General features: G+C 75.0%; 56 protein-coding genes (1 of these 56 only partly in view). 28 read left to right on the plus strand and 28 right to left on the minus strand.

Annotated features, from left to right (window positions below; all coding sequences use genetic code 11):
- The first annotated feature begins 813 nt into the window (after positions 1–813).
- The gene (locus VGH76_RS13185) at positions 814–1002 is read left to right on the plus strand and encodes a hypothetical protein (RefSeq protein ID WP_331557135.1); all 189 of its coding nucleotides are present in this window, start codon (positions 814–816) and stop codon (positions 1000–1002) included.
- Between the two features lie 8 nt (positions 1003–1010).
- On the opposite strand, the gene VGH76_RS13190 is transcribed toward VGH76_RS13185, so the two are convergent.
- On the minus strand, positions 1011–1499 hold the full coding sequence (locus VGH76_RS13190; RefSeq protein ID WP_331557136.1) for an Lrp/AsnC family transcriptional regulator: 489 nt from the start codon (positions 1497–1499) through the stop codon (positions 1011–1013).
- Positions 1500–1736: 237 nt separating this feature from the next.
- Between VGH76_RS13190 and VGH76_RS13195 the strand changes: the two genes are divergently transcribed.
- Positions 1737–5306, plus strand: coding sequence for an indolepyruvate ferredoxin oxidoreductase family protein (locus VGH76_RS13195; protein WP_331557137.1), 3570 nt, complete (start codon positions 1737–1739; stop codon positions 5304–5306).
- Positions 5307–5338: 32 nt separating this feature from the next.
- Here VGH76_RS13195 and VGH76_RS13200 read toward each other — a convergent pair whose 3' ends face one another.
- The 7 genes from VGH76_RS13200 to VGH76_RS13230 all read right to left on the minus strand — a co-directional run bounded on the left by VGH76_RS13200 (position 5339) and on the right by VGH76_RS13230 (position 9729).
- Positions 5339–6667 (minus strand): carboxylesterase family protein, encoded by a 1329-nt coding sequence (locus tag VGH76_RS13200; RefSeq protein ID WP_331557138.1) that lies wholly within the window; start codon positions 6665–6667, stop codon positions 5339–5341.
- Entirely contained in the window at positions 6664–7305 is a 642-nt protein-coding gene (locus tag VGH76_RS13205; RefSeq protein ID WP_331557139.1) for a hypothetical protein, read from the minus strand. Before VGH76_RS13205 ends, VGH76_RS13200 begins: the two co-directional genes overlap by 4 nt.
- Positions 7302–7796: an inorganic diphosphatase gene (locus VGH76_RS13210; RefSeq protein WP_331557140.1), complete on the minus strand. Its 495-nt coding sequence runs from the start codon at positions 7794–7796 to the stop codon at positions 7302–7304. The genes VGH76_RS13205 and VGH76_RS13210 overlap by 4 nt, the downstream gene beginning before the upstream one ends.
- A gap of 94 nt (positions 7797–7890) precedes the next feature.
- A complete protein-coding gene (locus VGH76_RS13215; protein ID WP_331557141.1) occupies positions 7891–8073 on the minus strand; it encodes a hypothetical protein in 183 nt (60 codons plus the stop codon).
- Between the two features lie 63 nt (positions 8074–8136).
- Positions 8137–8565, minus strand: coding sequence for a patatin-like phospholipase family protein (locus tag VGH76_RS13220; protein WP_331557142.1), 429 nt, complete (start codon positions 8563–8565; stop codon positions 8137–8139).
- Between the two features lie 26 nt (positions 8566–8591).
- Complete coding sequence (locus VGH76_RS13225) at positions 8592–9152, minus strand: YceI family protein (RefSeq protein WP_331557143.1); 561 nt, start codon at positions 9150–9152, stop codon at positions 8592–8594.
- Between the two features lie 127 nt (positions 9153–9279).
- On the minus strand, positions 9280–9729 hold the full coding sequence (locus VGH76_RS13230; protein ID WP_331557144.1) for a hypothetical protein: 450 nt from the start codon (positions 9727–9729) through the stop codon (positions 9280–9282).
- Positions 9730–10050: 321 nt separating this feature from the next.
- Between VGH76_RS13230 and VGH76_RS13235 the strand changes: the two genes are divergently transcribed.
- From VGH76_RS13235 to VGH76_RS13270, 8 genes are all read left to right on the plus strand, one after another.
- On the plus strand, positions 10051–10521 hold the full coding sequence (locus VGH76_RS13235) for a GNAT family N-acetyltransferase (RefSeq protein WP_331557145.1): 471 nt from the start codon (positions 10051–10053) through the stop codon (positions 10519–10521).
- Positions 10515–11267, plus strand: coding sequence for a hypothetical protein (locus VGH76_RS13240; RefSeq protein WP_331557146.1), 753 nt, complete (start codon positions 10515–10517; stop codon positions 11265–11267). Before VGH76_RS13235 ends, VGH76_RS13240 begins: the two co-directional genes overlap by 7 nt.
- Positions 11268–11427: 160 nt before the next feature.
- Positions 11428–11835 (plus strand): hypothetical protein, encoded by a 408-nt coding sequence (locus VGH76_RS13245; RefSeq protein ID WP_331557147.1) that lies wholly within the window; start codon positions 11428–11430, stop codon positions 11833–11835.
- A gap of 396 nt (positions 11836–12231) precedes the next feature.
- A complete protein-coding gene (locus VGH76_RS13250; protein ID WP_331557148.1) occupies positions 12232–12984 on the plus strand; it encodes a MerR family transcriptional regulator in 753 nt (250 codons plus the stop codon).
- A 120-nt stretch (positions 12985–13104) separates the two neighbouring features.
- A complete protein-coding gene (locus VGH76_RS13255) occupies positions 13105–14217 on the plus strand; it encodes a ferredoxin reductase (protein ID WP_331557149.1) in 1113 nt (370 codons plus the stop codon).
- 38 nt (positions 14218–14255) lie between these two features.
- A complete protein-coding gene (locus tag VGH76_RS13260; protein WP_331557150.1) occupies positions 14256–15482 on the plus strand; it encodes an acyl-CoA desaturase in 1227 nt (408 codons plus the stop codon).
- A 55-nt stretch (positions 15483–15537) separates the two neighbouring features.
- Positions 15538–17208: an adenylate/guanylate cyclase domain-containing protein gene (locus VGH76_RS13265; protein WP_331557151.1), complete on the plus strand. Its 1671-nt coding sequence runs from the start codon at positions 15538–15540 to the stop codon at positions 17206–17208.
- 11 nt (positions 17209–17219) lie between these two features.
- The gene (locus VGH76_RS13270; RefSeq protein WP_331557152.1) at positions 17220–19004 is read left to right on the plus strand and encodes an NAD-binding protein; all 1785 of its coding nucleotides are present in this window, start codon (positions 17220–17222) and stop codon (positions 19002–19004) included.
- A 79-nt stretch (positions 19005–19083) separates the two neighbouring features.
- Here VGH76_RS13270 and VGH76_RS13275 read toward each other — a convergent pair whose 3' ends face one another.
- Both VGH76_RS13275 and VGH76_RS13280 read right to left on the minus strand, forming a co-directional pair.
- A complete protein-coding gene (locus VGH76_RS13275; RefSeq protein WP_331557202.1) occupies positions 19084–19752 on the minus strand; it encodes an aldo/keto reductase in 669 nt (222 codons plus the stop codon).
- A 16-nt stretch (positions 19753–19768) separates the two neighbouring features.
- The gene (locus VGH76_RS13280) at positions 19769–20059 is read right to left on the minus strand and encodes an aldo/keto reductase (RefSeq protein WP_331557153.1); all 291 of its coding nucleotides are present in this window, start codon (positions 20057–20059) and stop codon (positions 19769–19771) included.
- An 86-nt stretch (positions 20060–20145) separates the two neighbouring features.
- On the opposite strand from VGH76_RS13280, the gene VGH76_RS13285 reads away from it, so the two are divergent.
- Positions 20146–21318, plus strand: a complete 1173-nt coding sequence (locus tag VGH76_RS13285; protein ID WP_331557155.1) for a glycosyltransferase — start codon at positions 20146–20148, stop codon at positions 21316–21318.
- Here VGH76_RS13285 and VGH76_RS13290 read toward each other — a convergent pair.
- The gene (locus VGH76_RS13290) at positions 21303–21731 is read right to left on the minus strand and encodes a CBS domain-containing protein (protein WP_331557156.1); all 429 of its coding nucleotides are present in this window, start codon (positions 21729–21731) and stop codon (positions 21303–21305) included. The genes VGH76_RS13285 and VGH76_RS13290 overlap by 16 nt on opposite strands.
- A gap of 145 nt (positions 21732–21876) precedes the next feature.
- On the opposite strand from VGH76_RS13290, the gene VGH76_RS13295 reads away from it, so the two are divergent.
- Positions 21877–22764, plus strand: a complete 888-nt coding sequence (locus VGH76_RS13295; RefSeq protein ID WP_331557157.1) for a hydroxymethylglutaryl-CoA lyase — start codon at positions 21877–21879, stop codon at positions 22762–22764.
- Between the two features lie 45 nt (positions 22765–22809).
- Positions 22810–23472, plus strand: a complete 663-nt coding sequence (locus tag VGH76_RS13300; RefSeq protein WP_331557158.1) for a class I SAM-dependent methyltransferase — start codon at positions 22810–22812, stop codon at positions 23470–23472.
- Positions 23473–23523: 51 nt separating this feature from the next.
- On the opposite strand, the gene VGH76_RS13305 is transcribed toward VGH76_RS13300, so the two are convergent.
- From VGH76_RS13305 to VGH76_RS13340, 8 genes are all read right to left on the minus strand, one after another.
- Positions 23524–24162 carry a CoA transferase subunit B gene (locus VGH76_RS13305; protein WP_331557159.1) on the minus strand — a complete coding sequence of 213 codons (639 nt, stop codon included), beginning with the start codon at positions 24160–24162 and terminating at the stop codon, positions 23524–23526.
- Positions 24159–24962 (minus strand): CoA transferase subunit A, encoded by an 804-nt coding sequence (locus VGH76_RS13310; protein WP_331557160.1) that lies wholly within the window; start codon positions 24960–24962, stop codon positions 24159–24161. Before VGH76_RS13310 ends, VGH76_RS13305 begins: the two co-directional genes overlap by 4 nt.
- 13 nt (positions 24963–24975) lie before the next feature.
- Positions 24976–25743: a 3-oxoadipate enol-lactonase gene (pcaD, locus tag VGH76_RS13315; RefSeq protein WP_331557161.1), complete on the minus strand. Its 768-nt coding sequence runs from the start codon at positions 25741–25743 to the stop codon at positions 24976–24978.
- 61 nt (positions 25744–25804) lie between these two features.
- On the minus strand, positions 25805–26086 hold the full coding sequence (gene catC, locus VGH76_RS13320) for a muconolactone Delta-isomerase (protein ID WP_331557162.1): 282 nt from the start codon (positions 26084–26086) through the stop codon (positions 25805–25807).
- 26 nt (positions 26087–26112) lie between these two features.
- Positions 26113–27210, minus strand: coding sequence for a mandelate racemase/muconate lactonizing enzyme family protein (locus VGH76_RS13325; RefSeq protein ID WP_331557163.1), 1098 nt, complete (start codon positions 27208–27210; stop codon positions 26113–26115).
- Positions 27207–28115 (minus strand): LysR family transcriptional regulator, encoded by a 909-nt coding sequence (locus tag VGH76_RS13330; protein WP_331557164.1) that lies wholly within the window; start codon positions 28113–28115, stop codon positions 27207–27209. The genes VGH76_RS13325 and VGH76_RS13330 overlap by 4 nt, the downstream gene beginning before the upstream one ends.
- Before the next feature lie 3 nt (positions 28116–28118).
- The gene (locus VGH76_RS13335) at positions 28119–29000 is read right to left on the minus strand and encodes a dioxygenase (protein ID WP_331557165.1); all 882 of its coding nucleotides are present in this window, start codon (positions 28998–29000) and stop codon (positions 28119–28121) included.
- A complete protein-coding gene (locus VGH76_RS13340; protein ID WP_331557166.1) occupies positions 28997–30208 on the minus strand; it encodes an FAD-dependent monooxygenase in 1212 nt (403 codons plus the stop codon). Before VGH76_RS13340 ends, VGH76_RS13335 begins: the two co-directional genes overlap by 4 nt.
- Positions 30209–30389: 181 nt before the next feature.
- Between VGH76_RS13340 and VGH76_RS13345 the strand changes: the two genes are divergently transcribed.
- The gene (locus VGH76_RS13345) at positions 30390–31556 is read left to right on the plus strand and encodes a cobalamin-independent methionine synthase II family protein (RefSeq protein ID WP_331557167.1); all 1167 of its coding nucleotides are present in this window, start codon (positions 30390–30392) and stop codon (positions 31554–31556) included.
- On the opposite strand, the gene VGH76_RS13350 is transcribed toward VGH76_RS13345, so the two are convergent.
- Positions 31537–32124 carry a TetR/AcrR family transcriptional regulator gene (locus tag VGH76_RS13350; RefSeq protein WP_331557168.1) on the minus strand — a complete coding sequence of 196 codons (588 nt, stop codon included), beginning with the start codon at positions 32122–32124 and terminating at the stop codon, positions 31537–31539. The two genes, VGH76_RS13345 and VGH76_RS13350, sit on opposite strands and share 20 nt — an antisense overlap.
- A 94-nt stretch (positions 32125–32218) precedes the next feature.
- Between VGH76_RS13350 and VGH76_RS13355 the strand changes: the two genes are divergently transcribed.
- Complete coding sequence (locus tag VGH76_RS13355; protein ID WP_331557169.1) at positions 32219–32689, plus strand: flavin reductase family protein; 471 nt, start codon at positions 32219–32221, stop codon at positions 32687–32689.
- Between the two features lie 49 nt (positions 32690–32738).
- Here the strand turns inward: VGH76_RS13355 and VGH76_RS13360 are convergent, their stop codons facing one another.
- Positions 32739–32984 (minus strand): DUF3253 domain-containing protein, encoded by a 246-nt coding sequence (locus VGH76_RS13360; protein WP_331557170.1) that lies wholly within the window; start codon positions 32982–32984, stop codon positions 32739–32741.
- Positions 32985–33049: 65 nt separating this feature from the next.
- Here VGH76_RS13360 and VGH76_RS13365 point away from each other — a divergent pair, with 65 nt between their 5' ends.
- Entirely contained in the window at positions 33050–33904 is an 855-nt protein-coding gene (locus VGH76_RS13365; RefSeq protein WP_331557171.1) for a PhzF family phenazine biosynthesis protein, read from the plus strand.
- Positions 33905–34051: 147 nt separating this feature from the next.
- Here the strand turns inward: VGH76_RS13365 and VGH76_RS13370 are convergent, their stop codons facing one another.
- The gene (locus VGH76_RS13370) at positions 34052–34591 is read right to left on the minus strand and encodes a GNAT family protein (RefSeq protein WP_331557172.1); all 540 of its coding nucleotides are present in this window, start codon (positions 34589–34591) and stop codon (positions 34052–34054) included.
- 115 nt (positions 34592–34706) lie between these two features.
- Here VGH76_RS13370 and VGH76_RS13375 point away from each other — a divergent pair, with 115 nt between their 5' ends.
- Positions 34707–35822 (plus strand): alpha/beta hydrolase, encoded by a 1116-nt coding sequence (locus tag VGH76_RS13375; protein WP_331557173.1) that lies wholly within the window; start codon positions 34707–34709, stop codon positions 35820–35822.
- Between the two features lie 45 nt (positions 35823–35867).
- Entirely contained in the window at positions 35868–36302 is a 435-nt protein-coding gene (locus tag VGH76_RS13380) for an SRPBCC family protein (RefSeq protein ID WP_331557174.1), read from the plus strand.
- A gap of 51 nt (positions 36303–36353) precedes the next feature.
- Here VGH76_RS13380 and VGH76_RS13385 read toward each other — a convergent pair whose 3' ends face one another.
- The 3 genes from VGH76_RS13385 to VGH76_RS13395 all read right to left on the minus strand — a co-directional run bounded on the left by VGH76_RS13385 (position 36354) and on the right by VGH76_RS13395 (position 39735).
- Positions 36354–37988, minus strand: a complete 1635-nt coding sequence (locus tag VGH76_RS13385) for an FAD-binding dehydrogenase (RefSeq protein ID WP_331557175.1) — start codon at positions 37986–37988, stop codon at positions 36354–36356.
- A 96-nt stretch (positions 37989–38084) separates the two neighbouring features.
- Entirely contained in the window at positions 38085–38489 is a 405-nt protein-coding gene (locus VGH76_RS13390) for a transglycosylase family protein (protein WP_331557176.1), read from the minus strand.
- Positions 38490–38745: 256 nt separating this feature from the next.
- Positions 38746–39735 carry an SAM-dependent methyltransferase gene (locus tag VGH76_RS13395; protein WP_331557177.1) on the minus strand — a complete coding sequence of 330 codons (990 nt, stop codon included), beginning with the start codon at positions 39733–39735 and terminating at the stop codon, positions 38746–38748.
- Positions 39736–40055: 320 nt separating this feature from the next.
- On the opposite strand from VGH76_RS13395, the gene VGH76_RS13400 reads away from it, so the two are divergent.
- The 5 genes from VGH76_RS13400 (at position 40056) to mihF (ending at position 44574) form a co-directional block, all read left to right on the plus strand.
- Positions 40056–41267, plus strand: a complete 1212-nt coding sequence (locus tag VGH76_RS13400; RefSeq protein WP_331557178.1) for a glycosyltransferase family 1 protein — start codon at positions 40056–40058, stop codon at positions 41265–41267.
- A complete protein-coding gene (locus tag VGH76_RS13405) occupies positions 41264–42079 on the plus strand; it encodes a GNAT family N-acetyltransferase (protein WP_331557179.1) in 816 nt (271 codons plus the stop codon). Before VGH76_RS13400 ends, VGH76_RS13405 begins: the two co-directional genes overlap by 4 nt.
- Positions 42076–43014: a lysophospholipid acyltransferase family protein gene (locus VGH76_RS13410; protein WP_331557180.1), complete on the plus strand. Its 939-nt coding sequence runs from the start codon at positions 42076–42078 to the stop codon at positions 43012–43014. Before VGH76_RS13405 ends, VGH76_RS13410 begins: the two co-directional genes overlap by 4 nt.
- On the plus strand, positions 43004–43675 hold the full coding sequence (locus tag VGH76_RS13415; RefSeq protein WP_331557181.1) for an SAM-dependent methyltransferase: 672 nt from the start codon (positions 43004–43006) through the stop codon (positions 43673–43675). Before VGH76_RS13410 ends, VGH76_RS13415 begins: the two co-directional genes overlap by 11 nt.
- Positions 43676–44262: 587 nt before the next feature.
- Positions 44263–44574: an integration host factor, actinobacterial type gene (gene mihF, locus VGH76_RS13420; protein WP_331557182.1), complete on the plus strand. Its 312-nt coding sequence runs from the start codon at positions 44263–44265 to the stop codon at positions 44572–44574.
- A gap of 91 nt (positions 44575–44665) precedes the next feature.
- On the opposite strand, the gene VGH76_RS13425 is transcribed toward mihF, so the two are convergent.
- Positions 44666–46123, minus strand: a complete 1458-nt coding sequence (locus VGH76_RS13425) for a heparin lyase I family protein (RefSeq protein WP_331557183.1) — start codon at positions 46121–46123, stop codon at positions 44666–44668.
- 469 nt (positions 46124–46592) lie between these two features.
- Between VGH76_RS13425 and VGH76_RS13430 the strand changes: the two genes are divergently transcribed.
- From VGH76_RS13430 to VGH76_RS13445, 4 genes are all read left to right on the plus strand, one after another.
- The gene (locus VGH76_RS13430) at positions 46593–47288 is read left to right on the plus strand and encodes a pyridoxamine 5'-phosphate oxidase family protein (RefSeq protein WP_331557184.1); all 696 of its coding nucleotides are present in this window, start codon (positions 46593–46595) and stop codon (positions 47286–47288) included.
- Between the two features lie 5 nt (positions 47289–47293).
- A complete protein-coding gene (locus tag VGH76_RS13435) occupies positions 47294–48346 on the plus strand; it encodes an MBL fold metallo-hydrolase (RefSeq protein WP_331557185.1) in 1053 nt (350 codons plus the stop codon).
- A 166-nt stretch (positions 48347–48512) separates the two neighbouring features.
- Positions 48513–50924, plus strand: coding sequence for a HelD family protein (locus VGH76_RS13440; protein WP_331557203.1), 2412 nt, complete (start codon positions 48513–48515; stop codon positions 50922–50924).
- A 220-nt stretch (positions 50925–51144) separates the two neighbouring features.
- Positions 51145–52761: a serine/threonine-protein kinase gene (locus tag VGH76_RS13445; protein WP_331557186.1), complete on the plus strand. Its 1617-nt coding sequence runs from the start codon at positions 51145–51147 to the stop codon at positions 52759–52761.
- A gap of 7 nt (positions 52762–52768) precedes the next feature.
- On the opposite strand, the gene eccB is transcribed toward VGH76_RS13445, so the two are convergent.
- Together eccB and VGH76_RS13455 are read right to left on the minus strand one after the other, a co-directional pair.
- A complete protein-coding gene (gene eccB / locus VGH76_RS13450; RefSeq protein WP_331557187.1) occupies positions 52769–54232 on the minus strand; it encodes a type VII secretion protein EccB in 1464 nt (487 codons plus the stop codon).
- Between the two features lie 61 nt (positions 54233–54293).
- On the minus strand, positions 54294–54767 hold the full coding sequence (locus VGH76_RS13455) for a hotdog fold domain-containing protein (RefSeq protein ID WP_331557188.1): 474 nt from the start codon (positions 54765–54767) through the stop codon (positions 54294–54296).
- A 63-nt stretch (positions 54768–54830) separates the two neighbouring features.
- Here VGH76_RS13455 and VGH76_RS13460 point away from each other — a divergent pair, with 63 nt between their 5' ends.
- Positions 54831–56031, plus strand: the 5' portion of a protein-coding gene (locus VGH76_RS13460) for a glycoside hydrolase family 27 protein (protein ID WP_331557189.1). Its footprint extends 68 nt past the window's final position; the window shows 1201 of its 1269 coding nt (coding positions 1–1201); its start codon is at positions 54831–54833; its stop codon lies off the right edge, out of view.

Below are 56031 nucleotides of genomic sequence, written 5' to 3' on the forward strand. Positions count from 1 at the left end.
TCGATCGCGCCCAGTGCGCGTGGCCCGACGGTCGCGGCAGCCTCACACATGCCCGAGGCCGACGTCGGACCGGGCTCCGTCCCACGCGATCCGGGCCGAAAGCGCCCGAAGGCGGCAGCCCGGCGGGTCCGCGCGGCTCTGTGGGGGAGGAGCACCTCCGGTGCGCGACCGCGCTGGGCCGACGGGGCGGCGGCGGGACGGGCGGCGCCGTCCCCCGGCCCAGGTGGCGCGGTCACGGTGCGGCAGCCGACCACCCGGACGGGGGGTCACTCGCGCGCGCCGGGGGCGCCGCGAGGTCCGCCCGACGGGGTCCGGGCCCAGCTACAACGTCGTCCACGAGGCGCTGGGAGGGAGCCGGGCCGATGACCGCCACGCCGATCTTCGATGACCTCACGACGTGCGACCGCGGGGTGCCGGGCGAGACTCGTCGCACCGACGGCGGCGGCATCGTCGTGAGCCGGGCCGCGCGCCCCTCCCCGGTCCCACGACGCCCCGCGGGCCCGCCCCCGGACGACGCCACGGCGTTCGGGCAGGGGTGTCTCGACGAGCCGCCAGACCCCACACCGGTCGACGGGGCGCCTCCCGGCGACGGGGACCTGCCCCGCCTGGTCGAGGCCGCCCGCCGGGAGGTGGAGGTGCTCGGCCACGGCCGGGTCGGCACCGAGCACCTGCTGCTCGCCGTCGTCCGCGCCGGCCGACCTGGCGCTCGTCCTGCTCGACGCCGGGCGCTCGGCCCGGCTGCTTGCCGACCTCGGGATCGACCGCGAGGACCTCCTCGATGTCCTGGCGCGCGAGGACCTCGACCTGCCCGAGGTGCCGCCGGTCCGGGCGGACGTCCGCCCCGCGGTGCCGGCCCCGACCCCGGTGGGCACGCTCGCGCCGGTCGCGCTGATGCTTCCGGGATCACCCGAGCCCGCCGGCTCCGGGGCGCAGACCGCGGCCCTGCGGATCGGGCCGCCGGCCCGACGGGTGGCGCGGGCGCGCGCCGTCCTCGACGTCTGAGGACGGCCTCAGGCCTCCTCACGCCGACGGCCCGCGCGGGGCAGCGAGCGCACCAGCGGCAGCACCCGGGCCGGCACCCGCTCGGTCAGCGAGATCTCCGACTGGGTGCGCTCCACGCCGGGGGAGGCCAGCAACTGCTGGATGACCCGCTCGAGGTGGGCGTTGGAGTGCGCCACCACCCGGCACCACAGGTCGCCGTCCCCGGTGATGCTGTGCGCCTCGACGACCTCGGGCACCGAGGCCAGGTGGTCGGCCACCGCGTCGAGCCGGCCCTGGGCGATGTGCAGCGTCACGAACGCCAGCACCCCGTACCCGAGCGCGGACGGTGACACCCGCGGGGCGAACCCGGTGATGACCCCCGCCTCCTGCAGCCGCACGAAGCGCGCCTGCACGGTGCCCCGCGCCACCCCGAGGGTGCGGGCGTGCTCGCGCAGCCCCACGCGGGGGCGCTCGAGCAGCGCCAGGAGCAGCGTCCGGTCCAGGTCGTCCAGCGTCACCGCCACACCTCCGGTGAACGGTCGTCCCGGAGCTGGACCAACGGACCAGGTCGGACGACTCATCGACCCCCGGAATATACCAACGGCTCAACATCATGACATCGCGCTGGACCACTGGTGAGTAGCTCTCTAGCTTTCGCGTCCATCCGAGCAGTCCTCGCACGCTCATCGCGCGGGGGTCCGGACCGGAGACCCCGGCCCGTGGCCGCCGCCGTCGCCAGATCGGAGGTCGCCACCATGACCCTCGACATCCCGCGCACCCGGCCCGAGCCCGTCCGGTCCACGCCCCGCCGGCCGGGCGGGACGCTCCGCGATCGCTACACCGACACGGACGGCCGCGTGCAGCTCACCGGGGTCCAGGCCCTCGTGCGGCTGCCCCTCGACCAGCGCCGCGCCGACGCCGCCGCCGGGCTGCGCACCGGCGGCTACGTCTCGGGCTACGAGGGCTCCCCGCTGGCCGGCTACGACCTCGAGCTGCTGCGCACCCGGGACCTCCTCGACGCGCACGGCATCGTCGTCGCCCCCGGGCTGAACGAGGAGCTGGCGCTCACCGCCGTCCAGGGCACCCAGCTCGCGCCCGCCACCGGGGCCCTGCGCGACGACGTCGCCGACGGGATCACCGGCTACTGGTACGGCAAGGCGCCCGGGCTCGACCGCGCCACCGACGCCCTGCGCCACGCCAACCTCGCCGGGACGTCCGCACACGGCGGGGCCCTCGCGATCGTCGGGGACGACCCCGCCGCGAAGTCATCGTCGGTGCCCTGCGCCTCGGAGGCGGCGCTCGCCGACATGGCGCTGCCGGTGCTCTACCCGGCCGACGTGCAGGACGTTCTCGACCTCGGCCGCCACGCGGTCGAGCTCTCCCGGATCTCCGGCTGCTGGGTCGGGCTCAAGATGGTCACCGCGGTGGCCGACGGCTCCGGCACCGTCGCGGTCGGGGCAGACCGCGTGGTCCCGGTGGTGCCCGACCTCGAGATCGACCTGGGCGAGCGCAGCGACGGGAGGGCGGCGAGCCGGCCGTTCCACCACGAGCCCCACGCCAAGCTCCTCGGCCCGCGTCTGGGCCCGCTCGAGCGCGACCTGCACCGCGCCCGGCTCGTCCTCGCCCGCCGCTACGCGGCCGCGAACCGGCTGGACACGATCGTCGGGACCGGCCCGGCCCGCGTCGGGATCGTCGCCGCCGGCAAGAGCTGGCTCGACCTCCGGCAGGCGCTGCGCTCCCTGGGTCTCGACGACGACGAGCTCGCCGCCCGCGGCGTGCGCCTGCTGCGCGTGGGCATGCCCTGGCCGCTCGAGCCCGGCGTCGTGGACCACTTCGCCGACGGGCTCGACGAGATCGTCGTCGTCGAGGAGAAGCGCGCGTTCCTGGAGACCCAGATCAAGGAGCGGCTCTACGGCCGCCCGGGCGCCCCCGCGGTGCACGGCAAGACCGACCCGACCGGGGCTCCGCTGTTCGCCGTCCACGGCGACCTCGACCCCGACGCGGTCGCCACCGGCGTCGCCCGCCGGCTGCTCGCGCAGTCGGGACCGGGATTCCCGTCGGTCGCCGTCTGGGACGAGCGCCGCCGCGGTCGTCGCACCCGCATCGACCTGCCGATCGCGGGCGCGAGCCGGCAGCCGTTCTACTGCTCGGGCTGCCCGCACAACACGTCGACGACCTCCGCCCCCGAGGGCTCCCTGGTCGGCGCCGGCATCGGCTGCCACACCATGGTCATGCTCATGCCCGAGGGCCAGGTCGGGGACGTCACCGGCCTGACGCAGATGGGCGGCGAGGGTGCGCACTGGTTGGGCACGCAGCCCTTCGCCGACCCCGCCAAGGCCTCGCACTGGGTGCAGAACATGGGCGACGGCACCTTCCACCACTCCGGGAGCCTCGCCATCCGCGCGGCCGTCGCCGCCGGGGCGCACATGACGTTCCGCCTGCTCCACAACGGCGCCGCGGCGATGACCGGCGGGCAGGACGCCGTCGGCGCGCTCCCCATGCCGGCGCTCACCCGCGTGCTGGCCGACGAAGGCGTCGCGCGGGTGATCGTCACGACCGAGGACGTCTCGCGCTACCGGGGTGTGCGGCTGGCGAAGGGCGTCGTCGTCTGGGACCGGGCCCGGATCGAGGAGGCCCAGGAGGTCCTCGCCGCCACCCCCGGCGTCACCGTGCTCATCCACGACCAGGAGTGCGCCGCCCAGAAGCGGCGCAAGCGGAAGCGGGGCACGCTGCCCGACCCGACCACGCGCGTGGTGATCAACGAGCGGCTGTGCGAGGGCTGCGGCGACTGCGGGCAGACATCGAACTGCCTCTCGGTCACCCCCGTCGACACCGAGTTCGGCCGCAAGACCCGCATCCACCAGGCGTCGTGCAACAAGGACTACTCCTGTCTCGACGGCGACTGCCCCGCGTTCACCGTCGTCGAGCCCGGCGCGGGACCGAAGGCGGTGGCCCTCGCGCCGCTGGGCGCCGACGCGCTGCCGACGCCGGCCCGGACGGTGCCCGACGACGCCGTCGTCCGGCTCGCCGGGATCGGCGGCACCGGGGTCACGACGATCTCCCAGGTCCTGGCCGCCGCGGCGCGGATCGACGGACGGCCGACCCGCGGGCTCGACCAGACCGGGCTCGCGCAGAAGGGCGGCGCGGTCGTCTCCGACGTCAAGCTCGGCGACGCCGAGGTCGCCGGGCGCGCCGCGGAGGGGGAGGCCGACCTGTACCTGGGGGCGGACCTGCTCGTCGCCGCCGACCCGGCGTACCTGGCGGCGGCCTCACCGGTGCGCACCGTCGCCGTCGTGTCCAGCGCGAAGATCCCGACCGGGGACCAGGTCGTCGACCCGGGCGTCGACTACCCGCCCGTGGACGCCGTCCTCGGGCGGATCCGGTCCTCGGTGCGCGCCGACGTCGGCGCGGTCCTCGATGCGCGGGCGCTCGCCGAGGCCCTGTTCGCCGACGACCAGTTCTCACTGTCCCTGCTGCTCGGGGCCGCGTTCCAGCTCGGGGCGCTGCCGCTGTCCGCGCAGGCCGTGGAGGCCGCGTTCGACCTCAACGGCGCCGCCGTGGAGCGCAACGTCCAGGCGTTCCGGCGCGGTCGGCAGTCGGTGGCCGACCCGGCGTCGTTCGCGGCGGTGGTGGAGTCGGTGACCCGTCCGGCCTCGGACGGTGTGCCCGGGCTGACGACGGCGGGGGCGGCGGCCGCGTCGGAGATCGTCGTGTCGGTGGGCGCGCCCGAGGGGTCGGAGCTGGCCCGGCTCGTGGCGCTCCGCGTCCCCGAGCTGGTCGCCTACCAGGACGCCGCCTACGCGCGGTCCTACGCCGAGGTGGTCGCCGGCCTGGTCGACGGGCGCGCCGAGCTCGCCGAGGCGGTCGCGGTGGGCCTGCACAAGCTGATGGCCTACAAGGACGAGTACGAGGTGGCGCGGCTGTCCACCGACCCGGCGTTCGACGCGGGCGTGCGGGCGGAGTTCGGCGCCGACGCGAGGATCTCCTGGAAGCTCCACCCGCCCTCGCTGCGGGCGATGGGCCTGCGGCGCAAGCTCACCCTCGGGCCGTGGTTCCGCCCGGCGTACTCGACGCTGCGGGCGATGCGTCGGCTGCGGGGCACGCCGCTCGACCCGTTCGGCCGGGCCGAGGTGCGGCAGGTGGAGCGGGCGCTGGTGGCGGAGTACCGGGCGCTCGTCCCGCGGCTGGCGGAGATGGCGGCGGACGGGGAGGTCGAGCGGGCCATCCGGATCGCGGCCCTGCCGGACATGGTCCGCGGCTACGAGGACGTCAAGCTCGCGAACGTGGCGCGCTACCGGGAAGCGCTAGGTGCCGAAGGCATGTGAGCACTTTCTGGGGCTATGACCCCAGAAAGTGCTCACGAGCGCGGAGCGCACCCGGCGAACTCGAGCCAGCGGCGGCGCATCGCCCGGCCGAGGGGCTCGACGTCGTCGTCCCAGGAGGCCCCGGCGAGCATCGGTGCGTCACGCCAGGCGTCGCGGGTGCCGAACAGGAACGGCAGCTCGATCGCGTGGCACGCCCCGAGCCCGCTGTCGGGGGCGCGCCAGGAGAACCGGTAGGTGCTCACCGTGGTGCCCGCCGCCGCGGCGCGGGTCGCCAGGCGCTGCGCGGGGGCCTCGAACACCCGCCGGGTCAGGACGCGGGAGCCGAGGCCCACCAGGGTCGGCAGGCGCGCGGAGAGCCGGCGCAGGGGTGGGGCGATCTCGATGAAGGTGTTCGCCTCGTCGGCCGTCGACCCGATGATCATCGGGTGGCCGGAGTGGGCGGCCGCGACCCAGGGATCGTCCGCCGGCACCCCGACCAGGGGCTCGACGCCCGCGATCGGCGCGAAGGCGGGCGCGGAGTTGACCCCGCCGGGCCCGGCGTGGCGCACCATGGCCCGCTTCTGGACCCGCAGCAGCGTCGGGACGTCGACCGTGCGGGGGTCCGCGCCGGAGCCGGCGATCTCACCCAGGGCGTCCTGCACGTAGCCGGCCACCCTGGCAGCCGACCGTTCGGTGCCGAGCCCGAGACCGAGCTGGCCGCTCTGCAGAATCACCCGGGCGAAGAGCGGCCGGTAGCGGGGCACGCTCATGAGGCAGGCGATGGCGTGCGCGCCCGCCGACTCGCCCACCAGCGTCACGGCGTCCGGGTCACCGCCGAACGCGGCGACGTGGTCGCGGATCCAGTGCAGCGCGGCCGCGAGGTCGAGCATGCCGAGGTTGCCGGGGGACACGCCGTCGCGGCGCAACCACCCGAGCACGCCGAGCCGGTAGCCGAGGCTCACGGTCACGACGCGGCCCTCGCGGACCAGGCGTGCGGTGTCGTACCAGGCCAGCGAGGCCGCGCCGATGACGTAGGCGCCGCCGTGGATCCAGACGAGCACCGGCAGGCCGTCGCCGGGGGCGGCGTCGCGCGGGGCGCGCACCGTCGCCGTCAGGCAGTCCTCGGACCGGCCGAGGAGGTCGGCGTCGGACGGGCCGGCGATGGCGTCCATCCGCGACGCCAGCTGCGGGCACTGCGGCGCGGGCGTCACGGCGTCCCGGACGCCCTCCCAGGGCGCCTCGGGCTCGGGGGGTGCGAAGCGGGCGGCGCGGGCGTAGCGCAGGCCGAGGAACTCGACGACGTCGCCATCGGCGTGCACCCGGCCGCGGACGGCCCCCGAGGGGGTGTCCACGACCACCGGCTCCAGCGCCGTCGACGTCACCCGCGGCGCCCGTCGTGGGCCTCGTGCCCGGCGTGCTCCCTGGTCGGGATGCGGGAGGTGTGGGCCTCGTCCCCGTGGCCGTCCTCGCCGTCGTCGCCCTCGGCCTCGTCCGCGGCGTCCCGGTCGGCGTCGGCCTCCTCGGCCTCCCGCGCCCGCTGGTCGGCCTGGTAGCGCTGGTAGGCCATCTCCTGGTCGTCGTAGCCGGTGCCGTCGTCCTGGTCGGCGGGGGACGGCTCGTAGTCGAAGTACTCGGTGAACTCGGCGTCGAGGATGTCGTCGTCGTCCTGGTCGTACGGCGTGTACGCCCGGGTCTCGTGCTCGGTCGCCCGGTGCTCGGCGAGGGCGTCGTCGACCAGGTCGGGGTCGTCGGGGACGAGCGGCTCCTCGTCGGGGTGCGACTCCTCGTAGGCGAGCTGCTCCCGCGTGCGCTGCGCGAAGTAGAGCCCGCCGCCGGCGATCACGCAGAGGCACCCGAACACGGCGAAGCCGGCCGAGTGCAGGAGCAGCGCGGCGAAGAGCCCGCCGAGCCCGAACACCGCCCAGGCGATCGCGACGATCACGAGCTTCGGGACACGCCCGTCCCCGGTGGAGTACCCGAGGGGGCCACCGAGGTCGTCGGGATCGCCGGCGTGTGTCATGTCGTGAAGCCGGCCTTCTTGGCCCGCTCCAGCGAGGCCTCGACCTCCTTCTCGGCGGCCGCCCGCCCGACCCACTCGTGGCCCTCGACCTGCTTGTCGGGCTCGAGGGCCTTGTAGACCTCGAAGAAGTGCTGGATCTCCATGCGGTGGTACTGGTCGAGGTGGTGGATGTCGCGCAGGTGCTCCAGGCGCGGGTCGTCCACCGGCACGCACAGCACCTTGTCGTCGCCGCCGGCCTCGTCGGTCATGCGGAACATGCCGATCGCGCGGCTGCGCACGAGGCAGCCGGGGAACGTGGGCTCCTCGACGAGGACGAGCGCATCCAGGGGATCGTCGTCCTGCCCGAGCGTGTCCTCGATGAAGCCGTAGTCGGCCGGGTACTGCGTCGCCGTGAAGAGCGTCCGGTCGAGGCGCAGCTTTCCCGAGGAGTGGTCGAGCTCGTACTTGTTGCGGCTGCCCCGAGGCACCTCGACGAACACGTCGAAATCCACGCGCTGCTCCCGTCCGGTCACCGATCGTGCGGGGACCCAGTGTGGCGTGGACGACGCCGGACGGCCAGCCCGCCGCGCGCGTGACCCGTCGGAATCAGGGATGTGCGGCCGCGACGGCGCGACCGAAGCGCGCGCCGAGGTCGGCCGCCTCGGGGCGGACCGCCGGGTCCAGCAGGTTCGACCCCGGTCCGGCGAGGAAGTCCTCGTCGGGTCCGACGAGGACCACCTCGGCACCCGTGGTGCGCCCCTCGGCGAGCTCATCCGCCAGTCCACGCATGCCACCGACGCTCGGTGCGAGCATCGGGGCCACCACGACGATGCGGTCGTGACCGGCGGCCAGCTAGGCGTGGGCGAGGGAGGCGACCCCGCCGTCGATGTACACGCGGTCGCCGATGGGCACCACGGGCCAGACGCCGGGCACCGCGCAGCTCGCCGTCACCGCGTCGTCGAGTGCGACGCCGGTGTGGCCGTCGAAGACGGCGACCTCGCCGGTGTGCGCGTCGACCGCGGTGATCCGCAGCGGGACGTGGGGCCACTCGTGGACCGGGAGCCGGGCCGAGACCGTCGAGCCCCGGCCCGGCGCCCCGTCGGGCTCCACCTCGCGGGCGAACTCCCCGGCGGCCCGCCGCGCCGCGAGCGGGTCCGGGGTCAACGCCAGGACGCCGATCTCCCAGGCGATCCCGGCGACCCCGCCCCCGGCGAGGACCAGGGCCGTCGTCTCCGTCCGGCCTGTCTCCGACCGGGCTGCGCTGCCGTCCCCTCGCGTCACGGCGGGGCCCGCTAGTCGCCGGGGTGTCAGGCCTGCTTGATGGCCGAGATGTCGAACTCGAGCCCGACCTTGTCGCTCACCAGCACGCCGCCGGTCTCGAGCGCGGCGTTGAAGGTGATGCCGAAGTCCTTGCGGTTGATCGTCGTGGCGCCCTCGAAGCCGGCGCGGATGTTGCCGAACGGGTCCTTCGCCAGACCGCTGAACTCGAAGTCGACGGTCACCGGCGCCGTGACGTCGCGGATGGTGAGGTCGCCGGTGATGCGCCAGACGTCGTCGCCGGCCTTCTCGACCCGGGTCGAGCGGAAGGTGATCTCCGGGTAGACCTCGACGTTGAGGAAGTCCTCGCTGCGCACGTGGCCGTCGCGCTGCTCCTGGCTCGAGTCGAAGCTCGCCGCCTGGATGACGATCTCGGCCTGCGACCCGGTCGGGTCGCCGTCGTCGATGCTGGCGGACCCGCGGAACTCCCCGAACTGACCCCGCACCTTGGTGACCATCGCGTGGCGCGCGGTGAAGCCGATGCGGCTGTGCGCCGGGTCGATCTGGTAGTCGCCGGCGAGGGTGAGTGCCGGGGCGGCGGTCTCGGTCATGGTGTCCTCCACGCTTGAAGCGTCAACTGACTGTCATTGTCGAGCGTAGCACCGTCGCTTCAAGCTTCAACGGTTCGACCTGTGGGCGCCGTCACAGTGCGGCAGGTGGATACCGGCGGGGAGGGCGTCAGGAGGCGGTCGGCAGCGGGTCGCCGACGACGACGCTGCCCGACCACCGCTCGCGCAGCGCCCGGGCGAACGTCTCGGCGCCCACCCCGAGCAGGTGGATCACCAGGCGGTCGCCGGCGAGGCCGCTCGCGCTCGTCGCGAAGCGCGCCACCGCCTCGACCTCCCAGGCGCGGGCGCGGATCGGGACGACGACCCGCACGCGGGTGGTGGCCAGCAGGACGGCCAGGGCCTGGGCGGTGGTCGGCCAGTGCCGGGCCCGGGGCGCTCCGGCTCCGGCGGTGGGCACGACGACGGTCGTGGCGCCGGCGCGCTCGGCCTCCCGGGCCTCGTCGAGCATCGCGTCGAGGTCACGGCTGCCGCCGGCTGGGTCCACGAGACCGTGGCGGACGGGGTCGAGCGCCACGGTGCGCGCGACGGGCGTGGCCGCACGGTCGGTGGTGATGCTCATGATCGGGGCTCCTCGGCGGAGGGAGGGTCGGGAGGACGGCGCGCGAGGGCGACCGGGACCCGGGAGCGCTGCACCGGAGCGGTGGGCGGCCGACCGGGCCGCGGGAGCTCGGACGGGCGCGCGTCGGGGCGCGATCAGCCGAGGGGGCGACAGAACTCGTCGAACGCGTCGAGGCGGCGGCTCGGCCAGAACCGCTCGAGATCCTCCCGCGACGACGCCACACGGCAGTCATACACCGCGGCCGCGCGGCCGGGCCACCCTCGCGTGGCCCAGGTCCCACGGTCCGGCGTCGCGACGGCGCCGGCGCCCTACCGTGGCGCGGTGATCCGCTCCGCCGTCCTCGACGAGATGTCGCCACGCGACCTCTACGACGTGCTCGCCCTGCGGGTGGCCGTGTTCGTCGTCGAGCAGGAGTGCGCCTACGCCGAGCTGGACGGTCGGGACGTCGAACCGGGCGCGGTGCACTGGTGGAGCCGCGACGACGACGGCGCGCTGACCGGATACCTGCGGGTGCTCGTCGAACCCGGCGTCGGCCACCGCGTGGGACGCGTCGTCACCCCACCCGCCGCGCGGGGGACGGGGGCCGGCGCGACGCTGATGCGCGCGGCGCTCGCGACGCTGCCCGGCCCGGTGGTCCTCGGCGCCCAGGTCCGGGTCCGCGGCTTCTACGAGCGCCTGGGCTTCGCCGTGTCCGGCCCCGTGTACGACGAGGACGGCATCCCGCACGTCCCGATGCTCAGGGGGTCCACAGGCGCCGTTCAGGAACAGGGTGGATCGTCGACCATGTGCTGACCGTCCTGTTGTTCCTCCTCGTCGTCGGTGGCCTGATCGCGCTCGCCGTGTCGCGCCGGTCGCCGCGCTCGGTCGGGGCGGGCGTGCCCGCCGGTGGCGCCGGCTCGGGAGCGGCCGACGTGGACGCCGAGGCCGAGGCCCGTCGCTGGTACGAGCGCCTCGGTGGTCAGGTGCTCTCGCTGACCGGCACCGACGAGCCCTCCCGCCAGGCGCTCGCCGACGCCTCCGAGCGCTACACCGCGGCCGGCTCCCAGCTGGCCTCGGCATCGACACCGGGGCAGTACCGCCTGGTCACCGACACCGCGCTCGAAGGTCTGCACTTCGTCCGCGCCGCCCGCACCGCGATGGGGATGGACCCGGGCCCGGACCTGCCGTTGACCTCGGACCGGGCGCGGGCGGGGGAGCTCTCCGGTGATCGCAGCGTCGACGTCGACGGCCGCCGGGTCACCGGGTCGCCGAACCCGTCCTCGCAGAACTCGCACTACTACCCGGGCGGCACGGTGGCCGGGCGGCCGGTCGCCGCGGGCTGGTACTCCGAGCCCTGGTGGAAGCCGATGCTGCTCGGCGGCATGGGCGCGGTGGGCGGTGTGCTGCTCGCCGACGCGCTGTTCTCCGGGTTCGGTGGTGGGTTCGGCGGGGGTTTCGACGGCGGGTGGGGCGGCCCCGGGTTCGACGGCGGCGGCTGGGACGGCGGTGGGTTCGACGGTGGCGGGTTCGACGGTGGGGGATTCTTCGACAACTGGTGACGGTTCACCGACGTCGAAGGTGCTCTTGACCCATCGCTGACCTTCCCCGGATCGACCGGCGAGATCCGATACCCCTGATTTCTCGGAGTGATTACCCGACTACGCTCCGGCGTCGCCTCGGGCGGAGCGGCCGCCCGGCGTCGGGGAAGGGGGACGCGCCATGCGTCCGACAAGCACGCTCCGCACGAAGATCGGTGTCGCCCTGGGGCTGGCCGTGGCGGCCTCCCTCGGGAGCGCGGGGGCGGCGAACGCCGCGCCCACACCGACGCCGACCCCGGCCGCGGGGGCCGACGGCGCGGCACCGGCCGGCGCCCACCACGTCGCTCGCCCCGCAGGGGAGAACGCGGCTGGGCAGAAGGCGGCCGGGCCGAAGGCGGCCGGGCCGAAGGCGGCCGGGCCGCAGGCCGGGGGCCAGCGCGCCGCCGGTGAAAGGGCCACGGGCGACGAGGCGGTCGGGCAGCGCGCCGCGCGGCACGAGGCGAACGGTGCCCGCGAGGCCGGCGCCCCCCAGGCCCACCGCGCTCAGGCGCCGGCCGCCCACCGGGCCGTCCCCGCCGCGAACCGCTAGTCACCCACCGGAGAGGTTCGGTCGATGACGGGGACCGCGACGGGCCGGTGCGAGGCGGCGTCGGTGTCGCTGCGCCGGCCTGTCGCGGGCTTCTGCGTTGTCCCGGCTGCCCTGTCGTGGGGATTCGCAGCGACAAGTCGCGGCGGCGAGTGCTGGAGGTCGCGACAAGGGCCCGGGGCGGGTCCGGGATCGGCGAGCCGCTCGGCCGGACAGTGCTGGAGGCCGCGACATGGCAGGCCCAGGCAGGCCCGGGGCGGGGCCGGCGAAGCGGCCCAGGAACGAGAACGGCGCCGGTGACCCGGAGACCGCCCGCAAACCCCATCGAGGTCGCCGGTGTCAGGTACCGGCAGTAACACGAACCGCGAGACCCGCAGCGGACTCGTACCGTGGTATGACGTGGGTTCCCCTGCATCGGCCTGGACGATCGACCGTCTGGCCTCCCATGCCGGGATGACGGTGCGCAACGTGCGGGCCCACGCGTCCCGCGGCCTGCTCCCGCCGCCGCGGATGCAGGGCCGCACCGGCTTCTACGGGGCCGAGCACCTCGCCCGCCTCGAGCTCATCACCCACCTGCAGTCCGAGGGGTTCTCGCTCGCCGCGATCGAGCGGCTGGTGGAGGCGACGCCCAACCAGACGGCCGAGCGGGCGCTGTCGCAGTACCTCGAGATGCTCATGCCCTGGCAGGCCGAGCCGCCCGTGGACATGGCCCGCGAGGAGTTCACGTCGTGGATCGGCGTCGAGCAGTCGGACTTCGACCTGCTCGTCGGGGCCGGGCTGGTCGAGGACCGCGGCGACGGCGAGATCCGGGTGCACAGCCCCGGCATGGTGCGCGCCGGGGCGGAAGCAGTCCGCCTGAGGATGCCGCTCGAGGAACTCCTCCGCACGCGGCGCATGGTGCTCGAGCACGTCACCGACGTCGCCGACAACTTCGTCGACCTCTTCCGCCGCACGGTCTGGCGGGACTTCGTCGAGGACGGCCTGCCGGCCGACCGGTTCGACGAGATCCGCGACGTCGTGGGCAAGCTCCAGCCGGTCGCCGCGCAGACCGTGATCTCGGCGTTCCGCGAGACGATGCCCCGGGCGGTCGGCGACCTCGTCCGCGAGGCGTCGGCCATCCTGGGCGACGACGAGCGGCCGGATCGTCCATGACATCCCGCGATGTCATATGACATCGCGGGATGTTTCGATGTGACCCCCATCGGTCAATCTCGGCCCACGTGCCCCGGCTCAGCCGGGTGGACGTGTTTCCGACGACGAAGCGGAGGCGACGTGGACGAAAACTCGGCAGGGCTTCCTCGCCCGGTCCAGCGGCTGCGTGCGGCCGCCGCGCGGTTCACGACGCCGCTGCTCCCCGACGACTACCTGACGCTGCTCAATCCGCTGTGGTCGGCGCGTGAGCTGCGGGGCAAGGTCGTCAAGGTCGTGCAGGAGACCGAGGACGCCGCGACGCTCGTCATCAAGCCGGGCTGGGGCTGGTCGTTCGACCACCAGCCGGGTCAGTACGTGGGCATCGCGGTGCAGGTCGACGGCCGCTTCCACTGGCGCTCGTACTCGCTGACCTCGCCGCCCAAGAAGGACGCCGGCCACCTCTCGGTCACGATCAAGGCCCAGCCGGAGGGCTTCCTCTCGCAGCACCTCGTCCGGGGCGTCGCGCCCGGGACCATCGTGCGGCTGGCTCCGCCGCAGGGTGACTTCGTCCTCCCCGAGCCTCCCCCGAAGAAGATCCTCTTCCTCACCGCGGGCAGCGGGATCACGCCGATCATGGCGTTCCTCCGGACGCTCGACCGGCGCCGGACCATGCCCGACGTCGTCGTCATGCACTCCGCGCCCGACCCCGAGCACTTCCTGTTCTCCGACGAGCTCGCCGACCTGGACAACCGCTACAGTTCGGTCCAGGTCATCCGCCGCCACACCTCGGAGGACGGTCACCTCGACCTGCACGACCTCTCCGAGGTCTGCCCCGACTGGACCGAGCGCGAGGCCTGGGTCTGCGGCCCGAACGCGATGCTCGACGACGCGGAGGAGGTCTGGGAGGAGGCCGGCCTCTCCGACCAGCTGCACGTCGAACGGTTCTCGGCGAACCTCGCGGGCGGCGAGGCCGAGGGCGGCACCGTGACGTTCTCCCAGTCGGAGAAGGAGGTCGAGGCCGACGGGGCGACGACGCTGCTGGAGGCCGGTGAGTCGGCGGGCCTCCAGCTGCCCTTCGGGTGCCGCATGGGTATCTGCCACACCTGCGTCGTGCCGCTGCGCTCCGGCACGGTCCGCGACCTGCGCGACGGCACCGAGCACCGTGCCGACGGCTCCGGCGGCCAGAGCTGGGACGCCGTCAAGATCCAGACCTGCATCACCGCGGCGGCGGGCGACTGCGTCGTCGACGCCTGAACGACCGACCGACCGACCATCAACGAGGGGAGTCCGGAATGGCCATTCGGGACGTCAAGGAGTTCGCCCACCTCAGCCAGGAGGACGTCGAGGCGCTGGGGCGCGAGTTCGACCAGATCCGGTCCGACATCGAGGAGTCACGCGGCGACTCCGATGCCGCCTACATCCGCCGGCTGATCACCGTGCAGCGCCGGCTCAACGTCGCGGCCCGGGTCGCGATGTTCGGCTCGAACCGGAAGGCGCTCTGGGCGGCGGGCGTCGCCATGCTCTCGGTGGCCAAGATCCTCGAGAACATGGAGATCGGCCACAACGTCATGCACGGCGAGTGGGACTGGATGAACGATCCCGAGATCCACTCGTCGACGTGGGAGTGGGACAACGTCTGCCCCGCCGACCAGTGGAAGCACTCCCACAACTTCCTGCACCACACGTACACGAACGTCATCGGCAAGGACAAGGACGTCGGGTACGAGATCCTCCGCGTCCGCTCCGACCAGCCGTGGCACCCGTACTACCTGGTCCAGCCGATCGTGAATACCGTGCTCATGCTGTTCTTCGAGTACGGCGTCTCGCTGCACGACCTCGATATCGAGGGGCTGCGCAAGCAGCAGATCGAGGACCCGGAGGAGTTCAAGCGCAAGCTCGCCGACATCGGGCGCAAGCAGGCCCGCCAGATCGGCAAGGACTACGTGCTGTTCCCGGCGCTGACCGGCCCGAACTTCGTGCCGACCGCCGTCGGCAACTTCACCGCCAACCTCATCCGCAACATCTGGTCGTACGCGATCATCTTCTGCGGGCACTTCCCCGACGGCGCCGAGGTGTTCACCGAGGAGGAGCTGGAGAACGAGACGCAGGGCGAGTGGTATCTGCGCCAGCTGCTCGGGTCGGCCAACTTCACCGGCGGCCGGCTGATGCACATCATGTCGGGCTCGCTCGGCTACCAGATCGAGCACCACCTGTACCCGGACCTGTGCTCGAACCGGTACCCGGAGATCGCCGAGCGCGTCCGCGCGCTGTGCGAGAAGTACGAGCTGCCCTACACGACGGGCCCGTTCCCGCGGCAGTTCTGGCAGGCCACGCGGTCGATCTGGCGGCTCTCGCTGCCGGCGAAGAAGCTCCGCGAGGCGAACCTGCGGCGCCAGGAGCTCGGTCTCCCGCGTCCCGGGGCGGCGAAGTCCACGGGCCCCGACAAGATGGAGACCCCGCAGCGTCCGCCGATGCCGACGAACACCCCGGGGATGCCGGCCGATTCGGCCGACAGCTGACGCTTCGGCCACACCCCCCTCCCGCGCCGGAAGCCGCTGGCTACCGTCGGGAGGCGTGACGGCCGGTACGCCGAGCGATGCGCCCGGGCCCGCGGAGGACTCCGCCGCGGGCCCGGCGTCGCATGCCTCCGACCACCCGGCCGAGGCGCCCAGCGACGTCGCCTTCCGCACCAAGGCGATCGTGGGCGCGCTCATCGTCGCCTCCAACCTCGTCGGTGCCGGCCTACTGGTCGGGCTCGCCGGGTGGGTCCTGCCGTTCCGGGCCCTCGTTGCCGACGAGGCGGAGGCGCTGCGGGTCAACCTGATCCTCTTCGCCGTCTACGCCCCGGTGGGCGCCGCGATGGCGTTCGCCTTCGGGTGGTCGTGGATGCGGATCCCCGAGGCGCCCGGGCCCGGCGCCACCGACGCCGACCGGGAACGCCACCGGCGCCGCGCCCGGCGGGTGGTGCTCCGCGCGCCGCTGCGCCTCGGGGTGGTGCAGTCGGTGCCGTGGGTGTTCGGCGTGGTGCTGTTCACCGCGGTCGACGCGCACTGGTCGGCCACCCTGGCGGCCGCTGTCGCCGCCATGATCGCCCTCGGCGGGATCACCACCGTCACGGTGGCCTATCGCATGACCGAGCTCGCCCTGCGCCGCGAGGTCGCGCGGGTGTTCGTGCTCGAGCCACCCAGCGGGAGCGGCATGCCCGGCGTCGCGCTGCGCTCGCTCGGGACGTGGGTGATGGGCACCGGGGTTCCGCTGCTCGGGGTCGTCATCGCCGCCGGGACGTCGCTGGTCTACGTCGACTACTTCACCGTGACCCGCCTCGGCCTCGTGACGCTGGTGCTGGCGCTGATGGCGCTCGCGGTCGGCTTCCTGGTCACCGCGCTGACCTCCACGTCGCTCGCCGCCTCGGTGCTCGCGGTGCGGCGCGCGCTGCGGCGCGTCGAGGACGGTGACCTCGACGTCACCGTCGAGGTCACCGACACCACCGAGCTCGGGCTCCTGCAGTCCGGGTTCAACACGATGGTCGCCGGGCTGCGGGAGCGGGATCGGGTGCGCGAGCTCTTCGGGCAGCAGGTCGGCGAGGACGTGGCCGCCGCCGCGGTGGCGGGGGAGTTCGAGCTCGGCGGCGAGGTGCGTGAGGTGGCGGTGCTCTTCGTCGACCTCATCGGCTCCACGCAGCTGGCCGCCACGCTGCCACCGACGGAGGTCATGACGCGGCTGAACCGCTTCTTCGCCGAGGTCGTCGACGTCGTCGAGGGGCACGGGGGCTGGATCAACAAGTTCGAGGGCGACGCCGCTCTCGCCGTCTTCGGCGCCCCCACCGACCACGACGACGCCGCGGGCGCCGCGCTCGCCGCCGCCCGCGCTCTCGCCGAGCGGCTCGACCACGGCCAGGTCGCGATCGACGCCGGGATCGGCGTCTCGGCCGGCGAGGCGGTCGCCGGCAACATCGGTGTCGCGCGGCGCTACGAGTACACCGTGATCGGTGACCCGGTGAACGAGGCGGCGCGGCTCTGCGACGTCGCCAAGACGACCCCCGAGCGGGTCGCGGTGTCCGGGTCGGCCCTGGAACGGGCCGACCGGACCGAGGCCGACCGGTGGCGGGTGACCGGCGCGCGGCGGCTGCGCGGCCGGGAGGCCGACACCGAGATCGGGGTGCCGACGGCGCGGGACGGCCGCCGCGAGGGCCGCGACGCCGCCGACGCGCCCGAAACGGCACGGTCGGGGGTCACGCGCGGTTAGGGTGGCCGCTCGTGACGAGTGCGGGGGCGACACCGTCGGTTCGGCGCACGCAGCGCTTCGTCATCTGCGGCGACAACCTACTCACCCTGCGCATCGTCGAGGCGCTCCGGCGCCAGGGCAGCACCGCGTCGGAGATCGTCGTGGTGGTCGCCGACCGCACCAACCGCTACGTGCCGATGATCGAGGCCGCGGCGGGGGTGCGGGTGGTCGAGGGTGGACGCTCCGACGACGACCGCACCTTCCTCGCCGCCGGGGTGCGCGGGGCCACCGCCGTCGCGCTCGTCGACCGGGAGGACGTCACCAACATCCACCGCGCGCTGCGGGTGCAGGAGATCGACCCCGACGTCCGGCTCGTCGTGCGGCTGTTCAACACCCGCCTGGGCCGGCGCATCGAGCAGATCCTGCCGACCGCGACGGTGCTCTCGGTGTCCGAGACGGCCGCGCCGTCGTTCGTCAACCAGGCCATCGGCCGCAACACCCGCCAGCACGTGCGGGTGCCCGACCGCACGTTCGTCGTGGCCGGGCGGCGGGAGGTCCGTGGTGAGGCAGTGGTGTGCGGGCTGGCGGCCAACTCGCAGCTCGGGGCGCGCGGCGGTCCGCTGCTCCTGCCCGACGCGGCCGGCACCGCCGACTTCGTGCTCGCCGTGGCCGAGAACCGGGCCCGCGCGACGGACCAGCTGTCCCGGCCCCGCACCGAACGCGTCCGCAACGTCGTCGACCGCCTCGTCCTGCGCCTGCGCGGCACCCTCACCCGCCGCCTCGCGCGGGCGACGCTCGCCCTCGTCGGGCTGTTCATCCTCGGCACGGTGGCCTTCGCGACGGCGGGCGGCTACGGCCTCGGCGACGCGATCTACCTGGCCGTGCTCGACTCCGCGGGCGCCGCCCAGCCCGACACCGGGGCCAGCGTGGCGGTGCGGGTGATCCAGGGGTTCGTCACCGTCGTCGGGATCGCGATCATCCCGCTGGTCACCGCCGTGGTCGTCGAGAGCGCGGTCAGCGGCCGCGTCGTGGGCGTCGCGCCCCGGCGGATGCCGCGCCGTGACCACGTCGTCGTCGTGGGTCTGGGCAACGTCGGGACCCGCATCGTCACCACGCTGCGCGACCGCGGCGTCCCGGTGGTCGCCGTGGAACGCAGCGACGACACCGTCGGCGCCTCCGCGGCGGCGCGTGCGGGAGTCCCGGTGGTGCTCGGGGACGCCACGCGGGAGCGGGTGCTGCGTGAGGCCGGCGCGGAGGACTGCCGCGCCCTGGTCGCCGTGACCAGCGACGACGCGACCAACCTGCAGGCCGCGCTGGTCGGGCGCTCGGTGCAGCGCTCGGTGCGGGTGGTGCTGCGGCTGCGCGACGACGACCTCGCGGCCCGCGTCGGGCGCAGCATGGACGCGATCTCGCGGAGCGTCTCCTACGTCGCCGCGCCGGTCTTCGCCGCCGCGCTGCGCGACGGACAGGTGCTCGCGACGATCCCGGTCGGGCGCCGCATCCTGCTCATGGCCGAGGTGACGGTGGGGCGGGCGTCGTTCATGGCGGGCCTGCCGGTGGGTGCGCTGGTGGAGACCGGGGCGGTGCGGGTGGTCGGGGTGTACCGCGGCGCCGGCCCGGACGCCGTGCTGGAGCTGCCGCCGCGCCCGCGACGCCGTCTCAAGGTCGGCGACCGGCTGCTGGTCGTCGCCACCCGCGGCGGGCTGGGCACCGTGCTGGAGCGCTGCGCGTCCCGGTCGGTCCGCGTCGGGACGGCGCCGCCGACCCCGCGCGCGGTGCTGCCGCGGGACCGATCGGACGGCATGCTGGCCCCGTGATCCTCGCCGGTGGCCTACGGCCTCGTGAGCACTGATCCGTCCTCGAGGGCGGATCCGTGCTCACGAGCGCGAAGCGCACCTATGCGACACCCTCCGGGGACGCGCCGCTGACCTCGACGTGGTCCGCGGTCAGCTTCTCGATCTCGGCGAGGTCGTCCGTCGAGAGCTCGACGTCGACGGCGGCCAGCGAGCGCTCGATGTTCTTCTCCGAGCGGGCGCCGACGATGGCGACGTCGATGCCGTCCTGGGCGAGCACCCAGGCGATCGCGAGCTGGGAGACCTCGATGCCCTTGTCGGCGGCGTAGTTCTTCAGGCGCTCGACGACGGCGAGGTTGGTGCGGAACTTCTCCCCGGAGAACGCCGAGGCCTGGGCGCGCCAGTCGGAGTCCTCGAAGGTGGTGTTCTCGTCCATCGTCCCGGTCAGCAGCCCGGAGCCGAGGGGGGAGTAGACCAGCGTCCCGATGTCGTGCTCGCGGACGTAGGGCAGCACGTCGGACTCGATCCCCCGCCGGAACAGGTGGTACGGCGGCTGGAGGGTCTCCACGGGACGTCGGCGGTCGAACGCGGCCATCTGGCGCTCGTCGAAGTTCGAGACGCCGACGTGGCGGATCTTCCCCTCGTCGACGAGCTCCTGCAGGGAGCCGGCGGTGTCCTCGAACGGCGTCTGCTCGTCCGGCCAGTGGATCTGGTAGAGGTCGATGTGGTCGATCTTCATCGCCTTCAGCGAGGACTCGACGCCGGAGCGCAGGTACTCGCGGCTGGAGTCACGCGGGGCTGTCGCTGCCCGGGTTGATGCCGCCCTTGCTGGCGATCACCACCGAGTCGCGGTCGTGGTCGAGCTGGTGGCGCAGCGCGGAGGCCAGGACCTCCTCGGCCTCGCCGAAGCCGTAGGCCTGGGCGGTGTCGAAGAAGTTCACGCCGAGGTCGAGGGCGTGGCGGATCGCGCCCTGGGCCTGCTCGACGTCGTAGGAACCCCACTCACCCGAGACCTGCCAGGTCCCGAAGGCGATGCGGGAGACCTCGAGTTCGGTCCTGCCAAGTCGAGTGGTCCTCATGCCGATCGGCTACCCGGGCCTCGCGCGCGTCATCGCGTGCAGTTCGGCACAGTCAGGGCCCGTGCGCATCCTCGTCACCGCCCTCGGTGCCCCCGGCCGCGTTCCCGCTCGTCCCGCTCGCCCGCGCCCTGCACGACGCCGGGCACGGCGTCACCTTCGCCACCGGTCCCGACCTCGCGTCCACGATCGCGACCTCCGGGGTCCCGACGACGGTGGCCGGTCGGCCGGCGATGGAGGCGTTCCGCGAGGTGATGGTCGAGCGCGGGCTGACCGAGCGCCCCTCGGAGCAGGAGGTCATGCGGGACGTCGCCAGCGAGGTCTTCGGGGCGGTCATGCCGCGCTCGGTGGCCGGCGACCTCGTCCCGCGGCTGCGCGACGACACCCCCGACCTCGTCGTCGCCGAGGTCGGCGATCCCGGCGCCGCCCTCGCAGCCCGCGCCGCGGGCGTCCCCTGCGTGCTGCACTCCTTCGGTCGCCGCCCCTCGCCGGTCGCGCCCATGGGGGTGACGGCGGGCCCGCGTCTCGCCGCGGTCGCCGAGGAGCTCGGCGTGCCGCTCGCCGAGGGGGACGCGCTGGGGCACGCCTACCTCGACATCTGCCCGCCCTCGCTGCAGGAACCCGGGTCGGCCGCCCACCTGCAGGGCGCGACCGAGCTGCCGCTGCGCCCCGTCGGCTGGAACCCGCCGACCCCGTTCACCCCGCGGCACCTCAGCGGCCGCCGCTGGGTGCTGCTCACGCTCGGGACCTCGTTCGGCGAGGCCGGGGTGCTGCGCACCGCCCTCGCCGGGCTGTGGGGGCTCGACGTCGACGTGCTCGTGGCCACCGGCTCGGTGGACGCGGGCGAGCTCGCGTCCCTGGAGGGCCCGGGCGTCCAGGTCGAGCCGTTCGTGCCGCAGGCGGACCTGCTGCGCGGGGAGGTCGAGGGCGTGGGCGCCCCGCCGGCCCTGGTCGTGCACCACGGCGGCAGCGGGACGACATTGAGCTGTGCGGGCGCGGGCGTCCCGCAGGTCCTGCTGCCCCAGGGCGCCGACCAGTTCTTCAACGCCCGGGCCGTCACGACGGCGGGTGCGGGCGTGGCGCTGCTCGGCGACGAGGTCACCGGCGAGGGCGTGACCGCCGCCGCCAGGCGGGTGCTCGACGACGGGGCCGAGCCCGCGGCCGCCCGGGCCCTGGCCGCCGAGGTGGCGGCCCTGCCGTCGCCCGACGAGGTCGCGGCGGGCGTCGGGCGGTGGGCCGTCCCGCGTCAGCCCGCGATGTAGGCCTCGAGCTGGTCGCGGTGCGCCTCCAGCTCGTCGAGGCGGGTCTTGACGACGTCGCCGATGCTGACGATCCCTGTCAGCTTCCCGTCCGCGACCACCGGGACGTGCCGGATGCGCCGCTGCGTCATGACCCCCGCGAGCGCGTCGACCTCGTCGTCGGCCCCGCACGTCGTCACGGGCCCGGTCATGATCGAGGAGACGGTGTCGGCCAGGAGCCCCGCCCCGCGGTGGTGCAGGTGCCGGACGACGTCGCGCTCGGAGACCATCCCGACCACCGCGCCGTCGTCGCCGACGACCACCGCCGCGCCGACGCCCCGGGCCGCGAGCGCGGTGAGCAGGCCGGTCACCGGGGTGCCGGGCTCGACGGTCAGGACCCCGGCGGGTTTCGCGGCAAGGACGTCACGGATGCGCATCGTCGACTCCTCCGTCAGGCGGTATGTGATGACGGTCTCACGCAGCGCGCGCGCCGGGAAAGGGTTCGGTCGGGGCTTTCGTCGCCGCGGGCCGGGAGGGCGACGCACTATCGTCGGCGGGGTCGAGACGACGGGAGGACGTGCGATGGTCGGCATCGTCGAGGTCAGTCCCCGCGACGGGCTGCAGAACGAGCGCGCCGTGCTGGAGACCGACGCCAAGGTCGAGCTGATCACCCGGGCCATCGCGGCCGGGGCCCGGCGCATCGAGTCCGCCTCGTTCGTGCACCCCAAGCTGGTGCCGGCGATGGCCGACGCCGAGGCGGTCATGGACCGCGTCCCCCGCCCCGAGGGGGTCTCGCACATCGGGCTGGTGCTCAACCGCCGCGGCTACGACCGCGCCGTCTCCGCCGGCGTCGACGAGGTCAACGTCGTCGTGCCCGCCTCCGACGGCTTCGCCAAGGCCAACCAGAACTCCACCACCGAGGCGCTCACCGCGACCGCCGAGGAGGTCCTGGCCGAGGCCGCCTCGACGGGGCTGTTCGCCACGGTCACCATCGCGACCTCCTTCGGCTGCCCGTTCGACGGCGAGGTCGACCCCGGGCGCGTGGTGGAGGTGGCGCGCCGCTCGGCGGCCGCGGGCGCGAAGGAGATCGCGATCGCGGACACCATCGGGGTCGGGGTGCCGACCCAGGTCCGCACCCTGCTCGACGGGGTCCGCGAGGTCGCCCCCGACGTGATCACCCGCGCCCACTTCCACAACACCCGCAACACCGGCTTCGCCAACGCCGTCGCCGCGTACGAGTGGGGCGTGGACTGGCTGGACTCCTCCAACGGCGGCATCGGGGGCTGCCCGTTCGCCCCCGCCGCGACCGGCAACATCGCCACCGAGGACCTGGTCTACCTGCTCGAGCGCATGGGCGTACCGACCGGGCTCGATCTCGACGCGCTGCTCCCGATCGCCGGGTTCCTCTCCGACCAGCTCGGCTACCGCGTCCCCGCCCTGCTGCCCCGCGCCGGAGCCTTCCCGGGCTGACCCGGACCGCCTGCTGACCGTCCCCGGGTGGGCGAGGATGGGGGCATGGCCGACATCCCGAGCCCCGCCGACCCGCGCGAGACCAACACTGCCGGCAACCCGCTGCTCGAGCGCGCCTACGCGCTGGCCGACGCGGAGGAGGCCCGGGCCCTCTACGACGAGTGGGCGGAGCACTACGACGCCGATCTCACCGACGAGTCCCAGGGCTATGTCGCCCCGACGGTGGCGGCGGAGACCGTCGCGCGTGTCGCCGGGGTGGACGGGGACATCCTCGACGCCGGCTGCGGCACCGGGCTGGTGGGCGTCGCGCTCTCCGATCTCGGGGCGCGGACGATCGACGGGGTCGACCTCTCGCCCGGCATGCTCGAGAAGGCCAAGGCGACCGGGGTCTACCGGCGCCTCGCCCCGGCCGACCTCTCGCGTGCGCTGCCCGCGCCCGCCGACTCCTACGACGTCGTCGTCTGCGTCGGCACGCTCACCCACGGGCACGTCGGGCCGGGGGCGTTCGGGGAGTTCGTGCGGCTGACCCGGCCGGGCGGGGCGATCGTCGCGACGGTCCTCGACGACATCTGGGACTCCGGGGGCTACCGCGCCGAGGTCGACCGGCTCGCGCAGATGGCCATGGTGGAGCTCGTCTCGACCGACCTCGTCGACTACCGGAAGGGCGCCGAGGTCGACGCGCGCATGGTGGTGCTCCGGGTCGGCTGACGCCTGTGCGTGCGTTTCCGCGTTCCGGCACGGAAACGCACGCACAAGGCGCTAGCCCAACGCGCTGGTGAGCTCCGCGCCGGTCTTCTCGCGGACCTCGTCCTCGGTCACGCCCTCGGCGAGCTCGCGCAGCACCAGCCCGTGCTCGGCCACGTCGATCACGGCGAGGTCGGTGATGATCCGCTGGACGACGCCCTGGCCGGTCAGCGGGAGGTCGCACTTCTCGACGATCTTGTGGGCGCCGTCCTTGGCGGTGTGCTCCATGAGCACGATGACGGTCTTCGCGCCGTGGACGAGGTCCATCGCGCCGCCCATCCCCTTGACCATCTTGCCGGGGATCATCCAGTTGGCGATGTCGCCGGTCTGCGAGACCTGCATCGCGCCCAGGATCGCGGTGTCGACCTTGCCGCCGCGGATCATCCCGAACGACAGCGCCGAGTCGAAGAACGAGGCCCCGGGCAGCGTCGTCACCGTCTCCTTGCCGGCGTTGATCAGGTCCGGGTCGACGTCGGCGTCGTTCGGGTAGGGCCCGACGCCGAGCAGCCCGTTCTCGGAGTGCAGCACCATGCCCACGCCCTCGGGGACGTAGTTGGGCACGAGCGTCGGCAGCCCGATCCCGAGGTTGACGTAGGAACCGTCGCGCAGCTCCTGCGCCGCGCGGGCGGCCATCTGCTCGCGGGTGAGGGTCACTTGTTCATCGTCTCCTGGGTGGTGCGCTTCTCGATGTGCTTGCGCTGGACTTCCTCGGGTGTCAGCTCGACGACGTGGTGCACGAAGATGCCGGGCAGGTGCACCTCGTCGGGGTCGATCTCGCCGGGCTCGACCAGTTCCTCCACCTCAGCGATCGCGAGCCGGCCGGCCATCGCGCAGAGCGGGTTGAAGTTGCGGCTCGACTTGTTGAACACGAGGTTGCCGTGCCGGTCGCCCTTCCACGCCCGCACCAGGGAGACGTCGATGTCCAGCGCGGTCTCCAGCACGTGGGGCTTGCGGACCCTGGTGCCGTCGGGCCGGGTCACCTCGAATTCGCGGACCTCCTTGGCCGGGGAGGTCGCGACGACGTTGCCCTCGGCGTCGTAGCGCCACGGCAGGCCGCCGTCGGCGATCATCGTCCCGACGCCGGCGAGGGTGTAGAACGCCGGGATGCCGGTGCCCGCGGCGCGCAGCCGCTCGGCCAGCGTGCCCTGCGGGGTCAGCTCGACCTCAACCTCGCCGCCGAGGTACTGGCGGGCGAACTCCTTGTTCTCCCCGATGTAGGAGGCGGTGACCCGGGAGATGCGGTGCTGCTCGAGCAGCACGCCCAGCCCCCAGCCGTCCACGCCGCAGTTGTTCGAGGCGACCTTGAGGTCGGAGACGTCGGTCCGGTTCAGCGCGTCGATCAGCACGATCGGCACCCCGGAGAGCCCGAAGCCCCCGACGGCGAGCGAGTCGCCGCTGGAGATGCCGGCCACCGCCTCGTCCGCCGACGCCCACACCTTGTCGATAGCGCTCATGTATCCCTCTCGTTCAGCTCGAGCTCTTCAGGTGCCCGGCGAGCAGCCCGGTCACGACGTCCGGGCGTTGGTAGGAGGCGAGGTGCGCCGCGTCCGCGACGACCTCGAACCGTGCGTCCCGGATGCCGTCGGCCAGCGCCCGGCCGTGCTCGGGCGGGGTGGCCGGGTCCTCGGCGCCCGAGATCACCAGCGTCGGCGCGGTGATCCGGCCGAGGTCGGCCCGCGAGTCCCACGCGGCGATGGCCTCGCAGCAGCCCGCGTACCCCTCGGGCGGCGTGGCCGCGATCATCGCGCGCATCCGCGCGACCGTCTCCGCCGCTCTGTCTGCGAAGTCGTCGGTGAACCAGCGCGCGACGACGCCGTCGGCGATGGCCTCGGTGCCCTGGCCGCGGACGGTCGTGGCCCGCTCGCGGTAGACGTCGAGGTTGGCGAACCGCGCGGACGTGCAGAGCAGCGCCAGCGAGGCGACGCGGTCCGGGGCGCGCAGGGCGATCGCCTGGCTCATCGCGCCGCCGAGGGAGACCCCGGCGAACGCCGCCCGCTCGACGCCGAGGTCGTCGAGGGTCTCGAGGACGTCGTCGGCGAGCTCCTCGACGGTGTAGGGCCCGTCGGGGACGGAGGAGCCGCCGTGCCCGCGGGTGTCGAGGGTGATCACGCGGCGGTCCCCGGAGAGCTCCTCACGCTGCGGGGCCCACATGTCGACGGTGGAACCGAGGGAACAGAGGAGGACCAGCGGCGGGCCCGCGTCGCGCGGGCCCTCGTCGGTCAGGTGGAGACGCACGGCTCCACCCTCTCCCATGAACGCCGTGTGCGACACCGGCCTTCCGACGACCGGGACGGTGTCACTGGTCGAGCTTGGAGGGGTGCCGGGTCAGCGCCGTCACCTCGACGTCCATGTAGGGGAACAGCGGCAGGCTCGAGAGCAGCTCGTGCAGCTCGTCGCCCGAGTCGACGTCGAAGCGGCTGACGTTCGCGTAGCGGCCGACCACCCGCCACAGCTCCGGCCACTTCCCGGAGCGCTGGATCTCGTGGGCCCGGGCGCGCTCGCGGGCGCGGAGGTCGTCGGCCACCTCCTGGGACATGTCGTGGGGCAGGTGGACGTCCATGCGGACGAGGAACTGCACGGGGACTCCTCGGGGCCGGGGCGGGGTCAGTCGAGGCGGTAGTGCGCCAGCTTCTCGGGGTCGATCGTCGCGCCGAGCCCGGGCTCCTGCCGGGCGGCGAGGCGGCCGTCGACGATCACCGGCGGCGCGGCGAGCACGTCGTCGGTCATCAGCAGGTAGTTGGTGACCTCCACGGGGTGGCGGGCCAGGGCCCGGAGCCCGCAGCCCAGCGCCACCGAGGCGACCGTCCCGAGCATCCCGTCGATCTGGTTGCCGACCACCGCCGTCACGCCGAGCCCCTCGCAGAGCCCGACGATCTTGGCGGAGTCGGTGAAGCCGGTCCGGGCGACCTTGACGCTGATCGCCTCGGAGTCACCATCGAGCAGCGACCGGGCGACCCCGCCCAGGGTGATCGTCGACTCGTCGCCGACCACCGGGATCGGCGAGGCCGCGACGATCCGGCGGCGGCCGAGCACGTCGGCGGCCGGGTTGGGCTCCTCGAGCATCGAGACGCCGTGGTCGGCGAGCCGGCGGGACGCGACGATCGCGGTGTCGGCGTCCCAGCCCCGGTTGGCGTCGGCGTAGAGCTCCACGTGATCGCCCAGCTCGGCGCGCAGCGCCCGCACCGCGGCCATGTCGACGCCCAGCTCGCGACCCACCTTGATCTTGAAGGCGTCGACGCCGTGCTCGTCGCGCATCTCGACGGCGTCGGCGACCATCTCCGCCGGCGTCCCGAGCCCGATCATGTGGGCGGCCCGGACGTCGTCGGCGGCGTGCCCGAGCAGCACGTGCACCGGCTGCCCGCACGCCTGCCCGACGAGGTCCCAGAGCGCCACGTCGATGGCGCCCTTGGCGGCGTTGTTGGCGACGGTGCGGTCGAGGTCGGCGCGGGTCCGCTCGCGGGCGAACGGGTCGGCGCCGACGAGCACCGGCGCGAACAGGTCGCGGACGGCGGCGACGATCGAGGCCGCCGTCTCGCCGTAGGTGTAGGGGCGCGGCGGGGCCTCGCCGTGCCCGACGAGGCCGTCGTCGGTGGTGATCCGGACGAGCACGTGGTCGGCGGCGGTGACGCGGCCGCTGGCGAAGCCGAACGGGCGCCGGTAGGGGATCGCGAGCGGGATCGCCTCGACGGAACTGATCTTCACGGGGTCCTCTCGGGGTTTCCCAGGACGGCGAGGGCCTTCTCCAGGGCGGGGGACGGGTCGTCGCGACGCCAGGCCAGCGCGACGTCGGCGGTGACGTCGCAGTCGGCAAGCTCGCGGTAGCCGACCCCGTCGACGGTGACGGCGAGGACGGACGCGGGCAGCAGCGCCACCCCGAGGCCGGCGGCGACGAGGGCGAGCACGATCGAGGTCTGGTCGGCCTCGGCGGTGCGCCGCGGGACGAAGCCCGCCGCGCGGCATGCCCGGTCCGCGGCCGCGCCGACCACCGAGCCCGGGGCGGAGTACACGACGAACTCCTCGCCGGCCAGGTCGCGCAGCGACACCGGCCCGTCATCGCCGGGACCGTCGGGTCCTCCGGGGCCGGACCAGCCGCCCGGGACCGCGAGCACCAGCCGCTCCCGGGCGAGCAGCCGGGTGTCCAGCGACCCGTCGTCGGTCGGTGGCCGCAGGATCGCGAGGTCGATGCGGTGGTCGGCCAGGGCGGCCTCGAGCGCGGGCGTGAGCATCTCGGTCGCGAGCCGCAGCGTGAGCCCCGGCAGTTCGTCGCCGAGCCGGCGCACGATGCCGGGCACGTGGCGGTAGGTCGCCAGCGCGGTCGCCCCGATCCGCAGCCGGCCCAGGTCACCGGCAGCCACCCGTGCCACCTGCTCACGGGCCGCGCCCACCGACTCGAGGATGCGGACGGCCTCCGGCAGCAGCGCCTCCCCGGCGGCGGTGAGGTCGACCCGGCGGGTGGTCCGCTCGAAGAGCGGCGTGCCCAGGTGCGACTCCAACTGCCGGATCGCCTGCGAGAGCGGCGACTGGGCGATGTGCAGCTGATCCGCCGCCCGCCCGAAGTGCCGCGTGCGCGCCACCGTGACGAAGTAGCGCAGCTGCCGGAGGTCCACGGCCTATTCGGGCTCGAGGACGAAGTCGCGGTCCGAGCGGACCTCTCCTTCGAATCCCGGGGCCGCGTTGCCGGTGGGCGTCGGGTCGAGGGTGAGCTCGGGCTTGTCGGCCGAGGCGACGTCGTTGCCCAGGTAGGGGTCGCCGGTGAAGAACAGCTGGGTGGTCAGGGTGCGGTGCCCGGGCGCGGAGACCAGAAGGTGGATGTGCGCCGGGCGCCACGGGCTCCACCCGGCGGCGAGGGTCATCTGCCCGGTGGGCCCGTCGAGCGGGATCGTGTACGGGGCGGGCTTGCGGGTGTGGATCTCGTAGCGGCCCTGGTCGTCGCAGGTGACGACACCGCGGAGGTTCCCGGCCGGGGGCTTGGAGGCGAAGCCGGAGTACCAGCCCTCCTCGTCGGTGTGCCAGATGTCGACCTTCGCGCCGGCCAGCGGGGTGCCGTCGGTGGCGGTGACCTGCCCGGCCAGGATCATCGGGGTGCCGGGCTCGTCGTCGCGCATCGGCAGCGTGGCCGGCGAGTCGAGCTGGACCTGGCCGTCGAGCCAGAACGGGCCCAGGATCGTGCCGACCGAGCCGTCCTGGGACTCGGCCGCGACCTTCTCGACCTCGTACTCGAGGTAGACGTCGAGGAACAGCGGCCACTCGCCGGTGTCGGAGACGCTGATGAGCCAGCGCTTGAACGCGTCGAATTCCTCGTAGGTGACCTTCTGCTCGCGGATGGCGGAGCGGATGCCCTCGAGCGCGGCGCCGATGACGGTCGCGGCCCGCTGCTGGTCGACGCTGCCGCCCCCCGTACGGAAGGTCGCCGCGCCGGAGCGGGCGATCTCGGTGGCGTGCGATCCGGCGGTGACGGCATCGGAGACGGACTGGTCGTCGGTGGTGGTCATGCGACTTCCCCTGTCGTGGTGGCGGCGGCGGTGGCGGTGTACTCGTGGACCCAGGCGTTGGCGTCGAGGTAGTTCTCGAAGCGGGCGTCGCGGGCCTTGAGCTCGTCGAGCTCGTGGTCGTGGCCCGGACGTGGATCAGGGAGGTGCAGCAGCGTCCCGGTCTCCCAGGCGCTGCGGGCGACGGCGCGGGTGCGCGCCCGGCGTCGTCGGGGATAGGTGGCCAGCGCCGTGTCCGGGTCGGTGCCCCCGAGCAGCTCGGCGAGCACGACGGCGTCCTCGATCGACTGGTTCGCGCCCTGCCCGTGGTGGGGGAGCATCGCGTGGCAGGCGTCGCCGAGGAGGACGACCCGGCCGCGGGTCCAGCGGGTCAGCGGCGGCTGGGAGAGCAGCGGCCAGCGCGGGCTCTGCGGGACTGCGGCGAGCATCTCGCGCACGGCGGGGTGCCAGCCCGCGAAGCCGTCGAGCAGCTCGCCGGGCGCCGCGTCGCGGGTCCCGCCCTGCCAGGCGTCCGGCCCGCACAGCACCGCGAAGAAGTTGATCGTGTCGTCGTTCCGGGCCGTGCCCCCCATCGCGTAGTGCAGTAGGTGAGCGTGGGGGCCGGTCCAGAACTGGATGGCCAGCGGGTCGGGCAGCGAGGGCAGGTCGGCGCGGCGGACGAGCCCGCGGAAGGCGCTGGTGCCCGAGTAGACCGGTCCCTGACCGGTCCCGGCGACGGCGTCTCGCACCACCGAGTGCACCCCGTCCGCCCCGACCACGACGTCGGCGGTGACCGTGGACCCGTCGTCGAAGGTGACGACGGCCACGCCGGCCGGCTCGTTCCTGACCGCGGTGGCGGCCCGGCCGAGGTGCAGGCGTGCGGGATCCACCGCGGCGGCGAGGGTCTGCTGCAGGTCGACGCGGTGGATGCCCCAGTAGGGCGCGCCGAACCGGGCGCGGTAGTCCGCGCCGCCGGGGTGCGCGGCGATCCGCTCCGCGGTGCGCCCGTCGCGGTAGATCAGCTCGGTGGGCTGGGTGGAGACGGCGTCGAGGGCCTCGCCCACCCCGAGCCGTGAGAGCTCGCGGGTGCCGTTGGCCGAGAGCGCGACGGCCGCGCCGACCTCGCGCAGCTCCTCGGCGCGCTCGTAGAGATCGACGGTGACCCCGGCGCGCTGCAGCGCGATCGCCAGGGTGAGCCCGCCGATGCCCGCGCCGACCACGGCGATCTCCACGGTCGTCCCCTCCCCGTCGAGGTGGAACAGCTCTCGCCGAGGAGCGTGACACAGCCGATCCCGGAGGAAAAAGCGCTGAATCGAGCACGATTGAGATGCTCAGCGTCATGGTCTGGGGTTGACCGCTCGGCTAGCGTTCACCTGAACTAATCAGTACAGGAATTGATCCTCGGGAGTGCCCGTGCGCGACGACGCCCACCGCATCCGCACCACCCACGTCGGGAGCCTGCCCCGCCCGAAGGCCCTGCTCGACCTGCTCGCCGCGCGGCAGGCGGGCGAGCCGGTCGACGACGAGGCGCTCGGGGACGCGACCCGGGACGCCGTCGTCGGGATCGTCGCGGCGCAGCGCGAGCACGGCATCGACGTGGTGACCGACGGCGAGATGGGCAAGCTCGGGTTCTTCAGCTACGTGACCGAGCGGCTCGGCGGCCTCGAGCGCCGGCCGGGAGCGGAGACCGTCTACAGCTTCGCGGCGGAACAGCAGGCGTTCCCGGAGTACTACGAGCGGTACTTCGCGCAGGCGATGATGGGCGGCACCGTCGGCACCATCGAACCCGTCGTGTGCACCGGGCCGCTGGTCTACCGGGGCCAGCAGGCCCTCGCCCGGGACCTCGAGAACCTGGGCGCTGCCGTCGGCGACGACCGCCAGGACGCGTTCGTCCCCTCGATCGCCCCCAGCGGCGTCGGGGTCAACGAGTACTACGGCTCCGAGGAGGAGTACTACTTCGCGGTCGCCGAGGCGATGAACGTCGAGTACCGCGCGATCGTGGACGCCGGGTTCCTCCTCCAGGTCGACGACCCGTTCCTCACCGAGATCTTCAGCTTCCACGGCTACGACGAGGCCACGCGCGAGCGCCGCGGCCGGATGTACGTCGAGGCGGTCAACCACGCGCTGCGCGGCATCCCGACCGAGAAGGTCCGCTTCCACACCTGCTACTCGATCAACGAGGGCCCGCGGGTGTTCGACGTCCCGCTCGCCGACGTCGTCGACCTCGTGCTCGCCGTCGACGCTCGCTACTACTCCTTCGAGGCCGCCAACCCGCGCCACGAGCACGAGTACCACCTGTGGGAGACGGTCGCGCTGCCCGAGGACAAGGTGCTGATCCCGGGCGTGATCACGCACGCGTCCAACATCGTCGAGCACCCGGAGCTGGTCGCGGAGCGCCTGGAGCGCTTCGCGCGGCTGGTCGGGCCGGAGCGGGTGATGGCCGGCGCCGACTGCGGGTTCTCCTCGCAGGCCACCTACCTGCCTGAGGTCGACCCGACGGTGATGTGGGCGAAGTTCGACGCGATGGCCGCCGGCGCGCGCCTGGCCTCGGAGCGGCTGGTCAGCCCCGCAGCCCGCTGAGCGCGAGGTCGACGACGGCGGCCGGCCAGCCGGGCGCCGTCGTGTCCCGCCCGGCGAGGTGGTCGGCGTAGAGGGTCCCGACGACGAGGCTGGTCGCCGCCTCGACGTCGAGGTCCGCGCGCAGGTCGCCGCGCTCGACCCCGGCGCGCAGCACCGCCGCGAACAGCGCCCGCCGCGGGAGCAGCGTCGCCTCCCGGACGATGCCGAGCAGCTCGCCGGAGCCGGGCTCGTCGGCCAGGCAGGTGCCGAGGATGCTCATCGCGCCGACCTCGGTGTACTGCTCGCGCATCGCCACGAGCAGGGCGATCAGGTCGGCGCGGACATCGCCGGACGGCTCCGGGACCCGGCCGAGGCGCAGGTGCGCGAGGGCGGCGCCGACCAGCTCTGCCTTGCTCGGCCAGCGCGAGTAGACCGTGACCTTCGAGACGCCGGCGGCCGCGGCGACCCGGTCCATCGACATCCGCGCCACGCCCTCGGTGGCGAGCAGCCGCACCGTGGCGTCGAGAACCGCGGCGTCCTTGCCGCGGTCCCGCGTCCGGCCGCGGCCGGGGCGGGCGGCCTCGGTCACGGCGCCGAGGATAGGGCGCGGAGCACGATCGGTGTGCCCTCGCCCGGGGCAGGCCCTAGCGTGGCGGGGGCGCCGTTGATCGAGGAGGAGCTTCATGGCGAGCACGGACCCGACCACGATGCGCTCGGTGCTCGGGCACTTCCCGTCCGGCGTCACGATCGTCACCGGCGCCGTCGACGGCGTCCCGGCCGGGTTCACGTGTCAGTCGTTCTCCTCGCTCTCGCTCGACCCGCCGCTCGTGCTGATCCTGCCGGGCCGCGGCTCGTCGTCCTGGCCGAAGATCGAGGCGACGGGACGGTTCTGCGTCAACGTGCTCGCCGAGGACCAGCAGGAGCTCTCGACGACGTTCGCGCACTCCGGGACCGACAAGTTCGCCGGCGTCGAGTGGCGGACCTCCCCGCTCGGCTCGCCGATCCTCGCCGGGGCCACCGCCTGGATCGACTGCACCCTCTACGCCTGCCACGACGGCGGGGACCACCTGATCGTCATCGGCGCGGTGCACGACCTCGCCGCCGAGCCCGAGACGCCGCCGCTGGTCTTCCACCGAGGTGCCTACGGCTTGTGAGCCCTCTCGGCGTGCTCCCCTGATTCCGCCTCACAACACGGATCAGTGCTCACGAGCGGCGGAGCCGCACCGGGCCGGTCGCCGTCGCCGGGTCCACCACCTCGCCGTGCTGGGTCATCTCCACCTCGCCCGCCTCGACCAGCCGCCGCGCCACCCGGCGCGCGGGCTCCATGAGCGGCCGCCAGTCCTGCGGGTCGACCCGGCGCGCCGGCTCCGACGGGCAGATCGTCTTCCCGGGCCCGCGCGCGTCGAGCAGCTCGACGATCGCGGTCTCCAGCGCCCGCTCGGTGTCCACGCCGCCCGGGTACCCACCTGCCACCGCCCGGCCGGTGGCCCTGGACGCGGGCCCGGCGTCGTGGGGTGATCGACAGCGTGCGCCCCTTCTCCCAGGTCGACGTGTTCACCGACCAGCTGACCGCGGGCAACCCCGTCGCGGTCGTCCACGACGCCGACGGGCTGTCCGACGAGGCGATGGCCGCGGTCGCGTCGTGGACGAACCTCTCCGAGACGACGTTCCTGCTGCCGCCCACCGATCCGGGCGCCGCCTACCGGCTGCGCATCTTCACCCCGCGTACCGAGCTGCCCTTCGCCGGCCACCCGACCCTGGGCTCGGCCCGGGCCTGGCTGGAGGCGGGCGGCGTCCCGCGGGACCCGTCCGGGCCGGTGCAGGAGTGCGGGGTCGGGCTGGTGCGCCTGCGCTCGTCCGGTGGCCGGCTGGCCTTCGCGGCGCCGCCGTTGCGGCGCTCCGGGCCGGTCGACGAGGCCGACGTCGACACGCTGGTCCGGGGGCTGGGGCTCGACCGGACGGCCGTGCGCGACGCCGCCTGGGTCGACAACGGGCCCGGCTGGGTCGCCCTCCTGCTCCCCGACGCCGCGACGGTGCTGGGTCTCGAGCCCGACCTGCGCGCCCTCGCCGCGAACGAGGTCAGCAGGGCGGTGGGTGTCGTCGGCGCGCACCCGGCGGGCGACGAGGCGGCCTTCGAGGTGCGCGCGTTCGTCCCGGCGATGGGCGTCGGCGAGGACCCGGTGACCGGCTCGCTGAACGCGGGGCTCGGGCGCTGGCTCGTCGACGCCGGGCACGCCCCGTCGTCGTACGTCGCGGCGCAGGGCACCCGGCTGGGCCGCCGGGGACGGGTGCACGTCGAGCACGCCGACGGGCAGGTCTGGGTCGGCGGGTGGACGGTGCCCGGCGTCGTCGGGTCGATCGCGGTGTAGCAGGCGCCCGGCTCCTCCCGGGATCTCGGTTTGTCGCGGCCTCCTGCGGTCGACCGGCTGCCTTGTCGTGGCTAATCCGCACGACAAGGCCGGCCCGGGGACGCAGAAGCCCGCGACAGGGCGGTCGGAGCGCCGATGGCGTCCGTGTCAGCGACGGTCCGTCGCCCGCAGCCGGTACACCACCAGCTCACGGACCGATCCGTCGCGCAGCCGGCGGGCCGGGTCGACGTGGTCCTCCACGAACCCGGCCCGGCGGGCCACGGCGCGGCTCGGGCCGTTCGCGGGCTCGATCGTCAGCTCCAGCGTCGCGGCTCGGTCCTCGCCGAACACCCACGCGACGACGACGCCGAGCGCGTCGGCGACGTAGCCGCGGCCCCGGGCCCACGGGGAGCCCCAGTAGCCGATCTCGCCGACGCCGTCGCGGACGTGCAGCAGGGACATGCTCGCGGCCACCGACCCCGGCTCGTCGATCCCCTCGACGCAGAACGACGCCCCGCCTTCCGTCGCGACGTCGTGGACGTGGTGGGCGAGGAACCACTCCGCGTCGGCGTAGCGGTAGGGCGAGGGCACCGTCGTGAACCGCTGGATGTCGGGGTCCTGGCACGCCCGGTGGATGGCGTCGACGTCGGCGGCGCGCCACGGACGGAGCCGGGTGCAGGCGCCGAGGAGCACGGGTGGATCGGGCATGACCTGCAGGATGACGTGCCGCACCCCCCGGGGTCACGGTGCTCGGCCGCCGACCCGGGTGATCCACGAACACCGGGCGAGATCCGCCCCCGAGCGCCCTCCTAGGGTGGGCGGAGTGAAGTTCCCGATCCTGCGCCGCGTGCTCCGGGCGCTCGTCGGGCTCCCGCGGCCCGCGAAGCGTGCCCTCGCCGGGCGTCGCGTCCAGCGCGACGGTCAGGTCCTCGACCTCGACGTCCAGATGATCCTGCGGCTCCTCGCGCTCGCGGCGGGCCCCGGGGAGGACCCGCCGCTGACCGACCAGCGCCGGCTCACCGACGAGGCCGCGTCCGGGCTGGCCGAGGTCACCCGCGGGGTCACCAGTCGGGCGATGTCGATCCCGGTGCCGGTCGGGGTCACCCGGGACATGCCCGGGGTCCTCGACGCCCGCCTCTACGAGCCCGACGACCTCGCCGGCGCCACCTCCGGACTGCTCGTGTTCTTCCACGGTGGCGGCTTCGCCCTCGGCAGCGTCGTGTCGGGGGACCCGCTGTGCCGGGCGCTGGCGCAGCAGGCCGGTGTCCGGGTGCTGTCGGTGGAGTACCGGTTGGCGCCGGAGCACCCGTTCCCGGCCGGGCTCGCCGACGCCGTCGTCGCCCTGCGCCACGTCCTCACCCACCGCGAGGACTTCCGCGCGGGCGCCGTCGCCGTCGGCGGCGACTCGGCAGGGGCGAACCTCGCGCTCACCTCCGCCCACCAGCTGGCCCGGCGCGGGGAGCCGACGGCGGAGTTCGTGCTGGCCCTCTACCCGGTGACCGACGCCGGTCGCTCCGGGGGCTCCCGCGAGCTCTTCGCCGACGGGTTCGGGCTGCGCACCGTCGACGTCGAGTGGTTCGAGGGGCTCTACCTCCCCGAGGGGCTCGACCCGATCCGCCCGACGGCGCTGCTCGACGCCGCCGACCTCGGCGTCATGCCGCCGGCCTACGTCGCCACGGCCGGGTTCGACCCGCTGCGCGACGAGGGCGAGGAGCTGGTCGCGGCGTTGCGCGCGGCCGGGGTCCCGACGGTGGCGCGGCGCTTCCCCGGCCTCGTCCACGGCTATGCGGGCTTCGCCGGTCTCGTGCCCGCCGCGCGGGACGCGGTGCTCGACGCGGCGTCGGCGCTGCGGGCCGGCATCGCGCTCACCGGGACGCCACCGCAGCAGGACCACCACGGGCAGATGGCGCACGAGGGGGTCGCGGCGGACCGGGCGTGACCGGTTCGTCGGGGTGACCACCGCCGAGGTGGGTACTTGGGCAGCATGGCGGGTCCCGTGAAGGAATCGATCTCCATCGCCGCGTCGGTGCCGACCGTGATCGGTGTCGTGGCGGACCTGGAGAACACCGACCGGTGGGCGAACGAGGCCAAGTCCGCGGAGGTGCAGTCCCGCGACGCGGAGAACCGGCCGTCGAGCATCAAGGTCACCCTCGGCGCCGTCGGGTTCCGGACCGCGGCGACGTACGACGTCGCCTACACCGACTCGTCGGTGACCCTCACGTGCTCCGGCGACGGCGGACGGCTGATCTCCACGAGCGTCATCGCCTACGAGGCGGCCGAGTCCGGGCAGGGCACCGAGCTGACGATGACCTCGACGATGGAGGTCACCGTGCCCGTGCCGGAGTGGGGCCTGGAGCGGGCGATGACGCGCTCGGCCCGCAAGAACCTGGCGTCGGTGAAGAAGGACGCCGAGAAGTAGGTGCGCTTCGCGCACGTGAGCACTTTCCGGGGCTATAGCCCCGGAAAGTGCTCACAGGGCGGCAGCCACCTGCCGTCCGCTGAACAGGCAGCCGCCGAGGAAGGTCCCCTCGAGCGAGCGGTAGCCGTGCACCCCGCCGCCCCCGAACCCGGCGGCTTCGCCCGCGGCGTACAGCCCCGCAACCGGCTCCCCGTCGACGCCGAGCACCCGCCCGGACAGGTCGGTGTGCAGCCCGCCCAGCGTCTTGCGAGTGAGCACGTGCAGCTTCACCCCGACCAGCGGGCCGGCCGCCGAGTCGAGCAGCCGGTGCGGCGCCGCGACCCGGGTGAGCCTGTCGCCGAGGTAGTGCCGCGTGGAGCGGATCGCGGCGAGCTGGAGGTCCTTGCCGTAGGGGTTGGCGAGCTCGCGGTCGCGAGCCAGCACTTCGCGCTCCACGTCCTCGAACGCCAGCAACGGCTCCGGGGTCAGGGCGTTCATCCGGTCCACCAGCTCGCGCAGCGTCGACGCCGCCACGAAGTCCTCGCCGCGGCGCTGGAACTCGCCGACCGGGCCCGTCGGCCCGGGCCGGCCGCGCTGCAGGGTGAGCCGCAGGTCGCGGCCGGTCAGGTCGGGGTTCTGCTCGGAGCCGGAAAGCGCGAACTCCTTCTCGAGGATGCGCTGGGTGGTGACGAACCAGGTGTGGTCGTGGCCGGTGGTCCGGATGTGGGCCAGCGTGCCGAGGGTGTCGAACCCGGGGTAGAGCGGCGCGGGCAGGCGGCGGCCCACGGCGTCGAACCACAGCGACGACGGCCCGGGCAGGATCCGGATGCCGTGGCTCGGCCAGGCCGGGGAATGGTTGACGATCCCCTCGGTGTAGTGCCACATGCGGTCGCGGTGCACGACGGCGCCACCGGCGGCCTCCGCGATCCCGATCATGCGGCCGTCCACGTGCGCCGGGACGCCGCAGATCATGTGCTCCGGCGGGGTGCCGAGACGCGCGGGCCAGTACTTCCGCACCGCCTCGTGGTCGCCGCCGATCCCGCCGGAGGTGACGACGACCGCGTCCGCGTCCACCGAGAACGGCTCCACCTCGACCCGCGAGCTCGGCTGGCCGCGGCTGGCGTCGCTGGGCTCGAGGACCGCGCCCGACACCCCGGTGGCCGCACCCGCCGTCGTCGTGACCCGGTCCACGCGGTGGCGGAACCGCAGCTCGACGCGGCCCGCCGCGACCGCCTCCCGCACGCGGCGGGCGAACGGCTCGACGATGCCGGGCCCGGTGCCCCAGACGATGTGGAAACGCGGGACGGAGTTGCCGTGGCCGGTGGCGGTGCCCGAGCCCCGCTCGGCCCAGCCGACCACCGGGAAGAACCGGATGCCCTGCTCGCGCAGCCAGGAGCGCTTCTCGCCGGCGGCCCACTCGACGTAGGCGCGGGACCAGCGGCGGCCCCATTCGTCGCCGGTGTCGTCGAACTGCGCCGAGCCCTGCCAGTCCGACCAGGCGAGGTCGAGCGAGTCGTGGATGCGCAGCCGGCGCTGCTCGGGGGAGTCGACGAGGAAGAGCCCGCCGAAGGACCACCAGGCCTGTCCGCCGAAGGACGCCGCGGGCTCCTGGTCGAGCAGGACCACGCGGCGGCCCGCGTCGGCGAGTTCGGCGGTGGCGACGAGCCCGGCGAGCCCGGCCCCCACGACGACGACGTCTGCGGTCACCGGATCATTCTGGCGCGCGTCGCCGGGTGGGTGAACGGCGCCGTCCTGGCGTCGGATGCCGGCATCGTGCCGTTGCCGGCATCCCGGGGAGAGGGATCAGGCGTACCCGAGCTTCTTGCTGCAGGTCGGCCAGGCGTTCCAGCCCTGCTCGGCCTGCACGCGCTTGGCGACCGCGATCTGCTGCTCGCGGGAGGCGTCCTCGGGGCTCGAGGCGTACTGCTTGCCGCCGAAGGCCTTCCAGGTCGACTGGGTGAACTGCAGGCCGCCCTTGAAGCCGTTGCCGGTGTCGGCGTCCCAGTTGTTCGTCGACTCGCACTTGGCGAGGCGGTCCCAGGTCGCGTTGCTGTGCGGCGAGCCGACGCTCGGGGCGGCCATCGCGGTGCCGGCGAGGGCGACCGGGGCGGTGACGGTCGCGGCGACGGCGGCGACCTTGAGGCCGGTGAGCGCGAGGCTGCCCGTCGTGTCGGACAGGGTGCTGGGCTTGCGGTGGCGGCCAGGCATGGACGGCTCCAAGTCGAGTCGGGGCTACTCGGGCCGGAAGCGTGGGGAGCGGACCGGCGAGGAGGACCGTAATAGAACCGAGACCTTCCGTCACCTCACGTGACGACGGTCGAGCGGAGTGTCGCGTCGAGTGGCCATTCGGCCGCGTTGGGCGGCGATTGGAGCAACCTGCGCCGCTCGTCGGCTAGACCGAACGGGGCGACGACGGTGCCGGGAGCCGAGGTGAACGGGGCATGGATCCGTCGGGGGAGCGCGGTCAGCGTCGGAAGCCGACGGCGGCCCAGTGCCCCCGGGCCGCTGCGCCGCCCGCCGGACGGCCCGGCTCGGGGCGCCACTCGTCGGCCCACACCAGTCCCGGGTCCGCGAGGTCGACCCCGGAGAGCAGGGTCGCCACCTCGGCTCGCGATCGGGGCCGCGGCAGCGAGCGCGGGTAGGCGGCGGTCTCGGTCTCGATGGCGCGCGAGGTCCGCGGGTCGTCGGCGGTGAAGTGCGACAGCGCGAGCGCGCTCCCCGGCGCCAGCCGCCGCAGATAGGACTCGACGAGCCCCGCGGCGTCCTCGCGTACGTGCTGGAGCACCGAGAACGCGAGCAGCCCCACGGGACGGCGCAGGTCGAGCAGGCCCGCGACCCCCGGCGAGCTCAGCACCGTCTCCACCTCGGAGACGTCCACCGCGGTGTACGTGGCGGTCGGCAGCGCGGCGAGGAGGTGCTGACCGTGCAGCGCGGCGATCGAGTCGACGTCGGTGTAGGCGACGCGGGCCCCCGACCGGCTGCGCGCGACGACCTCGTGGACGTTGCCCATGGTGGGCACGCCCGAGCCGAGGTCCAGGAACTGGTCGAAGCCGGCCGCGAGCAGGAAGCGCACGGCGCGCCGGAGGAACGCCCGGTTCTCCCGGGCCAGCTCGACGACGCCGGGCTGGGAGCGCTTGAGCCGCTCGCCGAGCTCGCGGTCGACGAGGCCGTGCGCCGCGCCGCCGAGCAGGTAGTCGTAGACACGGGCCGAGCTCGGGCGCTCGAACTCCTCCGGGGTCGCGGCCGGCGAGGCCCCGGGGGACGGCGACGGCGACGGCGACGGCGACCGCGACGGGGTGGGCCGGGCGGGCGCGTCCCGGACGGGCGTCACCGTCGGCTGGGTGGGCACGGCGGCGAACGGGCGCGGGCCGGGCGACACGGCCGTCTCGGCCCGCGCGCGGCCCGTGGTGCCGACGGGCGCGGCCGACGGGTGCCACCGCGGCAGCTCGCTCACGCGCGGCACCTCCGGAGCACCCGCGCCCCGTCCCGTTCGGGGCGCGCCCGCGGTCAGTAGGGCGTCCGAGACGGCACCGTGTCAAACGCGCAACCGGATGGACCAGCGTTCTGTGGGCGATTCGGGTGCAGACGGTAACCGGATCGGAGCCCGGACCGCGACTCGTCGGGCGTGCAGGCCACTTCGACGCAGGTCACAACACGGACGGTAGTAAATCACGATTTGGTAACGACGGCGTCTCTCCTGCTGTTGGGAGAGGGTTCCGCCGGAGGTCACGTCGTCGTCGGCAACAGGGACCTCACACCGGCAACCGTCAGGTCGTGCGCGTCGCGGTCGTGACCGAGTCCTTCCTGCCGCAGGTGAACGGGGTCACCAACTCCGTCCTGCACGTCATCGCCCATCTCCGCCGCCAGGGCCACGAGGCGCTGGTCCTCGCGCCCGGCGCGGGACCCGAGGAGGTCGACGGCGTCCCCGTCGTCCGGGTGCCCGCTCTGGACCTCGCCGTCGTGGACTCGCTGCCGGTCGGCGTCCCGACGCCGGCCGTCCGCGCGACGCTCGAGGAGTACCGGCCCGACGTCGTCCACCTCGCCTCGCCGTTCGTCCTCGGCGCCCGGGCGATCACCGCGGCCCGCCGGCTCGGGGCGCCGACGGTGGCGGTCTACCAGACCGACGTCGCCGGGTTCGCCGCTTCGTACGGCGTCGGGCTGACCGCCCGGGCGGCCTGGCGCTGGACCCGGCGGCTGCACGCCCGCGCCGACCGGACGCTCGCCCCGTCGGCCTGGGCGGTCGGGGCGCTGGAGGCCCACGGGGTCCCGCGGGTGCACCGGTGGGGCCGCGGGGTCGACACCGGGCGCTTCCGGCCGCCGGCCGAGCACGCCGACGGCGGGCGCGCGGCGGCGGCGCTGCGTCGCGAGCTGGCCCCGCGGGGCGAGATGCTCGTCGGCTACGTCGGGCGGCTCGCCGCGGAGAAGCAGGTGGAGCGGCTCGCGGCACTCGCGGACCTGCCGGGCGTGCGCGTCGTCGTCGTCGGGGACGGGCCCGCGCGGGAGCGGCTCACCGAGCTGCTGCCCGACGCCGCGTTCCTCGGCTTCCGCGGCGGCGACGACCTCGCCACCGCCTACGCCGCGCTCGACGCCTTCGTGCACACCGGTCCGCACGAGACCTTCTGCCAGGCGGTACAGGAGGCCAAGGCCACCGGGCTGCCGGTCCTGGCGCCGGACGCCGGAGGGGTGGCCGACCTCGTCGAGCCCGGGGAGACCGGCTGGCTCTTCGACGCCGTCTCGCCGGAGGCGGGCGCCGCGGCGCTGCGCGAGCGGGTCCGGCTCTGGCGCGACGCCCCGGCGCTGCGGCGACGGATGGGGCTCGCCGCCCGGACCTCCACGCGCGGGCGCACCTGGCCCGCCGTCTGCGAGGAGCTGCTCGGTCACTACCACGCGCTCGTCGGGACCGCCGACGATTCACGCGGAGCACACCACCTCGTCACGCGGGGGTCGGCCGCGCGGCGTCCCGGCCCCGTAGACACCGCCGCATGACCAGCACCGAGGTCCTGCTCACGACCCCGGCGACCCCCGGGGCCACCGACGACCGCCCGGCGCGCCCCGGCGACTCCGGCCGCTACAGCCTGCTCGTCACCCGCGAGGACGAGCACGTGCGGGCCGCCCAGCGCCTGCGCCACGACGTGTTCGCGATCGAGCAGGGCGCCCGCCTCGCGCCCGGCCGCGCCGCGGAGGAGGGGCGCGACGAGGACGGCTTCGACGCGTTCTGCGACCACGTCATGGTCCGCGACGAGCGCGACGGCGCGATCGTCGGGACCTACCGGATGCTCGCGCCCGACGGGGCCGCCGCGGCGGGCGGGCTCTACTCGGACACCGAGTTCGACCTCTCCTCCCTCGACGACCTGCGGCCCCGGCTGGTCGAGGTCGGGCGCTCCTGCGTGCACCCGGACCACCGAACGGGCACGGTGCTCTCGCTGGTGTGGGGCGGCATGTGGCGCTACCTCGTCCTCACCGGCCACCGCTGGCTCATCGGCTGCGCGAGCGTCCCGTTGAGCCCCGAGGGCGCGCTGCCCGGGGCGGTGTGGTCCCTCGTGACCCGCAAGCACCTCGCTCCCGAGGACCGCCGCGTGGTGCCGCACCGCCCCGCGCCGATCGGGACCGACGGCGACCCGCGCCGCGCCCGTCACGAGACCCCGCCGCTGCTGCGCGGCTACCTGCGCCTCGGCGCCGAGATCGCGGGCCCGCCGGCGCTCGACCTCGACTTCGGGGTGGCCGACCTGTTCGTGCTGCTCGACCACACCGCCATCGACCCCCGCTGGCGTCGGCACCTGCTCGGGGAGGACGGGTGAGCATCTGGTTCCCCACCTCTCCGTGCGGGACGGAGTGCCTGCCCGTCGCCCCGCCGGACGCGGGGATCGTCCGCGTCCGTCGCCTCGTCCGCACCACGGTCCGGCTCGGGGCGCTCGCCGGCGCGGTGCTGGCCGGCGCGCTGCTCGCGCTGGCGGCCCCGGTCCTCGGCCTCCGGCGCCTCGAGCGGGCGCAGGCGCTCTGGTGCGGGATGCTGCTGGCCGCGGCCGGGGTCCGGGTGGTGGTGACGGGTCCGCGGCCGGCGCCGGGCTCGCTCGTCGTCGCCAACCACGTCTCCTGGCTCGACGTCCTCGCCCTCAACCAGCTGGTGCCGGTGCGCATGCTCGCCAAGGCCGAGCTGCGCACCTGGCCGCTCATCGGCCCGATGGCCGCCCGGGCCGGCTCCGTGTTCCTCGACCGCGACCGGCTCCGTGCCCTGCCCGCCGCCGTCGCGGCGGTGACGGGTGCGCTGGGCGCCGGCGGCTGCGTCGGGGCGTTCCCGGAGGGGACGACGCGCTGCGGGCGCGACCTCGCCCGGTTCCGCCCCGCCGCCTTCCAGGCCGCCCTCGACGCCGGGGCGCCGGTGGTGCCGGTGGCGCTCTCCTACGCCGACGCCGACGGTGCCCCCGATGCGGCCCCGGCGTTCGTCGGCGACGACACCCTGGTCGCCTCCCTGGTGCGCGTCGCCGCCGCGCGGCGCACCGTGCTGACGGTGCGGGTCCTGCCCGTCCAGGTGCCGGTGCGCTCCGACGGCCCGCCCGCCCGGTCGCGCCGGGACGCCGCGCGGTGTGCCGCCGACGCGATCACGGCAGGCCTGCCCGCGGCGACGGACGACCGTCGTCCCCGTCCCGCCGTGCACCCGGTTCCCGTCGGACCGGTCCCCGTCGTGTCGCTCGTGTCCGCGTCGGTGGGGGACGAGGTCGACCGTGTCGCCTGACGGCGGCGGGGTCGGGCGCAGCGGACGCCTCGAGCCGGGCCGGGACCGACGGGACTGGTCGGACTCGGCGAGATTCGCCGCGGCGTTCGTCCGCGACCCGGTGGCCACCGCCTCGGTGTGGCCGAGCTCGACCGCCCTCGCCCGGGCGGTCGCCGACGCCGCGCTGGCGGGCTCTTCCCGCCCGGACCCGCTCGTGGTGGAGCTGGGCGCCGGCTCCGGGGCGTTCACCGCCGAGCTGGCCCGCCGTCTCGACCGGCGCGCCCGCCACCTCGCGGTCGAGCTGAACCCGGCGCTGGCCCATCGGCTGGCCGGGCGGCTCGACGACGTCGAGGTGGTCCCTGCCGACGCCGGGGAGCTCCCGACGCTGCTCGCGCTGCGCGGGCTGCCCGGCGCGCGCGGGGTCGACGTCGTGGTGAGCGGCCTCGGGTGGTCGGCGACGCGCCCCGGACGGGACGACTCGCTGCTCCCGGTGGTCGCGTCGACGCTCGCCGACGACGGTGTGTTCGTGCAGTTCGGCTACACGTTCACCCGCTGGGCCGCACCGGCGCGCGCGCTCGAGGCGGAGCTCCACGAGCTGTTCGGCGAGGTCACCACGTCGGCCAGGGTGTGGCGCAACCTGCCGCCCGCGCTCGTCCACCGCGCCGCGCGGCCCCGCGGCTGAGAGTGGGGCGCGGGTGGGTGAGCGGCGCCGTCCTGGCGTCAGGCGCCAGCATCGTGCCGTTGCTGTCACGGGGGGCGGCGGGGCGCGGATGAGTGAGCGGCGCCGTCCTGGCGTCTGACGCCAGCATCGTGCCGTTGCTGTCACGGCACGGGCCCCGAGAACGCAGAACGGCCCGGTGCCGGGGAGCTCGTGCTCCCCGCCACCGGGCCGTTTCCCCCTGAGGGTCAGCCGCCCATGGCGGCCGTGGCCGCGGTGACCAGCCGAACCTCCGTACCGTCACGCTTCGTGCACTTGTCCGCCAAGTCAATTGGACAAATGCCACCTGTTCGGCCTAGCGACGACTACGGAGCGAGATATCAGCATGTCAACGCGTGGTGGATCACGGTCGGGGTGTACGGTCCGGCAACCATCGGCGCGTCGGGGTCGACCACCTGCCCCCGGCGCACGAGCCCGAGAAGCGGTGCGCCATGGTGTGTCGCAGCCGGTCGGACACCCGTCCCCGGCGACGATGGCCCCGTCGGCCCGAGCCCGGGACCGGCAGGCACCGACGACCCACGACCTGTGCAGGTGAGGAGAGGGAGACTGTCATGGCACTCCCGACGTTGACCCCCGAGCAGCGCGAGGCCGCCCAGGCCAAGTCGCGTGAGGCGCGCCAGGCCCGTTCGGCCCTGCTCGCCGGTATCAAGAGCGGAGACGAGACGATCCCCGCCGTCCTGGACCGCGGCAAGAGCGACCCCATCGCGGGCAAGACCAAGGTCTCGCAGCTCGTCCGCGCCCTGCCCGGCTACGGGCCGGCCAAGGCGGCGGCCGTCCTCGAGCAGGCCGGCATCCCCGAGGACCGGCGCGTGGCGGGCCTCGGCGCCCGGCAGCGCGAGGCGCTCGTCAGCGCCCTCGGCTGAGGCCCACGGCCCGATACGACGACGGCCCGGTCACCTCCTCGTGAGGTGACCGGGCCGTCGTGCTGGGCCGGGCGGGTGACGCGGGTCCGCGTCAGTCGAGCCCGGCGGGGAGGTCCTTGCTGACCGACCCGACGCTCGTCCCGATCGCCCAGCTGCCGAACGAGAGCTTGCCGGCCTGGCCGATCCCGGTGTCGCGGTAGATGCCGGTCTTCACGTAGCTGTCCTTGCCCGCGTACATCGTGCCCGAGGGCGGCGCGTAGTCGGCGACCTTCTGCACGCCGTCCTTCCAGGCGCTGACGGTGCCGTCCGAGGACGAGAACTTCACCCCGAGCACCAGGTGGGTCCACTGTCCCGGCGTCGCGTCGCCCACGACCTTCGAGAACGCGCCCCCGTCGCCGTCGACGACGAACTTGCCGTTCTGGACCTTGAGCTCGAGCGGCGGCGTGCCCTCACCCTCGTTCTTGAACTGGGTGATCACCTGCCAGCTGGAGGTGTTCACCGGGAAGTCCGGGGCGAGCTTCACCGTGAACCCGAAGTAGTACTGGTCCCCCTCCTGGAGGGCCTTGAACTTCGGCTCGACCTCGGAGCGCTTCCCGCCACCGGGCATGACGACGTCGAGCACCCCACCGGAGAGCGTCGGCGACTTCGCGCCGACGTCGTTCCAGGGCGTCGACTTGAAGTTGGACAACCCGTCCGAGGCGAAGTCGGCCGACCAGAGGGTCTTCCCGCCGTCGTCGTGCGGAACCGGCGTCGTGTGCGGCGCGGACCTCGCCGTGTGGGGGGCGGCGGACGCGGTGCGGGGTGTCGCCGTCGCGGTATGGGCGGCGGGCTGCGAGAGCCCGGCCGGCGCCACGGCGACGTCGGGCCGGACGAGCTCGCCGGTGTCGGAGGCGGGGTCGGCCAGGAACGACGGGCCGGTGCTCGCCGCGGCCACGCTCGCCCCGGTGAGGGCGCCGAAGAGCGCGAGCGCGCCCGCGGCCCGCGTCGGGGTCACGAACCGGCCGTCACGAGGGGCGCGGTGCGAGCCGCGTCGCCCGGGCGGCGGGCCGGCCGGGTCGGGGCGGCGCTGACGCCACGGCCCCTCCGTCGGGAACCCGCCCGTCGCCGGGGGCGCGGTCGGGGCGGGGACGGCCCGGGCGGGCGGGGCGGCGTGGAGCGGGGTCCCACCGGTCACGGGCGGCGCGGCGTGAAGCGGGAGCCCGCCGGTCACGGGCGGTGCGGGCACGACGCCCGTGGCGGGCGGCCGGGGGCCGCTCGCCGGGACCCCGCCGGTCGCGGGAGGGCTCGGCGCGCGGTTGTCGAGCAGTCCACCGGTGTCACCGGTCACCGCCCCGTCGTCGCGGGCGGCCGCGGCGGCGCGGGCGATCGCGGCGAGGTCGAGCGGCGTGGTCGCGGGGTCGTGACGGTGCTTCCCGGGGCTGGTACGGGGGCCGGTGGCCGGGGCATCGAGGGCGGCGGGCCAGGAGCCCGTGCGTGGCGTGCCCTCCGGCGGGGGCGCGCCGGGGCCGGCCCGTCCGGGTCGGGAGGACCCGGAGCGATGTCGAGCCATGGTCGGTCCTTGTCGGTGGCGCCGGGACCCGGTCGAGGGGGAGCGATCCGGTGCCGGGCGGGGCCCGGCGTGTCCACCTGTCCCGCACACGCGGTTCGGGGGCCGGATCCGCCGGGACAGGGGGAGCGCACCGGATCCGGGGTCGGGGTCGTCTGGACGCCCCGCCGCGGATCACCGTAGGGGCCCCGTTCCGGTGGCGTCGGGCGGGCGGGATCCCGCAGGATCGGGCCCGGGTCACGACTTGGTCACGTTCTCGCTGCTCAGGGGCGCGGGCCTGCTCCCGGACACCCGCCGCGCCCGTGCGGACACCGAAGGTGAGTGACACAGTTCACTCTCAAGTTGCTCCGAACGGCTCCGGAGGTGGACGACCCGGCGTCCGAAGCTCGTCGTAGGGCCCGTTGACCCCCACAGCCGGGCCCCGCTCCCCCACGGGCCGTCGTGCCCCGAACCGACGACCGAGACGAGGACCATGCGTTTCACCAGGCTGTTCCACGCGCGCCCCCGACGCCCCGGATCGCACGGCGAGCACGCGCTGCAGGAACGACTCGGCACCACCGAGCGCGCGGACCGCTTCTACGACGACCAGGTGTGCGAGCGGCTGCTGCCGCGCATGATCGAGTTCATCGGCCGCATGGGCCTGATGTTCGTCGCCACCGCCGACGCCCGCGGGGAGTGCGACTCGTCGCTGCGGGCCGGGCCCGAGGGCTTCGTGGTCGTCCTCGACGACCGCCACGTGGCCTACCCCGAGTACCGGGGCAACGGCGTCATGGCGAGCCTCGGCAACATCGCGGAGAACCCGCACGTGGGCCTGCTGATGATCGACTTCGTCGACGAGCTCATCGGCCTGCACGTCAACGGCTCCGCCCGGGTCACCGAGGACGCCGACCTGCGCGCCGAGCACCCCGAGCTGCCGGTCGACCCGGTCCCCGGCCGGCGGGCGCAGCTGTGGGTGGTGGTGGAGGTCGAGGAGGCCTACATCCACTGCCGCAAGCACATTCCGCGCCTCGTCCCGGCCGACCGCACCCGCAGCTGGGGCACCGACGCGGTCAGGGCCAAGGGCGGTGACCACTTCGGCGCCGCCGCCCGCCGCGCGGCGGCGGCGAGCCCCGAGACGGTGCCGGCCGACACGCTCGCCGGGCGCGCCGGCGCGGGGACGGCATCCTGAAGGGCGTGACCGACGCCGACGACCGCCATGCCTGGAGCCGCCCCGAGCCGGAGGACGTCGCCCCGGACGTGCTCCGCGTGCCCCTCCCACTGCCCTCCGATGCCCTGCGGGCGGTGAACGTCTACGTCCTGCGCGACGGCGACCGGCTGACCCTCGTCGACGGCGGCTGGACCCTCACCGTCGCGCGCGACGTGCTGGTCCGGGCGCTCGACGGTCTCGGCGCGGTCCCCGGGGACATCGGCCGGTTCCTCGTCACGCACATGCACCGCGACCACTACACCCAGGCGATCGCGCTGCGCCGCGAGACCGGGGCCCGGGTGGCGCTCGGCGCCGGTGAGCGCGGGTCGCTCGAGCACATGGCGCGCCGCCCGGTGCCGATGGTCGCCCAGCAGGGGGCGCTGCGGGCGGCGGGCGCGGGCGCCCTGGCCGACGAGCTCGCGGCGCTGCTGCCCGCCGACATCGCCGACGACGAGCTCGCCGACTACGCCGCGCCCGACCAGTGGCTCGACGACGGCGAGCGCGTCACGGTCGGGGACCGGGTGCTCGAGGCCGTCGAGACCCCGGGGCACACCCGCGGCCACCTCGTCTTCGACACCGCCGACGGTCTCGACGCCGGGCCGGGCCTGCTCTTCGCCGGCGACCACGTGCTGCCCCACATCACGCCCTCGATCGGCTTCGAGCCCGACGCCCGCGCCGGCGCGCTGACCCGTTTCCTGGGCTCGCTGGCGCGCGTGCGCGAGCGGCCCGACCGGCGGCTGCTGCCCGCGCACGGGCCGGTGCGCCCGAGCGTGCACGCCCGGGTCGACGAGCTGCTCGAGCACCACGCCCACCGGCTCGACGAGATCGAGCGGGTGACGGTGGCGGGGGAGCCGACGGCGGCCGGGGCCGCGGCCGCGTTGACCTGGACCCGGCGGGAGAAGGGCCTCGCCGACCTCGAGCCGTTCCACCGGATGCTCGCGGTCCTGGAGACCGACGCGCACCTCGAGGTGCTGGCCGCGCAGGGCCGGGTGGTGCGCGAGCTCGACGCCGAGGGGGTCCACCGGCACCGTCCGGTCTGACCCGGACATCGGCGGAAGCGCCCCACGAGCGGGGCTATCCTGGAGAGCCCTCCCGACGCCGCACGACAGCGAACGAAGGTCGTCCTTGTCCCACCCCGCGTCCCCGACAGCGCCCGACGTCGAGCCCGGCTCGGATCCGGTCGCCGCGGAGCAGCCGTACGTGACGATGCTCTACGGGCGGCTCGACGTCCGGCGCAAGGAGACCGCCGAGCTCCTCGCGCGGGTGCTACGCGACGAGACCACGGGCACGCCCCAGGCGGTGTCCGAGCGTGACGCCGCCGCGGCGATGTACTCCGAGCAGCTCGCGACGCTCTCCGCCGTCGAGGAGGGCCTGTGCTTCGGTCGCCTCGACATCGAGAGCAGCGCCGTGCTCCCCCCGGGATCCGCGGACGCGGCAGACCCGGAGACGCCCGGCTTCGACCAGCCCGTCGCCTACATCGGCCGGCTCGGCCTGCTCGACGAGGACCACGACTACGAGCCGCTGCTCATCGACTGGCGGGCCCCGGTGGCCCGGCCGTACTACACGGCGACGGCGGCCAACCCGGACGGCGTCCGCCGCCGGCGGCACCTGCGGACCCGCAGTCGCCGGGTCCTCGCGGTCGACGACGAGATCCTCGACCTCGCCGAGGCCGCAGCAGCAGCGGCGAAAGGCGACGGCTCGCAGCGCCAGGGGCTCACGGGTGAGGCCACGCTGCTGGCGGCCCTGTCCTCCGGGCGCACCGGGCGCATGGGCGACATCGTCGCGACGATCCAGGCCGAGCAGGACCGCATCATCCGGTCCGGGGTGAACGGCGTGCTCGTCGTCGAGGGCGGCCCCGGCACCGGCAAGACCGCGGTCGCGCTGCACCGGGCCGCCTACCTGCTCTACACCCACCGCCGCCAGCTCGCGAAGCGCGGCGTGCTCGTCGTCGGCCCCAACCCCACGTTCCTGCGCTACATCGAGCAGGTGCTGCCCTCGCTCGGCGAGACCAGCGTGCTGCTCTCGACCGTCGGCGAGCTCTACCCGGGGCTCGTCGCACGGCGCGGCGAGTCGGCCGAGGCCGCCGCGCGCAAGGGCTCGCTCGACATGGCCAAGGTGCTCTCGGCGGCCGTGCGGGACCGCCAGGAGCTGCCGCGGCACCCGATCACCGTCGTCGTCGACGGCGAGCGGGTGGAGATCGACCGCGACCTGGTCGCGCAGGCCCGGACCCGCGCGCGGCGCACCCGCCGTCCCCACAACGACGCCCGGCGCACCTTCGTCCGCGAGGCGATCGACATCCTGGCCCGCCGCGAGCGCGACCGCGTCTCCCGCGAGGGCAGCCACCCCGAGGTCGCGGAGGGCGACCAGAGGCTGCTCGACCGCGGCGACCTCGCCGACATCCGCGCCTCGATGCGGGAGAACGAGGACCTGCTCGCCGCGCTCGACGCCCTGTGGCCGATCCTCACCCCGCCGCAGCTGCTCGCCGAGCTCTACACCGACCCCAGGCGGATCACCGCCGCCACCCGCGGCTGGTCCGAGGCCGGTCGCGCCCTGCTGCGCCGTGACGCGATGCCCACCCCGACCGCCGACCGGGGCCTGCTCGACCCGCACTGGTGGACCTCCGCCGACGCGGTGCTGCTCGACGAGGCCGCGGAGCTGCTCGGAGAGGACGACACCGCCGAGCGGGAGCGCGCCGAGCGCAAGCGCGAGGCCGACGAGGCCTACGCCGCGGGGGTCCTCGAGATCCTCGCGATGGAGGAGGACTGGGACCCCGAGCTGCTGCGCCCGACCGACGTCGTCGACGCCTCCGTGCTGGCCGACCGCAGCCGCGAGACGAACCACGCCTCGGCCGCGGAGCGCGCCGCCGAGGACCGCACCTGGACCTTCGGCCACGTCATCGTCGACGAGGCCCAGGAGCTCTCGCCGATGGCCTGGCGGGTGCTCATGCGCCGCTGCCCCAGCCGCTCGATGACCCTGGTCGGCGACGTCGCCCAGACCGGGGCGCGGGACGGGGCGGGCTCCTGGCACGAGGTGCTCTCGCCCTACGTCGCCGCCCGCTGGCGGCGCGAGGCCCTCACCGTCAACTACCGGACCCCGGCCGAGATCGCCGAGGTCGCGGCCGACGTCCTCGCCGTCATCGACCCGTCCCAGACCCCACCGGAGTCGGTGCGCGAGTCGGGCATTCCGCCCCGCGCGGTCGGTGTCCCGGAGTCCGCGCTCGACCACCAGGTCTCGACGACGACCCGTGCGGCGGCCGACGACGTGGTCGACGCCGAGGGCAACGGCCGGGTCGCGGTCCTCGCACCCGCCACCCGGGTCGAGGCGCTGCGCGAGCGGCTCGCCGCCGACGCGCTCCCGGTCGGCGGCACGGCCGGCGGCGAGGACGCCGTCGACGAGCGCGGCGCGGCGGACCTCGAGGTGGCCGTGGTGGTGTCGACCGTCGCGGAGGCGAAGGGGCTGGAGTTCGACGCCGTCGTCCTGGTCGACCCGGGCGGGATCGTGGAGGAGTCTCCGCGCGGGCTCAACGACCTCTACGTCGCGCTGACCCGCGCCACCCGGTCGCTCGACGTCGTCCACCCCGACCGGCTGCCGACCGTGCTCGGACGCCTCGCGGGGTAGGTCGGGGTGGGTCCCGACCCCCCGTCCGCGCAGGCCGCACCCACGACTCGGTAACGGTGCGCGTCCGGTGACCGACTCCGTCGTTGAGCGGAGGTGAACCCCGGTATCGGGTGACGTCATCGGCAGACACGGCGCCCGTCCCTGGGAGAGAATCGATTCGGGACGATGTCCCGGCACGACACGGGATCCTCGGAGGCGCCCGGGAGCGAGGGGGTAGCCGGTGAGCACGACCGATGCCGGGCCGCCCACCGTCGTCGGCGGCCGGTACACCGTCGGTGACCTGATCGGCCGCGGTGGCGCCGCGGACGTCTACCGGGCCCGCGACGAGCTCCTCGGCCGCGACGTCGCGATCAAGATGTTCGGCGCCGGCGGCGACGTGGTCGCCGCCGCGAACGCCGAGGCCGCCGAGCCGGACCAGCCGGCGTCCGAGGTGGTCGACCCGGCCTCGGGGGAGGCCGTCGCCCCGCAGGACGAGGACGGCTCCGGGGCGGAGGCGCCCGAGGCACCCGAGGCCGCTGGGCGCTACGGCCGCGGGACCGGCAGCACGCCCCGCTCCTCCGCGCCGCCCGCGGAGCTCGTCGGGGACCTCGAGGAGGGCTCCGACGCACGCAACCGCCGGGAGGTCCTGACCCTCGCGGCGCTCTCGCACCCCGGCCTGGTCACCGTCTACGACGTCGGCGACGACCACGGGCGCGCCTACTTCGTCATGCAGCTCATCGAGGGCGACACCCTCGCGCAGCGCATCCGCCGCGGCCCGCTGCCGCTCGGCGACGTGATCGCCCTCGGCGGCGCGCTGGCCGACGCCCTGGGGTACGTGCACCGCCGCGGGGTGGTGCACCGCGACGTCAAGCCGGGCAACGTGCTCCTCGATGCCGACGGCCGGGCCCACCTCTCGGACTTCGGCATCGCCGCGGTCCGCGACGCGGCCCCCGTCACCGCGGCCGGCATGGTGATCGGCACCGCGTCCTACCTGAGCCCCGAGCAAGTGCGCGGGGAGTCGGTGATGCCCGCGGTCGACATCTACGCGCTCGGCCTGGTGCTCATCGAGTGCGTCACCGGGCGCCGCGAGTACCCCGGCAACGCCCTCGAGGCGGCCGTCGCGCGGCTGCACCGGCGCCCTGTGGTCCCCGTCGGGCTCCCGGAGTCATTGCGGACCCTGCTCATCGCCATGACGGCCGACGAGCCGGGTGCCCGCCCCGACGCCGACGAGGTGCTCGCCGCGATGCGCGCGGTGTCCCGCGAGGTCGGACTCGACTCCGAGACGGTGCTCTCCCCGGCGCTCATGGCCGCGCCCACGGGGGCCTTCGCGACGAGCGCCGTCCCCCTGCAGGGCCCCGCGGTCCAGACCGGGTCCGCCGCGACCACCGGCGCCTTCGCCGAGACCCCGGCGGCCACGGGCGCCCCGCGGCGTCGTCGGGGTCTGCTTGTGGCGGCCGGGGTCGCGCTGGCCGCGGTGCTCATCGCCGGCTCCGCGCTCGCGTACACCCTCGTGCGGGGCGCCGCGACGACCGCGCCGCTCCCGCCGCCCGCCACCTCGGTGCCCGCGATCCCCGCGCCGCCGGCCGCGGCGGTCGCGCCCACCAGCGAGGAGGCGGAGCCGGTGCGCTCCACCCGGCTGCGGGCGCCGGTGCGCACGAGGGCGCGGCTGACGACGACGGAGGCGCCCGCACCGCCGTCCACCGAGGCGCCGCCGCCGGTCGTGACCACCACGCAGTCGCCGGTCGTCCAGGTGCCGCCGCCGGTGGTGACGACGACGCCGACCGAGCGGTCCGGGACGAGCTCCCCGACCACCTCCAGCGCGGCCGGGTCGGCGCCCCAGCTCGTCGCCGCCCCCTGAGGAGACCTCAGCCCAGCGGGCGGGTCGCGGCCTCGACCGAGAGCGCGGGTCCGCTCGGCAGCAGCCCCACGACGGCCTGGGGGACCGTGGAGAACGTCCGCCCCAGCCCGAGCGCCTCGGCAGTGGCAGCGTCCTGCACCCCCGACACCGATCCCGTCGCCGACACCACCACCAGGCCCCCCGCCCCGGCGCCCGTCGTGCGCACGGCGACCCCGGTGCCGGGCAGCGCCACCCGGTCCACGCGGTCGCCGGACCCGTCGGCCTGCCGCAGCGCGGTGCTCGGGGTCGGGGGCTGCGCCGACACGGTGACGACGACGCCGGGGCCGGCCAGGTCCGCGCAGGCCGTCGGGGCGCGGTCGGGCGGCAGCGGGACCGGCGCCGGGTCGGGGAAGGCGCTCGCGTCGATCGCGCGCGACAGCGGGGGCAAGGCGACCTGGGCGGGGGAGACGGTCGGGATCGCCACGCCGGCCCGGGCCGGGTCGTCGAGGCGGATCAGGCGGGCGAGCAGCTCGGGCACCACCTCGACGCCGTCGGGCAGCACCAGCAGGTAGGTGTCGGGACGGCCCGGGCCGACCACGCGCACGACGCCGCCGGCGCGCTCCCCGGCGAGGTCGACCGGCACGGGGACGCCGAGGCCGGGCACGGCCGGCGGCGTGATCGGCGCCGCCTCGGGCAGGGCCGCGAGGAACCCGCTGCTCGCCGGCCGCGGCAGCAGCCCGCCCAGGCCGAGCGCCTCGACGACGGCCGGCCGGGACACGTCCAGCCGCGCGCGGACGCCGTCGTGGACCAGCCACGTCCGGCCCGCCCGGTCGACGACGACGAGGCCCTCCCCGGGCACCAGCGGGCGGCCCGGGGTGGCCGGCGCGCCCGCCACGGTCGTCGTCGTGCGGGGCCGGGTCCACGCGACGCCGGGCGCGGGGTCGGGGGCGGTGGTGTCGCACACCGACCACACCGCCGGCCCGGGCTGGTCGGGCGGCGGGAGCGTGGGGGCGTCGACGATGCCGACCGGCCGTGCGCGGGGGGCGTCGTCGAGGGTGGCGTCGGCGACCTCGACCGGGTCGGCCGGAGCGGGGGCGCCGGCGAGCGCGGCGGCCACGAGGCGCGCGGAGGCCAGGTTCGGGACGCCGATCAGGCGGTCCGGGTCGTGCGCGACGACGGCGAGGGCGCCCGAGCGTTCCGCCACGACGACCGAGGCCGAGCGCCAGTCGGTGGAGCGGTCGACGACTCCGATGACGGCCGCCGCCCCGAGCGCGAGGACGGCGAGGAACCCGCCCGCGACGGTGGCCCGGGTGTGGTCGCGCAGCGGATCGACCCGGGGGGCCGGGTCCCGGCGCACCAGCGCCGACGCCGCCCGCCGGGCGGTGAACCGCGCGGCGACGACCTGTCCCGCCGTGGCCGCCCGCCGCCCCCCGTTCTCCGGGCCCTCGGCCGGCCCCGGAGGGGTCGGGCCGGGTCGGGGCGGGGCGCTCATGGTCCGACGATCGTGGCACAGCGGCGCGCCCGGCGGCCCCCGTTCCGGGCGCAGGGGGATGTCACCAGCGCTGCGGGCGCTGCGAGATGCGCAGGTGGATCAAGGCGTGCACGGCCTCCTGGCCGGCGTCGTCGCGGATCGCCACCTCCACCGTGACGTCCTCCTTGTCGGGGCCGAAGGCGGGCGGGGTGGCGAACGCGGCGTCGGCGGTCACCGAGGTCTTCGCCGTCGCGAGGTAGCGGACGTCCATCCCGATCGGGATCCAGCGGTGCGACGCCGGGACCGCGGCCTCGGCGAGCACCCCCATCGCATACTCGGCCAGGTTGCACGAGGCGATGGCGTGCACGGTGCCGAGGTGGTTGTGCGTGAGCCACCACTTCTGCATACGGACCCGGCTGTGCTTCTCGTCGAGCTCGAGGATCACGGGGGCCGCGGTGAGGAAGTACGGGGCCCGCAGCCACACCGCGCCGCTGACGAGCAGGCGGCCCGGCAGCGAGCCGGAGAAGCGGTTCCAGGAGGACAGCACGGCGTTCATGGGTCCAACCTACTCACGGGTAACCAAGTGTGTACACAGGTCGGTCCGGCAGGCTGCCGCGCGATGTCGGTCCTCTCCGCCCGTCTGCGGGCCCGCCGGGTCCGTCGTGCCCGCGCCCTGCCCCGCCGGGCCGCGGCCGCCGTCGTCGTGCTCGCCGTCCTCCTGGCGGGCGCCGCGGCCGACGCCGCCGCCGCGTCCCTGGTCCCCGGTGCGCTGGGCGACCCCTCGGTACTGGCCGCGACACCGCCGATGGGCGTCAACGACTGGAACGCCGTGGGCTGCACCGACGCCTTCGAGGAGGCCTGGGTGCGGGCCCAGGCGGACGCCCTGGTGCGCACCGGGCTGCGCGACGTCGGCTACCGGTTCGTCAACCTCGACGACTGCTGGGCGGCCCCGCAGCGCGACACGGCCGGCCGGCTCGTCCCCGACCCGGTCCGCTTCCCGCACGGGATCGCCGCGCTCGCGGACTACGTGCACGCCCGCGGCCTGCGCCTGGGCGTCTACACCAGCGCGGGGACCCGGACCTGCGATGCGCGCGGCTTCCCGGCCTCGCTGGGCCACGAGACCGCCGATGCCGCGTCGTTCGCCGCGTGGGGCGTCGACTACGTCAAGGAGGACGACTGCTACACCGCCGGCACGGACGCCGTCGCCCGCTACACGACGATGGCCCGCGCGCTCCGCGCCACCGGGCGCCCGATGGTGTTCGCGGTGTGCGACAAGGGCGACTCCGCGCCCTGGCTCTGGGCGCCCGGCGTCGCCCAGCTCTGGCGGACCACCCACGACGTCGCCGACGACTGGCCCTCGGTCGCCGACATCGTCCGGCGCGACGTGCGCGTGGCCGCGCGCTCCGGGCCGCCGCCGGCACGGGGCTGGAACGACCCGGACATGCTGGAGGTCGGGAACGGACCGAGCCAGGACGGTGGATACGGCGCGGTCACGGGGGACGGCACGGCCGACGTCGGGCTGACACCGACGGAGCAGGCCACGCAGCTGGCGGTCTGGTCGATGCTCGCCGCCCCGCTGCTGACCGGGACGGACCTGACGCACGCGTCGCCGGCGACGATCGCCCTGCTCGGCAACCGGGGGCTGGTCGCGATCGACCAGGACCCGGCGGCCCGGGCGCCCGAGGACGACCTCGACGACGCCTCCGGCCGGCTGGTGCTGCGCCGTTCGCTGACCGACGGCTCGACCGCGGTGTCGGTGACGGCCCTCGGCGACGGCCCGGTCGCGGTGCCTGCCGGCGTGGCCGGGCGGGACCTCGTCG

It is taken from the genome of Actinomycetospora sp., from assembly GCF_036497585.1.
GTDB lineage: Bacteria > Actinomycetota > Actinomycetes > Mycobacteriales > Pseudonocardiaceae > Actinomycetospora.

What these genes read in the sequence shown, in the direction of transcription:
- VGH76_RS13380 (WP_331557174.1), top strand. Translation starts at nt 35,868, where the DNA reads ATGGCGGGTCCCGTGAAGGAATCGATCTCCATCGCCGCGTCGGTGCCG.
- VGH76_RS13425 (WP_331557183.1), bottom strand. Translation starts at nt 46,123, where the DNA reads ATGGCTCGACATCGCTCCGGGTCCTCCCGACCCGGACGGGCCGGCCCC.
- VGH76_RS13260 (WP_331557150.1), top strand. Translation starts at nt 14,256, where the DNA reads ATGGCCATTCGGGACGTCAAGGAGTTCGCCCACCTCAGCCAGGAGGAC.
- mihF (WP_331557182.1), top strand. Translation starts at nt 44,263, where the DNA reads ATGGCACTCCCGACGTTGACCCCCGAGCAGCGCGAGGCCGCCCAGGCC.
- VGH76_RS13215 (WP_331557141.1), bottom strand. Translation starts at nt 8,073, where the DNA reads ATGCGTGGACTGGCGGATGAGCTCGCCGAGGGGCGCACCACGGGTGCC.
- VGH76_RS13430 (WP_331557184.1), top strand. Translation starts at nt 46,593, where the DNA reads ATGCGTTTCACCAGGCTGTTCCACGCGCGCCCCCGACGCCCCGGATCG.
- VGH76_RS13355 (WP_331557169.1), top strand. Translation starts at nt 32,219, where the DNA reads ATGGCGAGCACGGACCCGACCACGATGCGCTCGGTGCTCGGGCACTTC.
- VGH76_RS13405 (WP_331557179.1), top strand. Translation starts at nt 41,264, where the DNA reads ATGACCAGCACCGAGGTCCTGCTCACGACCCCGGCGACCCCCGGGGCC.
- VGH76_RS13390 (WP_331557176.1), bottom strand. Translation starts at nt 38,489, where the DNA reads ATGCCTGGCCGCCACCGCAAGCCCAGCACCCTGTCCGACACGACGGGC.
- VGH76_RS13300 (WP_331557158.1), top strand. Translation starts at nt 22,810, where the DNA reads ATGGCCGACATCCCGAGCCCCGCCGACCCGCGCGAGACCAACACTGCC.
- VGH76_RS13455 (WP_331557188.1), bottom strand. Translation starts at nt 54,767, where the DNA reads ATGAACGCCGTGCTGTCCTCCTGGAACCGCTTCTCCGGCTCGCTGCCG.
- VGH76_RS13245 (WP_331557147.1), top strand. Translation starts at nt 11,428, where the DNA reads ATGCGTCCGACAAGCACGCTCCGCACGAAGATCGGTGTCGCCCTGGGG.
- VGH76_RS13335 (WP_331557165.1), bottom strand. Translation starts at nt 29,000, where the DNA reads ATGACCACCACCGACGACCAGTCCGTCTCCGATGCCGTCACCGCCGGA.
- eccB (WP_331557187.1), bottom strand. Translation starts at nt 54,232, where the DNA reads ATGAGCGCCCCGCCCCGACCCGGCCCGACCCCTCCGGGGCCGGCCGAG.
- VGH76_RS13370 (WP_331557172.1), bottom strand. Translation starts at nt 34,591, where the DNA reads ATGCCCGATCCACCCGTGCTCCTCGGCGCCTGCACCCGGCTCCGTCCG.
- VGH76_RS13225 (WP_331557143.1), bottom strand. Translation starts at nt 9,152, where the DNA reads ATGACCGAGACCGCCGCCCCGGCACTCACCCTCGCCGGCGACTACCAG.
- VGH76_RS13280 (WP_331557153.1), bottom strand. Translation starts at nt 20,059, where the DNA reads ATGAGGACCACTCGACTTGGCAGGACCGAACTCGAGGTCTCCCGCATC.
- VGH76_RS13295 (WP_331557157.1), top strand. Translation starts at nt 21,877, where the DNA reads ATGGTCGGCATCGTCGAGGTCAGTCCCCGCGACGGGCTGCAGAACGAG.
- VGH76_RS13310 (WP_331557160.1), bottom strand. Translation starts at nt 24,962, where the DNA reads ATGAGCGCTATCGACAAGGTGTGGGCGTCGGCGGACGAGGCGGTGGCC.
- VGH76_RS13205 (WP_331557139.1), bottom strand. Translation starts at nt 7,305, where the DNA reads ATGACACACGCCGGCGATCCCGACGACCTCGGTGGCCCCCTCGGGTAC.
- VGH76_RS13440 (WP_331557203.1), top strand. Translation starts at nt 48,513, where the DNA reads ATGCTCTACGGGCGGCTCGACGTCCGGCGCAAGGAGACCGCCGAGCTC.
- VGH76_RS13290 (WP_331557156.1), bottom strand. Translation starts at nt 21,731, where the DNA reads ATGCGCATCCGTGACGTCCTTGCCGCGAAACCCGCCGGGGTCCTGACC.
- VGH76_RS13230 (WP_331557144.1), bottom strand. Translation starts at nt 9,729, where the DNA reads ATGAGCATCACCACCGACCGTGCGGCCACGCCCGTCGCGCGCACCGTG.
- VGH76_RS13195 (WP_331557137.1), top strand. Translation starts at nt 1,737, where the DNA reads ATGACCCTCGACATCCCGCGCACCCGGCCCGAGCCCGTCCGGTCCACG.